Source organism: Rhizobium sp. R634, from assembly GCF_002211305.1.
Taxonomy (GTDB): domain Bacteria; phylum Pseudomonadota; class Alphaproteobacteria; order Rhizobiales; family Rhizobiaceae; genus Rhizobium.
The window spans coordinates 111,919-167,023 of sequence record NZ_LOKW01000007.1; the positions used below are offsets into that span (position 1 = coordinate 111,919).

Here is a 55,105-nt window from a genome sequence, read left to right on the forward strand (position 1 = left end):
CGGCATAGGTTTCCTTCAGCTCCTTCAGCACGGTGGAATTCAGCGCGTTCAGCGCCTGTGGGCGGTTCAGCGTGACGAGGCCGACATTGCCTCGGGTTTCGACGATCAGGGTCTCGTAAGCCATGCTGGTCTCCCGGTTCTGTTTTATTTCTGACAGGCGGCGCAATAGAAGGTCGAGCGACCCGCCTGCACGATACGGGCGACCGTACCGCCGCAGCCCGGCGTGCCGCAAGCCTGACCTTCGCGATCGTAAACTGAGAAGGAATGCTGGAAGTAGCCGAGCGATCCGTCGGTCTGAATATGGTCGCGCAGCGACGATCCCCCGGCGGCGATCGCATCGGCGATGACGTCGCGGATCGAGGCGACGAGGAGGGCGAGCTTTTCCTTCGGCTTGCCGCCTGCCGTCACCAGCGTGCCGGCGGCGCGGATCGGGGAGAGATGCGAACGCCACAGCGCTTCGCACACATATATATTGCCGAGCCCTGCGATGTTCTTCTGATCGAGGAGCGCGCTCTTCAGCGGCTGTGCCTTGTCGCGGAAACGTTCGGCGAGGTAGGCGGCGCCGAGTTCGTTGCCCGTCGGCTCCGGCCCGAGATCGCGGAAGAAGGGATGGGCGCCGAGATCGGCGCGTCCGACTATATCCATGAAGCCGAAACGGCGCGGATCGTTATAGACGACCCGGCGCGGTCCGCCTTGACCCTCCAGATGGAAGACGACGTGATCGTGCTTCTCGTCCTTGGAGCGGGCATGGTGGAATTCGCCCGGTGTCTCGGAAGCTGCCCCTTCTTCGACGCGGAATGAGCCGGACATGCCGAGATGGGAAATCAGCGTGTTGCCGTCGTCGAGATCGACCAGCAGATATTTGGCGCGGCGGCCGAGGCCGATAATGGTGCGGCCGGAAACCCGTTCCGCCAGAGCATCGGGAAAGGGAAAGCGCAGATCGCTGCGGCGCAGTTCCAGCCTTGCGACGCGAGCACCCTCCATCGCCGGCGTCAGGCCGCGTTTGACCGTTTCGACTTCTGGCAATTCCGGCATCTTAACCCATCTATATCTAACGTGTTTCAACCCAGCACGATGTGCGCTATAGCGCCTGGGTGCCGCCGAGAGCGCGGCCCAGTGATAACGTCGCTCGCGGTCTTTCGCCATGGCCGCCGCGTTCGAATCTTGAAGGAACGGAGCAGCCTGATGTCAGAAAGCCGCACTTCCGCCGATGGCGGCATGGAAACCTCCTACGGCTTCCGCGATGTGCCTGATGGCGAGAAGCAGGGCCTGGTCAACCAGGTGTTCCACAAGGTCGCCAAGCGCTACGACATCATGAACGACGTCATGTCCATGGGCATGCACCGGGCCTGGAAGGATGCGATGATCGCAGCCCTCAACCCGCGCAGGGAGCCGGGCTACAAGGTGCTCGACGTTGCCGGCGGCACGGGTGATATCGCCTTCCGCATCGTCGAGGCCTCGGGCCGGCAGGCGCATGCGACCGTGCTCGACATCAACGGCTCGATGCTCGGCGTCGGTGCCGAGCGGGCGGAAAAGAAGAAGCTTTCCAACAATCTCACCTTCGTCGAAGCCAATGCCGAGGAGCTGCCCTTCGAGGCGTCGAGCTTCGACGCCTATACGATCGCCTTCGGCATCCGCAACGTGCCGCGGATCGACGTGGCGCTGTCGGAGGCCTATCGCGTGCTGAAGCGCGGCGGACGGCTGCTGGTGCTGGAATTTTCCGAAGTCGAGATGCCGCTTCTCGATAAGATCTATGACGCCTGGTCGTTCAACGCCATTCCGCAATTCGGCAAGGCGATCACCGGCGATGCCGAACCCTACCAATATCTCGTGGAATCGATCCGCAAATTCCCCAACCAGGAGAATTTCGCGGCAATGATCCGCCAAGCCGGTTTTTCGCGTGTCACCTACACCAATTATACCGGCGGCATCGCCGCACTGCATTCCGGCTGGAAGCTCTGAGGGAATGAAGAAAAAAGAGACGAACCTCCGTCACCGGGGCATTCCAGCATGAGCACCTTCGGAGCCTATTTCCGCCTTTGGCGCGTCGGCTGGGTGCTTGTGCGCGAGGGCGTCGTTTCAGCGCTTCCTTCCGAAGGCTTGCCGCCGCCGGTCGCGCTCGCCAAATCCTGCGTCACGATTTTCGAGCGAAGCAAGGCAAGGCATCAGAAGCGCAGCGACCGGCTGGCGCAGGCCGTCGAGCGGCTCGGGCCCTCCTATGTGAAGATCGGCCAGTTCCTGGCGACGCGGCCTGACGTGGTCGGCGTCGAATTCGCCAACGACCTGTCGCAATTGCAGGACCGGATGGCCTTCTTCCCCCCGGCTGCCGCCAAGGCCAATATCGAGGCCTCGCTCGGGCGGCCGATCGACGAACTCTATGCGAGCTTCGGCGATCCGATCGCCGCCGCTTCGATCGCGCAGGTGCATCCGGCGGAAGTCGAAACGGCCGCGGGCCGCAAGAAGGTCGCCGTCAAGGTCGTGCGGCCCGGCGTGCGCCAGCGTTTTGCCCATGACATCGAGGCCATGTACCTCGTTGCCCATATGCAGGAGCGTTTCCTGCCTTTCAGCCGGCGACTGCGGCCGGTCGAGGTGACGAAGACACTGGAACAGACGACCAAAGTGGAGATGGATCTTCGCCTGGAGGCAGCCGCCCTTTCCGAGATCGCCGAGAATACCCAAGAGGATCCCGGCTTCCGCGTCCCGAAGGTCGACTGGGAGCGCACCGGGCGCGACGTTATCACCATGGAGTGGATCGACGGCACGAGAATGTCCGACGTCGAGGGCCTGCGCGCGGCCGGCCATGATCTCAACCTGCTCGCCGATACGCTGATCCAGTCGTTCCTGCGCCATACGCTGCGCGACGGCTTCTTCCATGCCGACATGCATCCGGGCAATCTCTTCGTCGATGCGGGCGGCATGATCGTCGCCGTCGACATGGGCATCGTCGGGCGGCTCGGCAAGAAGGAGCGGCGCTTCCTCGCCGAAATCCTTTATGGCTTCATCACCCGCGATTATGTCCGCGTGGCGGAGGTGCACTTCGAAGCGGGCTATGTGCCGGGTCACCACAATGTCGAGAGCTTCGCCCAGGCCATCCGGGCGATTGGCGAGCCGATCCATGGACAGCCGGCCGAGACCATCTCGATGGGCAAGCTGCTGACCCTGCTGTTCGAAGTAACCGAACTCTTCGACATGGCGACGCGGCCGGAACTCGTCATGCTGCAGAAGACCATGGTCGTGGTCGAGGGCGTTTCACGCATGCTCAACCCGCGCTTCAACATGTGGAAGGCCTCCGAGCCTGTGGTCGGCGATTGGATCCGCACCAATCTCGGGCCGAAGCGGATCGTCACCGATCTCAAGGACGGCCTGAAGGCGGCGGTGAAACTCGCCGAAGCCGTGCCCGAAATCGCAGCGAAAACCGAAAAATTCCACCACGAACTGCTGCATATGAGCGAGCACGGCCTGCGTTTCGACGCGCAGACGGCGGAGGCAATCGGCAAGGCCGAGGCGCGTCACAATCGCTCGGCCAAGATCGCTCTCTGGGTCATCGCATTGACGCTTCTCTATATTGCCTGGATGCTGAGCTGACAGCCTGCCGGAAGCATGCTGTGTTCGGCATTTGGGATATCCCATGTGACGGAAGGCTCGCTTAGTCTCTGAAGTTAGGAGATACGGCATATGAAGCACGAACGCCTTGGCATCGAACTTTCCGGACGGCCGCTCGGTTTTGCCGAGATGGTGACGATTGGGGCGGGCAAGGCGGCGATTTCGGCTTCGCCGACCGGCATGGCCCGCATCGCCATCGCCCGGGAGATCGTCGAGGATGCGATTGCTTCAGGCATGCCGGTCTACGGCTCGACGACAGGTGTCGGCGCCATGAAGGATGTGGAGTGGTCGGCCGACGAACTCGACACCTTCAATCTCGGCCTGGTGCGCGCCCATCATTTCGGCACCGGCACGCCCTTTTCCTGCAATGTCGTGCGCAATGCCATGGCGATCCGCGTCAATACGGCGCTGACCGGCCAGGTCGGCTGCACGCCGGAGCTGATTCAGGCCTATATCACGATGCTGAAAGCCGATCTCATTCCGGTCGTGCGCCGAACCGGCTCGATCGGATGCGCCGATATCGGCCTGATGGGACAGATTGGCGCGGTGCTGACCGGCGTCGGCGAAGCGGTCTATCGCGGCCAGCGGATGCAGGCGGCCGACGCCTTCCGGGCGGCGGGGCTGCAACCGGTGCGGATGGCCCCGCGCGATAGCCTCGCTTCGCTCAGCGTCAATGCGGTGAGCTTTGCCGCGGCGGCGGAAACGACGCGCAATGCAGCGGCCTCGATCCGGGTCCTGCTGGCAACGGCGATGATGGCGGCCGGCGCGCTCGGCGCCTCCCGCGATCCCTGGAAGGCGGTCCGCCATGTCGGCACGGCGCGTGAGGCGCTGATCGGCGCCTGGCTCTGCAATGCGTCGGAAGACTGGAACTGGCCGGTCGCGACACATGTGCAGGATCCGCTCAGCCTGCGCATGATCGCCCAGGTGTTCGGCGCGGTGATCGAGAACCTGCTGTCGACCGGCCACAAGATCCTTGCCGCCACCGGCCGCTCTGACGACAATCCCGTCGTGGTGGAAGGCCGGGTGATGACATCAGGCGGATCGCTGCCGCTCGATGTGACGATCCTCTTAGAATCGGCGGCGCTCTGCATGGCGCATGCGGCGCGCAACGCCTTCAACCGCTGCGTCATTCTCGGCAACGGCCAGCGGCGCGACCTGCCGGTCAATCTGGTGCCGCCGGGACGGATTGCTACCGGTTTCGGGCCGATCATCAAGCTTGCCGGCGAGATCTTCTCGCGCGTATTGTCGATGTCCAGCCCGGTTTCGGCGCAGTCGCTGGTGGTTGCGGCCGGCCTGGAGGATGAAGCCGCCTTCCTGCCGCTCGTCATCGAGCGCTTCGAGCGGCAGATGCAGGCGCTGAAGCGTCTGGCGGCTCTCGAAGCCTTGCTCTCCGCCCAGGCGATCGACATTCTGGGCGATGAGCCCAGGGGTGTTGCCGCGATGCTCTATGAGGTCGTGCGCAAACATGCAGATTTCTATGTCGTCGACCGGCCGCTTTCGGCGGAGGTGGAGGCGATCGAAGAGGAACTCGGCTCGGACGCCTTCCTCTCGAAACTGACGGAGCAGGTTCCGATCGCGTCCTTCGACGATTTCTTCGCGCTTAGCTCGCCCGAATATATCGAGGAGCGGCTCGCCCGGCATGGGCCGGCAGCAGTCTGACTTCAGTCTAGGAGGAAGCGGCATGGACTTCGATCTCGTTCTGCAGGGCACGGTGGTACTGCCGGACCGCATCCTCGAAGAGGGCTATGTCGCCGCCCGCGACGGCAAGATCGCCGAGGTCGGCCTCGGCACCCCGCCTGCGGCGCGCGAGCGGCACCTGCTCGGCAAAGCGCTGATCCTGCCCGGCGCCATCGACGCACAAGTGCATTCGCTTTCCCAGAAAGACCAGGAGGATTTCATCTGGTCGACGCGGTCGGCGGCGGCCGGCGGCGTAACAACGATCGTCGACATGCCCTATGACGAGGGCAATCTCGTCTGCTCGGCCGCGGCGCTAAAGCGGAAGATCGAGCATGCCGGCCCGCAGGCGCGCGTCGACTTCGCCCTTTACGGCACCATCGATCCCGAGGAAGGACCGGCGCGAATCCGCGAGATGGTGGAGGCAGGCGTCGCGGCCTTCAAATTCTCGACCTTCGGCACCGATCCCAAGCGTTTTCCGCGCATTCCGCCGGCCCTGCTCGACGCCTGCTTCGCGGCGATCGCGCCCACCGGGCTGACGGCGGGCGTGCACAATGAAGACGACGAGGCGGTGCGCAGCTATATGGAGCAGGTCAAGGCGAGCGGCATCACCGACTGGCGGGCGCACGGCCTCTCACGGCCTGCGATCACCGAGCTCCTGGCGATGCACACAATCTTTGAGACCGGCGCCAATACCGGCTGCCCCGCACATGTGGTGCACTGCTCGCTCGGGCGCGGCTACGATATCGCCCGCGCCTATCGCCGTGACGGTTTTGCGGCGACGGTCGAATGCTGCATCCATTACCTCACCCTCGACGAGGAAAACGACGTGAAGCGCCTCGGCGGCAAGGCGAAGATCAATCCGCCGATCCGCCCGCGCGCCGAGGTGGAGAGGCTCTGGCGCAAGGTGGCCGACGGCGATGTCTGGCTGGTCTCGACCGATCACGTCAGCTGGTCGGAAAACCGGAAGAACAATCCTGACATGCTCGCCAATGCGTCCGGCGTGCCGGGCCTCGAAGTGATGGTGCCGCTTTTCGTGAAAGGCGCCGTCGAACGCGGCATTCCGCTGACTTGGGCTGCCAGGCTGATGGCGGAAAATCCGGCCACGCATTTCCGGCTCGACCATATCAAGGGGGCGCTGACGCCGGGCAAAGATGCCGATATCGCCGTGCTGGAGCCGCGGGAAAGCGTCTATGATGCGTCGGCGAGTGGCAACAATGTCGTCGGCTGGAGCCCCTATCACGGCATCCGCCTGCCGTGGACCGTCTCGGCCACCTATCTGCGCGGCGAAAAGATCGCCGAGGGCGGCAAGGTGCTGGCCGAGCCCGGCAGCGGCCAGTTCCTGCGGCCGCCGGCGCGCCAAGTTATCACGGGGGCAGGTTTATGACCCGCAATCTGCCCGTCAACGCTGCCCGGATCGCTGAGGATATCGACGCGCTGGCCGCCATCACCGAGCCCGGGCATCCCTGGACGCGGCGGGCCTTTTCGTCGCTCTTTCTCGAAGGCCGGGCCTATATCGAAGCGCGGATGAAAGCGGCGGGGTTGGAAACCCGGATCGATGCCGCCGGCAATCTGATCGGCCGGCGCACGGGTCGCAAACCCTGGCTCGGCACGATCATGGTCGGCTCGCATTCCGACACAGTGCCGGATGGCGGCCGCTTCGACGGCATCGCTGGAGTGATCTCGGCGCTCGAGGTCGCCCGCGCGCTGCGCGACCAGACGATCGAGCTCGACCACGATCTGGAGATCGTCGATTTCCTTGCCGAAGAAGTCAGCATCTTCGGCGTCTCCTGCATCGGCAGCCGCGGCATGACCGGGCAATTGCCGGAGGGCTGGCTTTCGCGCGTCAGCGGCGGCCTCGACCTTGCCGAGGGCATCGCTCAGGTGGGCGGCAGCCCCGATGTGCTCATACAGCAGAAGAGGCCCGATATAGCGGGCTTTCTCGAGCTTCATATCGAGCAGGGGCCGGTATTGGAGGCCGAAAGGCAGGATATCGGGATCGTCACCGCGATCGCGGGCATCACCCGTATCGAGATCACCGTCGCGGGGCGGGCCGATCATGCCGGCACGACGCCGATGGACCGGCGAGCAGATGCGCTGGTAGCGGCATCGCAGCTGGTGCTCGATATCCGCAACGCCGCCGCCGAGCTGGCCAAGACGCCGGGGCATTTTGCGGCGACGGTCGGCGAGTTCAGGATCGAGCCGAACGCGGCGAACGTCGTGCCCTCGAAGGTCGTGCTGCTGATCGACGGGCGCGCCGAGATTCGCGCCGACATGGAGGCCTTCTGCCGCTGGCTCGACGGCCATGTCGAAAAGCTCGCCACCGCCTACGGCGTGACGATCGAGACGCCGAACCGGGTGTCCGACAACATGCCGACACCTGGAGATGCCGGCCTGCTTTCGACGCTGGAAACTGCCTGCGAACGCGTCGGCGCGAAACATCGGCGCATAGCTTCGGGCGCCGGACACGATACGGCCTGGATCGCCAAGGTGGCACCGGCCGCGATGATCTTCGTGCCATGCCGGGAGGGCCGCAGCCACTCCGCCGACGAATGGGCCGATAATGACGATATCGCGCTCGGCGCCGCCGTGCTCTTCGAAGCGGTGCGGGAGATGGATAGGGATTTGAAGCGGGAGAAGGCCAATGGGACGCATACTGGTTGAGAAGGACGTGGAAGCCGCCGTGAAGGGCGGCTCCGTCTATGCTGCCGGCGGCGGCGGCTGGACCGATCACGGACGCATGCTCGGGCTTGCAGCCGTCAATGTCGGGAAACCGGAACTGGTCTCGATCGAGGAACTGAATGACGAGGACTGGGTTGCCACGGCAGCTGCGATCGGGGCGCCCGCCTCCACGACGCCCTGGGAAATGCAAGGCATCGACTATGTGAAGGCCGTGCAGCTCTTGCAGGAAGCGCTCGGTGAAAAGCTTTCCGGGCTGATCATCGGCCAGAACGGCAAATCCTCGACGCTGAACGGCTGGCTGCCCTCGGCGATCCTCGGCACCAAGGTGGTCGATGCCGTCGGCGATATCCGCGCGCATCCCACCGGCGACATGGGTTCGATCGGCATGGCCGGTTCGCCCGAGCCGATGATCCAGACCGCGGTCGGCGGCAACAGGGCCGAGAATCGTTATATCGAGCTGGTGGTAAAGGGGGCGACGGCGAAGATCTCGCCGGTGCTGCGTGCCGCCGCCGATCAATCCGGCGGCTTCATCGCCAGCTGCCGCAATCCGCTCAGAGCCTCCTATGTGCGCAACCATGCGGCGCTCGGCGGCATTTCGATGGCGCTTGCGCTCGGAGAGGCGATCATCGCGGCGGAAAAGCGCGGCGGGGCCGCGGTCATGGACGCGATCTGCAAAACGACGGGCGGGCATATCCTCGCCGAGGGCGTCATCTCCCGAAAAGACGTCGTCTACACCAAGGAAGCCTTCGACATCGGCACGGTCATTGTCGGTTCGGGCGCAAAATCGGTGACGCTGCATGTCATGAACGAATATATGGCCGTCGACGATGCCGATGGCAGGCGTCTTGCCACCTTCCCCGCCGTGATCACCACACTGTCGCCGGAAGGCGAACCGCTCAGCGTCGGCCAGCTCAGGGAAGGCATGCAGGTTTTCATCCTGCATGTGCCGAAGGATATCATTCCGCTGTCTGCAAGCGTGCTCGATCCGACCGTCTATCCCGTCGTCGAAAAGGCGATGGGGATCGAGATCGCCCGCTATGCATTGGAAACGAAGGCCTGAGCCATGGCGCGCGATCCCGGTCTCGAAGAACTGCTGCGCGAGGAACTCGGCGACCGCCCGGGCCTTGGCGAGAAATCCATGTTCGGCGGCCGGGCCTTCATGCTGAACGGCAATCTTCTCTGCGGCGCGCGCAGCGACGGTATGCTGATCCGCCTCGGCAGGGGCAATGACGGCTGGGCGCTGGCGCTGCCGGGGGTGATCCAGATGCTGTCGGGCGAGCGGGCGATGCACGGCTGGGTGCGGGCCACAGCGGATGTATACGGTGACGATGTGCTGAGACGGCGTTTGCTGGACGGCGCGCTCGCCTATGCGGAATCGCTGCCGGGCAAATGATCCCTCTTCGCCCCAGCGGGGAGAAGGGAAAAGTAGAGACCAAGCGAGGAACAACCATGCCGAAGGCCAATCCGCGTCATCCGAAATTCCCCATCCCCGGCGGGCCGGAGCTGCGGGCCAAGGGCTGGCGGCAGGAAGCGCTGCTGCGGCTTCTGGAAAACGTGCTCTCGGTCGGCGAAGACCCCGACAATCTCGTGGTCTATGCCGCGCTCGGCAAGGCGGCGCGCAACTGGGCGGCACATAAGGGTATCGTCAAGGCGCTGACCGAGATGGAGGAGGACCAGACGCTGCTGATCCAGTCCGGCAAGCCGGTCGGGCTCGTTCGGACGCATGCGAAAGCGCCGCTGGTCATCATGGCGAACTGCAATATCGTCGGGCAATGGGCGAAGGCCGAGGTGTTCTACGAGCTGCAGCGCAAGGGACTGATCTGCTGGGGCGGACTGACGGCCGGCGCCTGGCAATATATCGGCAGCCAGGGCGTCATCCAGGGAACCTACGAGATCTTCATGCGCATCGCCGAACGGCGTTTCGGCGGCGATCTCGCCGGTCGCTTCGTGCTGACGGCCGGCCTCGGCGGCATGGGCGGCGCGCAGCCGCTCGCCGGCCGCATGGCAGGAGCTGCGATCCTCTGCGTCGACATCGATCCGGAGCGGGCCCGCAAGCGCCAGCAGATCGGCTATCTCCAGGAGATCGCCCCCGATCTCGACAGCGCCCTTCAGATGATCGACGCGGCGGTGAAGGAGAAGCGGGCGCTTTCCGTCGGGCTCGTCGGCAATGCGGCGGAAGTCTATCCCGAAATCGCCCGGCGCGGCGTCGTGCCCGATATCGTCACCGACCAGACCTCTGCGCACGACCTCGTCTACGGCTATGTGCCAAAGGGTATGAGCCTCGATCAGGTGAGGGGACTGCGTGACGACGGCCAGGGGCAGTTGATGGCGGCAAGCCGCGCCTCGATCGTCGATCATGTGACGGCGATGCTGGAATTCCAGAAACGCGGCTCCGAGGTCTTCGACAACGGCAACCTCATCCGCACCCAGGCGCGCGAGGGCGGCGTCGCCAACGCCTTCGACATCCCGATCTTCACCGAAGCCTATCTCCGGCCGCTCTTTGCCCGGGCGATCGGCCCCTTCCGCTGGATGGCTCTGTCGGGCGAGGAGAGCGATATCGCCCGCATCGACGACCTGCTGCTTGAAATGTTCCCCGACAACAAGATCATCACCAACTGGATCCGGCTGGCGCGCGAGCACATTCCCTTCGAAGGCCTGCCGGCCCGCATCGCCTGGCTCGGCCATGGCGAACGCACCGCGCTTGCCCTTCGCGTCAATGCGCTGGTGGCAAGCGGCGAGCTGAAAGGTCCCGTCGCCTTTTCCCGCGACCATCTCGACGCCGGCGCCATGGCGCATCCCAATATTATGACCGAGCGGATGAAAGACGGCTCTGACGCGATCGCCGATTGGCCGCTGATCGACGCGATGATGCTCTGCTCGTCGATGGCCGATCTCGTCGTCGTCCATTCCGGCGGCGGCGGCTATGCCGGTTACATGACGAGCTGCGGCGTCACCGTCGTCGCCGACGGCACCGATGCCGCCGACGAGCGGCTCGACCACGCGCTGACCAACGACACCGCCCTCGGCGTCATGCGATACGCCGATGCGGGTTACGAGGAGGCGCTGGACGAGGTGACGAAGAAGGACGTGCCCTATATCCGGCCTGGTTGAACAATCCTGGATTTGCCGATCGCCGTCCTTCCATCAGAAACAGCGAGAGCGCAGAAGCGCTTGAGAAATCTTTCAAAGGCATAGGTCGCGGAGAATTTTGTCGTGGGTGAAGAAGTTTCAGACCGAATTGTTGAACAGCGTTGGCGAAACCGAATCATCGAAGCCATCGAAATTCTCTCGCGCGGCAATGAGGGACTCATTGAAGTGAACTACAATGAGTTCTTCGAGGGTTTTTACGACTGCTGGCATCACGGGCGATTGGTCGTGCGGCCAAATAGCGCGATCACAGAAGAGGAGGAGCGAGCTGTCGATGCACTTGGGCGGGTGCTGGAAGGCATTAGTGATGAGACGCGTCACTTCCAAAGTGAAGCTGAATATATTCAGTCAGGGTGCGCTGAGCGGATCAGGCCCGTAGCACAGGACGCATTGAAGGTTTTTCTCTCACGTGGCCGATTTTCCGAGAATTACGAAGAACTCTCTCCTACCAGCGGCAAATGAGGCCTTAGACAGCGATAGCGCCAGCTTGCACCGTGGGCGGCTCGACGGTGAGCGTATCAGCTGGCCAGATTGGAAACCTCGATAAGATTATCATCGGGATCCCTGAAATAGACAGAGTACAGGCGGCCGGTCGCGCCGGTGCGTTCGACCGGACCTTCTTCGATCACAATGCCCGATGCCTGCAGATGTGCGATGACGTCGGCAAGCGGCGTCTCGGCGATGAAGCAGAGATCGCCGGAGCCGGGGACGGGATGTTTCGCCTTGGGCTCGAATTCATGGCCGGCCTGATGCAGGTTGATCTTCTGGCGGCCGAAATTCAGCGCCTTTCGGCCCTCCGCGAAGGTTTCGACCGACATGCCGAGGATGCGGAAATAGAAATCGCAGGTGGCTGCGACATCGGCGACGGTTAGCACGAGATGATCGAGACGGTCGATGCGGATCATATCTTTCTCCTCGTGAAATGCTGGGCGGCACAGGCGCAGATAAAGGCGAGCGCCAGCATGGCAAGCGTGAAGGCAACGACGGCTGCCCAGCCTTCGACGGCGAAGAACCAGCCGCCGGCCGAGCCCATGAGGCTGGAGCCGACATAATAGGCGAGCATATAGAGCGAGGAGGCGTGGCCCTTGGTGCCGCGCGCCAGCTTGCCGACCAGGCCGCTGGCGATGGAATGGCTCATGAAGAAGCCGGTCGTCAGCACTATTATGCCGAGGATGATGGACGGCAGCGGCGCGAAGAGCGTCAGCGCGCTGCCGGCAGCCGTCAGCGCGAGGCCGAAGAGGAGGACGCGGAAGTGGCCGATCCGGTCTCCGATGAGGCCTCCGATCGAGGAAGCGCCGATGCCGAAGAGATAGACGGTGAAGATCAGGCCGAGTTCGGTCTGGTTGAGGCCGTAAGGCGGCGCCACGAGGCGGAAACCGGCATAATTGTAGATGGTCACGAAGGAGCCCATCGCCAGGAAGGCGATGGCGAAGAGGAAGGGCAGCGCCGGATTGCCGACATGGCCGAGCCAGGCCTTCACATGGTAACGCGGATCGAAACCGGGCCGGCGGGCGAAATTCCTTGACGGCGGCAGAAGGGCGATGAAGCCGATGGCGGCGGCAAGGCCGATGGCGCCGATCAGGAAGAGCGCCGGCCGCCAGCCGAGATATTCGGCGAAGATGCCTGTGAGAACCCGGCCGGACATGCCGCCGAAGGCCGTGCCGCCGACATAAAGGCCCATGGTGGCGCCGAGGCCGCGCGGATCGATCTCCTCGGCAAGATAGGCCATGGCCACAGCAGGCACGCCGCCGAGGACGAGGCCCTGCAGGGCGCGAATGACGAGCAGCAGGTGCCAGTTCGGCGCAAAAGCAGTGGCAATCGTCAGCACGGCCGCGCCGACCAGCGATATCGACATCAGGCCGCGGCGGCCGAGCCCTTCCGAGACGGCGGCGGCGCAAATGATGGCGAGCGCAAGAAAGCCGGTGGAGAGCGAGAGCGACAGCGAGCTTTCGGCCGGGCTGACGGAAAATTCCTGCGCGAAGATCGGCAGCAGCGGCTGCACGCAATAGAGCAGCGAGAAGGTGGAAAAGCCGGAGAGGAAGAGCGCCAGGCTGGCGCGGCGATAGGCGCCGGTGCCGCGCGAGAGGTAGTGCTTTTGCCCCGATATCGCGGCTTGCTCGGAGGCTTTCACTGCATGCACTGACATCGGCATAACGTCATCCTTCCACTGCCGATCTAGTCAACACCGCTCCATTTGTCCAATATATGAAACCGACGATTTCAATAGGTTTTGGAGATGGCGATGGAGCTGCGGCACCTCAGATATTTCCTGGCGGTGGCGGAGGAAGGCAATTTCACCCGCGCAGCCGGCAAGCTTGGCATCGGACAGCCGCCGCTCAGCCAGCAGATCCGCGACCTCGAGACGGAGGTGGGTGCGGCGCTCTTTCACCGCGTGCCGCACGGGGCCGAACTGACGGCGGCGGGTGCTGCGTTCCTCGGCGAGGCAAGGGCCGCGGTGGCGGCAGCGGAGAAGGCGAAGCTTGCCGCGCAGAGAGCCAATCGCGGCGAAACCGGACGCCTGTCGCTCGGCTTCACCGCCTCTTCGGCCTTCAATCCAGTGGTCAGCACGACGATCCGCCGCTTTCGCGCCCATTGGCCGGAGGTGCGGCTGGCGCTGACCGAGATGAATACGCTGGCGCTCATGCAGAAGCTGGAAGCGGGCGAACTCGATGCCGCCTTCATGCGCCCGAGCCTTGATGATCCCGCCGGCATCCGGCTGCGGCGACTGCCGGATGAGCCCATGGTGATCGCGCTGCCCGCCAACCATCCCTTGGCACGGCGCAGCAAGCTACCGCTTGCGGCGCTGGCCGGCGAACCCTTCATCCTCTTTCCCCGGCTGGTGGGTTTGAGCCTCTACGACGATGTCGTGCTGGCCTGCCGCAAGGCAGGGTTCGAGCTGGCCGTAGCGCAGGAGGCGCCGCAAATTTCTTCCGTCGTCAATCTGGTAGCGGCCGATCTCGGCGTCTCGATCGTGCCGGCCTCGATTTCACAGATCAAGCTCGAAGGTGTGGTCTACAGGCCAATCGAAGGGCCGCCGGCCGTGGCGCGTCTGGCGCTGGCGATCCTGAAAACACATCACTCGCCCGTCACTGAGAACCTGATGAGCCTGCTGAGCTATCCTGCCGGATCCCAATAGGGCGGGTCGCCGAAGCTCTTCTTCAGATGATCGGCGATGGCGCGCAGCTTGGCCGAGGGATTTCGGCCCTCGGGATGGGCCATGTAGATAAACTCGGCTTCAGGCCTGCGGCCAACATCGATTTCGGCAAGCCGGCCTTCACGGATGGCCGGACCGGCGATGAAGGCGGGCAGCAGCGCGATGCCGAGGCCGGCAATGGCGGCGTCGCGAAGCATGTCGCCATTGTTGATTCCGAGCGCCAGTTTCGCGCGGACGAGGACCGCGCCCTCCGGGGTCTCGAAGCGCCAGTCGGCAACGCCGCGATTGGTGTAGAAGATGCCGCGATGGCTGTTGAGATCGGTCAGCGACGCCGGCACTCCCTCCCGCGCGAGATAGTCCGGTGAGGCGCAAAGAAGACGGCGGCTCGGCGCAAGCTTCCATGCGACCAGCCGACTGTCGGCGATCGGGCCATGGCGAATGATGGCGTCGTAACCATCGGAAGCGGCATCGACGCGGCGATCGTCGATATCGAGGGTCAATTCGATCTCGCGATGTTCGGCGAGAAAGGGATAGAGCGCCGGACCGAGATGCATGCGGCCGAAGGTGACGGGGGCGGCAATGCGGATCGAGCCGGACAATGTTCCGCGCCGCTCCGCCATAGCGGCTGCGGCGTCCTCGATCTCGCGCACGATACGCGTTGCGCGCTCCAGGAAAGCCGTCCCATCCTCCGTCAAAGTAAGCTTGCGGGTCGTGCGGTGCAGCAGCATGCCCCCGAGTGACTTCTCCAGCTCCGCCAGCCTTTCGCTGACGACGGATTTGGAGAGGCGCAGGCGCCGGGCGGCCTCGCTAACCGAGCCGGCCTCGACCACGGCGACGAAAGCGGCAATGCCCTCGATTCTGATCATTGTTCGGTCTTTCCGAATTCGAATTCCCCGATCTGGAGGCTAATCCGAACGAGAAGAAAATGCCATCTTCCATTCAACGGAATGGGACGGCAGGGGCCGCCCCGCTTCAACCCAGGAGATGGAACCATGAACCGCTTGAAGAACAAGGTCGCAATCGTCACCGGCGCAAGCTCCGGAATCGGGCGCGTCACGGCAAAGCTCTTTGCTGCCGAAGGCGCAAAGGTCGTCGTCGGCGCCCGCCGCCAGACCGAACTCGACAGTCTTGTCGCGGAGATTAAGGCGGAGGGCGGCGACGCCGTCGCCGTTGCCGGCGACGTTCGGTCGGAAGACTATCACAAGGCGCTGGTCGCGGCCGCCGTGACGAACTACGGCAAGCTCGACATCGCCTTCAACAATGCCGGGATCATCGGCGAAGCCGGTCCGAGCACCGGCGTCTCCGAAGCAGGCTTCAGCGAGGCGCTGACCGTCAATCTCACCGCCTCCTTCCTCGCCGCCAAACACCAGATCGGCGCGATGGCGGAAAATGGCGGCGGCTCGGTGATCTTCACCTCGACCTTCGTCGGCTACAGCTTCGCCTTTCCCGGCGTTGCCGCCTATGCCGCGAGCAAATCCGGCCTGATCGGCTTGACGCAGGCGCTCGCCGCTGAATTCGGGCCGCAGGGCGTACGCGTCAACGCCGTGCTGCCGGGCGCCGTCGATACGGACATGTATCGGGACATGAACGATACGGCCGACAAACAGGCTGCCGTCACCAATATGCATGCGCTGAAGCGTGTCGCGGCACCTGAGGAAGTCGCCCGCTCGGTTCTCTACCTCGCCTCCGACGATGCAAGCTTCGTCACCGGCACGGCCTCGCTTGTTGACGGCGGCATTTCGATCACGCGCAGCTGAGACGGTGGTAAGCCGGCCGGGTTGGTGATCCCTCCAACCCGGCCGCGACGCCTGGTATCCGCGCGATTGCATGTTCTGCGCCAAAGGCTTAGGGTCGGGGGCAGGTCAAAAAGGCGACGGGTAGAAAGCCATGGCTCTCAGCGGCAAACGCATCCTCCTCATCATCTCGGGCGGCATCGCGGCTTATAAGAGCCTGGATCTGATCCGCCGGCTGCGCGAGCGCGGCGCCAGCGTGCGGCCCGTCATGACCAAAGGAGCGCAGGAATTCGTCACGCCGCTTGCCGTCGGCGCACTCGCGGCGGATCATGTCTTTGTCGATCTGTTTTCGCGCCAGGACGAACAGGATGTGGGCCACATCAGGCTGGCGCGCGATTGCGATCTGGTTCTCGTTGCTCCCGTCACTGCCGACCTGATGGCGAAGATGGCGAACGGCTTTGCCGACGATCTCGCCTCGACCGTGCTGCTGGCGACAGAGAGGCCGGTGCTTGCCGCACCGGCGATGAACCCCAGCATGTGGGCGCATGCGGCGACCCGGCGCAACGCGGCCACGCTACAGCGAGACGGCGTCCGCTTCGTCGGGCCGATGGCCGGCGAGATGGCCGAAAGCCGGGAGGCGGGCATCGGCCGGATGGCGGAGCCGCTGGAAATCGTCGCCGCAGCCGAAGCGCTGCTGGACGATGGAGAAAAGCCGCTGAAGGGGCGCAAGGCGATCGTCACGTCAGGACCGACGCATGAGCCGATCGATCCGGTGCGCTACATCGCCAACCGTTCTTCCGGCCGGCAGGGGCATGCGATCGCCACGGCACTGGCAAAACGCGGGGCCGAGGTGACGCTGGTCTCGGGGCCGGTGACGATCCCCGATCCCGCCGGTGTCCGCGTCATCCATGTCGAGCGGGCCGAGGAAATGCGCGATGCCGTGCTTGCTGCATTGCCGGCGGATATCGCCGTGATGGTCGCGGCGGTGGCGGACTGGCGCGTGGCCTCGGCCGCCGATCAGAAACTCAAGAAACATCCCGGCGAATCCATTCCGACGCTGGCGCTCACCGAGAACCCCGACATCCTGAAGACCGTCGGGCATCACACGATGCGGCCGAATCTGGTGATCGGCTTTGCCGCCGAGACACAGGACGTCGAAAGCAATGCCAGGGCGAAACTCGAAAGAAAGGGCGCCGACATGATCGTCGCCAACGATGTCTCCCCCGCGACCGGAATCATGGGCGGCAACCGCAACAGCGTCAAACTGATCCGCCATGACGGCGTCGAGCAATGGCCTGATCTCGCCAAGGAAGATGTTGCCGAAAGGCTGGCGGCGCTGATTGCTGAGCGGCTCCGCTAGTCGCGAGCGGCTCAGCTGACAGCCGGGCGGCTCAAGCCGATACGGCCACACGCTGTGGCTTTGGCACGCCGCGCTTCGCCGGCCGGAAGTCGACAACCTCGATGCCGTGCTCGCCGACGATGACGGCGCTGCCGTCAGGAATTTCGGCCCAGGCATCGACATCGTCATTTAACGGTTCGGACACGAGGCAGTGGCCTGCGCCGACGGGAGAAGCGTAGAGCGTCGGCGCCTTGCGATCTGTGGCATAGCGGATCGCATACAGCATCTTCCCATCGGAAAAGGCGGCGGTGAAGCGCAGGAGGATGGAGCCGAGACTGCTTTCGGCTAGGTCCTCGACGAAGCCGACCATATCGGCCATCGCAGCGATCGGCGCCTCGCGCAGGCCGAACTGCAGCGCCAGCAGGAACATCAGCTCGGAATCGGTGGTGCCGCCGCGGGCATTGAACAGCTCGTCATCGAGCATCGCCTCCATCGGCCGGCGCAGACGCTCGAAGCCGGATATCTGGCCATTGTGCATGAAGGACCAGGTATCATGGGTGAAGGGATGGCAGTTGTCGCGCCGCGTGCCGCCGCCGGTGGCGGCGCGGACATGGGCGAGGAAGAGCGGCGAGCGGATCTGCCGCGCCAGGCTCTTCAGATTGCAATCCGACCATGCCGGCAGGATGTCGCGGTAGCGGCCCGGCTCGGGCCTGTCGCCATACCAGGCAATGCCGAAACCATCGCCGTTCGTCGCCGTCTTGGCGCGGGTGGCGCAATGGGACTGCTCGATCAGCGAATGGGCAGGCGAGGACACCAGCTCCTCGAGATAGAGGGGTTCTCCGCGATAGGCTGCCCAGCGACACATGGCTTTCTTGCTCCGGAACCCGCCGCCGCACCGGCGGGAATGCTGAAATTGTCGAACGCTGCGGCTAATAACAGCTTAACGCGGGGGCGATTTGCAAGCCGATCATGACTGTTTCGTGACCGGGCAACGGTTCAAATTCCGCAAAACACTGTCTTCTCTCGTGAACGTCTCGCAGGTATCGAGGCGGCGCATCTGTGGATTTCTACTTGCATCTGAAAAGAATCAGCCTACCTTTGGTCTATCAGCAACAGAACGAAAGGAAGGTGATCCAATGTCTAATGAGATTTCGGACCTCGTAACGGGCATGGAAGAGGTGATGAAAGCGAGGCAGCCCTCGCTCTAATACCCGCCTTCCTGGGGCTGCATCGACAGTCCAGGCCAGTATGAGGCCAAACTCATGGAAAGGGTCGCCGAGGCGGCCCTTTTTTATTGCCTGCTCTTCATCCTGTTGACGGAAGATCGAAATCTGTCTACTCATAAAGTCATCAGATGACTTTATGAGTAGAAGATGCAGGCGCTCAGCAAGACCAACCTCGCCGACGAGGCGATCGAGGCGATCCGCAGCGACATTCTCGGCAAGCGCTGGGCGGTCGGCGACAAGCTGCCGAACGAGGCCTCGCTGTCCGCCATGCTTTCCGTCAGCCGCGGTACGGTGCGCGAGGCGGTGCGGGTGCTCGTCTCCCAGGGTTATCTCGAAACCCGGCAGGGTTCGGGAACCTATGTGCGCTCGACCAGCGATGCCGGCCGGCCGCTGACGATGGCGCGCCGCGCCAGCCTGCGCGACCAGTTCGAAGCGCGCCTGGCGCTCGATGTCGAGGCAGCCCGGCTGGCAGCGGCGCGCAAGACGCCGGAGACGGTGGCCGGGCTCCGTGGGCTGCTTGACGAACGCGGCAGCTATGCCGGCGGCGGCGAGGCCGCCTTCATCCAGCGCGACCTCGCCTTCCACAAAGCGGTCATCGCCGCCTCCGGCAACCGCGCGATGATCGAGATCTATGATTTCTTCTCGGCTTCGATCGCCGACACCATCGCGGCGACGCTCGGCAAGGATATTCCCGAGCCCGACATGCAGGCGCATGCCCGTATTGTCGACGCGATCGAAACCGGCGATCCCGACAAGGCGGACTGGGCAGTGCGCCGCTTCATGGCGCCGGTTCTTGCCGCACTCGACCGGATGATCCTGTCATGAACACACCGTCCAACCAAGCCATAGACACACTCGACCCTGCCGACGACCTGCTGATCGATGCCGAGGCCGGCAGCCTTCCGCCGCCGCGGGCGACACCGGTGCGGGGCGCTGCGGATCGCTTTCTGCTCGGCGCCAGCCTCGTGCTGATCGCCTTCAACCTGCGTCCGGTCTTCTCCAGCGCCTCCGCACTCCTGCCTGAGATCCGCGCCGAACTCGGTCTCACCGGGCTTGGCGCCAGCCTGCTGACGACGCTGCCGGTCGTCTGTCTCGGCGCCTTTTCGCCGCTGGCGCCGCGCCTTGCCCAGCGCATCGGTTCCGAACGCACGCTGCTCGGCGTCATCCTGCTTCTCGCCCTCGGCACGGCTTTGCGCGGGCTTTCGTCCGTGCCGCTGCTCTTCATCGGCACCGCTCTGGCGGGCGCCTGCATCGCCATCGGCAACGTGCTCCTGCCGGGGCTGGTGAAGCGGGATTTCCCCGCACAAGCCGCGCTGATGACCGGCTTTTATACGATGGCACTCTGCGCGGGCGCCGCAAGCGCGGCCGGCCTGACGCTGCCGATCGAGCACGTGCTCGGCGGCTCGCTGGAGGGCGCGCTCGCCGCCTGGGCGCTGCCGGCGCTCGTCGTCGGCCTGATCTGGCTGCCGCAGGTCCTTCGCAGCGGCGGCCAGCCGAGGCGAAACGGCTTTCGCGTCGAAGGTCTCTGGCGGGACCGGCTCGCCTGGCAGGTCACTCTGTTCATGGGGCTGCAATCGGCGCTCGCCTATTGCGTCTTCGGCTGGCTGGTGCCGATCTTGCGCGAACGCGGGATCGACGGCGTCACCGCCGGGGCGATCGTTTCCATGTCGGTGATGGTTCAGGCGGCGTCCTGCCTTATCGTGCCGCATATCGCCGTGCGCGGCAAAGACCAGCGGCTGATTAATGCGGGCCTCTGCGGCGTCGCCGTCACCGCCCTGCTCGGCCTGCTCTTCGCGCCGCTTTCGACCGTCTGGCTATGGGCGGTGCTGCAGGGCATCGGCCAGGGCGGGCTGATCGCGGCAGCGATGACGACGATCGTACTGCGCTCGCGCGATCCCGATGTCGCCGCCCATCTCTCCGGCATGGCCCAATGCGTCGGCTACCTGCTTGCGGCCATCGGTCCGCTGGTCGTCGGCCTCGTCCGCGGCTGGACCGGAAGCTTTTCCTGGTGCGCTCTTCTTTTCGTCGCGCTCGGGCTCGGCGCGGCAATCAATGGCTGGAAGGCCGGCCGGGCGTTGGAAGTGAATGTGCATGCGGTTGAGAATGCACCCTGAGCCGCTCGCTCGCTTCCGCAGTCACTCGCCCATCACCTTCTCTTGATGCCGGTCGCCGGCCGCGGGTGCTACGCTATCTCCGCCTGGATTTCCCGGAGGACAAGTCGTGCGCATACGAACCCTGTTTCTGCTCACCGTGCTTTTGACGTCGCTGCCCCCTGCTTTTTCTTCGGCACAGGAAGGCGGCGAACGCCAAGCGAATGTCGAGCGCGGCGCGCGCGACGGCGTGCTGAAGCTGCTGCCGGCCAATTCCGTCACGGAGCATACGCTGACGATCGGTGCGCGGACGATCGCCTATACCGCGACCGCCGGTACGCTCGATCTCTTCGGCCAGGACGGCGCCCAGACCGGCGCGATCTTCTATACCGCCTATGTCGCGAAGGACGGTGGGCGGGATCGGCCGCTGACCTTTGCCTTCAATGGCGGGCCGGGGGCGGCCTCCGCCTTCCTGCATCTCGGACTGGTCGGACCGAAAGTGCTCGATTTCGGGCCGCAGGGCCGCGACGGCGCCAATGCCAAGCTCGTCGACAACGCGCAAAGCTGGCTCGATTTCACCGATCTCGTGCTCATCGATCCAATCGGCACCGGCTGGAGCCGGACGGTGAAGGCCGACGATGCCTCCAATTATTACAGCGTCAATGCCGACGCCCAGAGCATTGCCAAGGCGATCGCGCTCTATATCGCCCACAACAACCGCTCCAATTCGCCGAAATATCTTCTCGGTGAAAGTTATGGCGGCTTCCGTGCAGCCAAGGTCGCCTCGGCGCTGCAGGAAAGCCAGGGCATCATCATCGCCGGCGCGGTGATGCTTTCGCCCTTGCTCGAAGGCCAGCTGATGTTCAATGCCGATCAGTTCGCGCTCGGCGCCGCACTGGAGTTGCCATCGCTGGCTGCGGCCAAACTCGATCGAGAGAACGCCTTCGCCGAAGAGAAGCAGCGCGAGGCCGAGACCTTCGCGCTTGGCGACTACCTGACGACACTGGCCGGCCCGCCGCCGACAGGCGCTGACGCTGACACCTTCTACGGCAGGGTCTCGCGATTGACCGGCATTCCTCAGGACATCGTCACCCGCAACCGAGGCTTCCTCGGCAATTCCTTCGTCAAGCACTCGGATGCGGGAAGCGGCGAGGTGATGAGCTCATACGACGCCTCCTTCGCAGCCCCCGACCCCTATCCGGAATCGGACTACGACCGCGGGGACGACGCCATTCTCGACGGCTTTACCCGGGCCTATGGCGGCGCTTTCGCCGACTATGCCCGCAGCGAACTCGGCTTCAAGACCGAAATGACCTATTCGCTGCTCGACGGCGATATCAGCCGGCGCTGGGAATGGGGCGGCGGGCGCGGCGGATCGCGCTTCCAGGCAAGCGCTACCGACGACGTCAGGCAACTGCTCGCCTCGAATACGGCCTTCCATCTCCTGATCGCGCATGGCTACAGCGATGTGGTGACGCCTTACAGCGTCAGCCGCTATGTCGTCGATCATCTGCCGCCGTCGCTCGCCGGCGGCCGCGTCGGGCTGAAACTCTATCGCGGCGGCCACATGTTCTACACCAGAGCCGATCAACGGGCCGCCTTCACGGCGGATGCGAAAGCCTTCTACGCCGCGCGTCCGCTCGCTCAGCCGGCGGATTGAGGAACTGCCGATGCATATATCAGGAGGATGCCACTGCGGGGCAATCCGCTATCTGGCAGAGATCGATCCAGAGCGGGTCTCGATCTGCCACTGCACGGATTGCCAGCGGCTGACCGGCTCGGCCTATCGCGTCACGGCGCCGGCGCGGCCGGGAAGTTTCAGCCTGATATCGGGCGAGCCGAAAGGCTACGCCAAATATGGCGACAGCGGCGGCCTCAGCCGGCAATTCTTCTGCCCGAATTGCGGATCGCCCCTCTACCGCACGGATGACGACGGCGGCGCGGTCGGCATCCGCCTCGGCGGCATCGATCAGCGGCGGGAGCTGGCGCCCAGAAAACAGATCTGGTGCCGCTCAGCCTTGCCTTGGGTGGAGACTATCGAGCCGCTGCCACGGTTCGATGGCGAGGATTGATCCGAGACATCAGGCTGCAATCGAGGAGAGCGACTGATGAAGACCGCGGTAAGGAAGTTATTCCAGCGATACGAAAACTTTTTCAACAGATCCCTCGGCAGCGGCGTTGACATGGATGAGGTCGCATCGCTGTATGCCTCGGAATTCATCGCGGCCTCGCCGGCCGGCGTCATGACAGGGAAAAATGACGATCAGCTCAAGCAGGTCATGGAGCAAGGATACGCTCGCTACCGCGCAATGGGGACGAAGGAGATGCGGATCCGCGATATCCGTATCTCCCCGATAGATGAACATCATTGCCTGACCCTTGTCGCCTGGACGGCGATCTATGCCCGTAAGGATCGAGCAGACACGGCCATAGATTTCGATGTCCATTACCTCGTGCAGAAACTGAGCGCCGAGGCAAAAGTGTTCGGCTGGGTATCAGGCGATGAGCAGGCGCTTCTTGAGAAGCACGGCATCGGCTAGCTGCTCGGTTCCGGCAGAAGCACCTCCGGCCAGGTCTCGGTGACCCCGGCCTGAACCGGACGCTCCAGATAGGTGGATAGCGCGATATAGCTGCGGGTGCCGGTGACACCGGGAACGGCATGGATCTGTCCCAGGAAAGCTTCCAATGCTTGCGGGCTCGCGGTGCGCACCTTGAAGAGAACGCTGGCATCGCCCGCGACCGAATGCATCTCCTCGACCTCTGGAAATTGTAGGACCTGCATCAGCCGCTCGCTCTTGCCCCAGCCCGCCGCCTCGACATGCACGAAGGCAAGAAGCGGCCTGCCGAGGGCTGCTCCATCCAGCGCGGCATGCACGCCCTTGATGATGCCCGATTGCCGAAGGCGGCGCACGCGTTCATGCACGGCCGGCGCGGACAGTCCGACCGCTTGGCCGAGCCTGGCATAGCTCTGGCTGCTGTCGGCGGCGAGTTCGGCTAATATCTTTCGGTCGAAGGCATCGATGGCCGGCTGCTGCGAACGCTTCTGCCGAAGATTTTCTGTATTTTTTCCCATTCGGCAAAATCTCCTTTCAGACGAAGAATAATCGCCGATATTGGCGTTATTCGACAGAATATTCGGAAAAAGGAGAAAGGTCATGGAGATGATGGCCCGCAATCCGGCAAAAGGGATCTATGCGGCGAGCCCTGATTACATCCATGCGCTGGAGATCCGCCATCCGTCCCGGCTGCTCTTCGTCAGCGGCACGATGGGTCTCGACCAACATGGGATAGCGGCGGCCGATCTCGAAGGGCAGCTAGAGCTCGTCTGGTCCAATCTGCGCGCCATCCTCGCCTCCGCACAGATGACGGTGGACAATATCGTGCGGCTGACGAGTTACCTCAGGGACGGCGCCTCGATGGAGGCGAACCAGAATGCGCGTCTTCGGGCGCTGAACGGTCGCGCGGTGCCAACCACTACCATCATCGTCGAAACGCTGCGCGACGACTGGCTGGTCGAAATCGAGATCATCGCGGCTGGCTGAACGGCAAGTGACCGTCGCACCACAAGAGCGCGACGGCCATGTGTTCAGGCTGCCGATTTCAACAGGCCGAGCGCTTCAGCCAGATCGATTTCACCGAGGAAAGCGCCGCTGCTTCTCCTCTCCTGCCGATGCTCGATTGCATGCGCGAAACGCACGGCCGGTTCCCGCTGCATGCGCTCATAGAGACGGTTCAGACTTGGAAATTGGCGGCGATCCACGACCTTATGGAAATCGTTTCAGCGGGCGATCCCGACGAAATAGGCCTCCACCAGGCTCGGCCCGTCGCCGAGGAGCCATTCCCGCCCATTGAGCAGGCGCTCCAGCTTGTGATGCGCCTGCTCGACCGCGGCTATGCCATAGGCCGTCAAAGCCTGCTTTGCACCCGGTTCCAGCGGATGTTCCACCGCATGCCAGAGCGGGGCGAAGGCGCCGAAGAAACTGGTGTTGAGGCAGGCAAGCATCTGGTTCAGGCGATCGAAATCCTCCGAGCCCTGCGCAAAGCTTTGACCGCTGCCGATGCCGCGTGCGGCTATATGATGGAGGATCGCCATGCTTTCACTGATGGTCCTGCCATCCTCCAGCAACTGATGGCCGCAGACGAGCCGCAAGTCCTGATGGAAGCGGCCGCAGCCGGGCTCGGCATTACCTGCCTGCCGACATCCGTCTGCCGAAAGGCGCTGGCCGGCGGGCGGATGATGAGAGTGCTGCCGGATTGGACGGCCGGCAGTATCGACACGACGATCCTGATGCCGCACAGGCGGGGCCAACTGCCGGCGGTTCGCGCCGTCGTCGATTTCCTGGCGAAACGGCTGGCCGGATGATGATCACGCCGCCTTGGCGGCGTGATATTCCTTGATGGCGACCATCTTGATCGCCGGATAGCGCTCCGCCTCGTAACGCAGCGAGAAACTATCCTGGGCGAGGAAGACGGGATCGCCGTCGAGATCGCGGGCGATATCGCCGCGCTTGACGGTCAGGAATTTTTCGAGATCCGCCGGCTGGTCGGCGGAGATCCAGCGGCAGACGGAGAAACGCGACATTTCGAAGGAGACCGGCAGGCCGTATTCGGCCATCAGCCGCTCCTTCAAGACGTCGAGCTGCAGGGCGCCGACGACGCCGACGATCGCGGGCGAGCCGTCTTCCGGCGAAAACAGCTGAACGACGCCTTCCTCAGCCATCTGCTGCAGGGCTTCCTTGAGCTTTTTCGCCTTCATCGCATCTTCGAGGCGCACGCGGCGCAGGATCTCCGGCGAGAAATTCGGCACGCCCTGGAAGACCAGCGATTCACCTTCGGTCAGGGTGTCGCCGATGCGCAGCGTCCCATGGTTGGGAATGCCGACGACATCACCGGCATAGGCGGTGTCGGCGAGCTGGCGCTGCGAGGCGAAGAAGAATTGCGGCGCCGTCAAGCCGAGCTGCTTGCCGGTGCGGGCGAGCCGCGCCTTCATGCCGCGTTCGAGCTTGCCGGAGCAGATGCGGGCAAAGGCGATGCGGTCGCGGTGGTTGGGATCCATGTTGGCCTGGATCTTGAAGACGAAGGCCGTCATCTTGTCATCGGTCGCATGCACCGTCCTGGTATCGGCGACCTGGTCGCGCGGCGGCGGCGCGAATTCGCCAAGCGCGTTGATCAGATCGCGAACACCGAAATTGCGCAGCGCCGAGCCGAAGAAAACAGGCGTCATATGGCCTTCGAGGAAGGAGTCGCGGTCGAAGGGCCGGCAGGCCTCGATGGCGAGCTCGGTCTCGTCGATGAAAGCCTGGCGCTCGTTTTCCGGCAGCTTGCCGGCAACGGCCTGCGGGCCATTAACCGGCGTGGTCTCCACTTCCGTATCGGAACCACGGGCGGTGCTGTTGGCGAGATGATAGGAGCCGCAGAAGGTCTTCGAGCGGCCGATCGGCCAGGTGATCGGCGCCGTATCCAGCGCCAGCTTCTCTTCCACCTCGTCGAGGATCTCGAAGGGGTCGCGGCTTTCGCGGTCCATCTTGTTGATGAAGGTGATGATCGGGATATCGCGCATGCGGCAGACTTCGAAGAGCTTCAGCGTGCGCGGCTCGATGCCCTTGGCGGCATCGATGACCATGACGGCGGCGTCGACCGCCGTCAGGGTGCGATAGGTGTCGTCGGCGAAATCCTCGTGGCCCGGCGTGTCGAGGATGTTGAATACATTGTCGTTATATTCGAAGGTCATCACCGAGGTGACGACGGAGATGCCGCGTTCGCGCTCGATTTTCATCCAGTCGGAACGCGTCTGCATGCGGTCCTTCTTCGCCTTGACTTCGCCGGCGAGCTGAATGGCACCGCCGAACAGCAGCAGTTTTTCGGTGAGCGTCGTCTTACCCGCGTCCGGGTGTGCGATAATAGCGAATGTGCGGCGGCGGGAGACCGCCTCGGCGAGACTTTCGGCCATGGTGTGAATCCTGTGGAATTGCGGCGTATCTAACGATTAAAGGCCGAGATTGCAATTGACCCCGGCCTTCGCTGCGCAAAGTAATGGGCCATGACCATTCATCATGACACACGCCCGACGCTGAACCTCATCCGGCTGGCCAATGGCGAAGGCCTCGAGCTGCCCGCCTATGAAAGCAAGGGGGCGGCCGGCATGGACCTGCGCGCCGCCGTCGACACGGATGCGCCGCTGACGCTTCTGCCCGGCAAGCGGGCGCTGGTGCCGACCGGCTTCATCTTCGAAATCCCCGAAGGGTTCGAAGGTCAGGTGCGTCCGCGCTCCGGCCTTGCCTTCAAACACGGCATCACCTGCCTCAATTCACCCGGCACCGTCGACAGCGACTATCGCGGCGAAGTGAAGGTGCTGCTTGCCAATCTCGGCGAGGAAGCCTTCACCGTCGAGCGCGGCATGCGCATCGCCCAGATGGTGATCGCGCGGGTGACCCAGGCGCGGGTGGCGGAGATCACCGCGGCAAGCGAAACCGCGCGTGGCGCCGGCGGCTTCGGCTCCACTGGCGTGTGATGACGGCTTAGAACAGTGAAGCAACCGAACGATCGATGAGCACCGTTTGTGGGGGCCATATGCTATTCAAGAGGGCGCCATGGGGCGTGGTTATCGGTCTAGCGGCAGCGCTGATTGCGGCGCCAGCGCTTGCGATTGATTCAACCAAGCTCCAGTCGATTCGCTCATCTTTATCTGTGGAACAGATCGTCGCATTTGCCATGGCGAAATCGACAGTGCCGATTCTCGACATCGACAAAACCATCGAGATGAACATCGTCCTCAATGCGAAAGGCATGGAGAGGAGCGATATTCAAGCTCTGCAGCTCGAGTTTTTGCGCGCGTTTTCTGCGGTCATGGCGTATGCGGACATTCGTATCAATTTTGATGCCGGCCAATCGATAGATTATTCAGTCGGAACGCCATATGTCCCTTTCGGCGATCAGAATCGACCTTCAAATACCCAGACCGTCGATGTATTTGTTGATCGTGATGCGCTCAAGCTCGCAAAACTGGGCCAAATAGCAGTTCATGATGTAGATGCGCTTCGAAGCAAACCGGACACGTTGGAATGCTATCACGAGCGCCGAAAAGGATTTCCGGCTATTAACGCCGTCGTCGACCGCGATATCAATCCAGTCGGCTGCCTTTACGCAGTGGTAATGCGATCGGTCGGGCTCAGAGATCTTTTTGGGGGTGCTGCCGCGACTTTCACTCCGGGCAGAATCCCCGGCTTCCGGATGAACGCTGAAATGGCGGCGGCATATGCCATTCATGAATGCCGATCGCTCATCGATAAAAAAGATCAACTTGGGAAATGTCTGAAAGGCGTTCTCGGCGAAAGAAAGTAGGCCCTGGGGGATTGGCCGAGGTCGCCGCGCATTTTCTTGCGGTATACCGTCAATGGCGGATTTAAAGCGCGTCGCATCAATCTTGGTTCAAGCAGATGCGCTTCCGTCCTTTGTTTTTTACATGTCGTTATCCTGGACCGCGGCAAGCTTTTGCGAGACATATTGTAATGGCAAATCGCCTCGACAGCACCGGCCTGACCTTCCGGCAGGACTATTTCGGCGATGCTGCCGGATGGGCGGCTCTTGTCCGCCTGCTCCAGGATATTTTCGGCATCGACATCGGTCCGCTGCAACAGCTTGGCGGCCCCGATGCCTCAAGCATGCCGTTCGGCTGGTTTGACGCCAAGGGCGAGCTTGCAGCCAATCTCACGGCCTTTGCGCTGCCCTTTGCCCTCAACGGCCGGATCGTCCATGCCGCCGGGCTGCAATCGGGTGCGGTGCGGCCGCCGTGGCGCGGCCGCGGACTTTATCGCGATCTGACGGCGAAGGCGCTCGACTGGTGCGAGCGGCAGGGCTTCGAAGCCGTCGTCCTCTACACCGATAAACCGTCGCTCTATGAGCCTTACGGTTTTCGCGCGATGCCGCTGCACCGATATGTGGGAACGGCCCCCGCCCCCGCGATTGACGCCACAGCCGCCCGGCCGCTTTTGCCGGCGGATGCGGAGGATTTTGCCCTGCTGCAATTGCTGCTGAAAGCACGCAGCCCGGTTTCGACGACGCTCTCGGTGGCAAGGAATGCTGCGATGTTTCTCATCAACACCCAGCTTGATCCCGATGTCCGCGTCAGCTTTCTGGAAGACTGCCAGGCAGTCGTCGCCTGGAAGATGGATGGGACAGGCCGCTTCAGCCTTCTCGATGTCGTGGCAGCGGAAATCCCGTCGCTCGCCGCGATCCTCGGCGGGCTCGACATTGCCTCGGCCACCGTCGAGGTCCTCTTCCGTCCCGATAAGCTCGACTGGACGGGCGCTCCGCAGCCCTTTGAAAGCGGAACGACGCTGATGCTGCGCGGGCTCGGTGACGACGCTCCGCATTTTCCGGCGATGCTCTCGCCGATGGCGGATTTCTAGCCGTTTCGCCGATCTATTTCCCGCGCGACAACGGCGGCAGGCGGCGCTTGACGGGCGAGGCTTTAATCATCGCGGTGTTGGTCTCGGCGCGTTCGGCGACCCTGTCCAGGAGGCCGTCGAGTTCCGCCATCGAGCGGATGACCAGGCGGGCGATAAAACAATCCTCGCCGGTCACCTTGTCGCATTCGACGATTTCAGGAATTTCCTGAATGAGCCGTTCGACGAAATGCAGCTGCCCCGGCAGCGGCCGCACGCGGACGATCGCCTGCAGGGGATAACCGACGGCGGCGGGATCGAGATCGATGGTGAAGGCCTTGATGACGCCGCGCTCCTCCAGCCGGCGCAGGCGCTCGGCAGCGCTTGGCGAGGAAAGCCCCACCTGCTGTGCCAGCTCCTTCAGCGATATCCGGGAGTTGCCGGCCAGCGCCTCCAGAATGGCCTGGTCGATTTCATCTAGCGGCTGGATATCGTTAGGCATGACAATGAATTCTCTTTTTATTATTAGGTCGTATCGGCGAACTTCGTTTTTATAATTATATAATTTTGCCCAACGCCGCAATATTATCACCTCAGCAAAAACGGAGGCGATCATGAGCGGCGACATCAAAAGAGGCACGGCTGAGATGACGGCAGCGATGCTGATCTCGGGCACGATCGGCTGGTTCGTCGTCATGTCGGGCCAGCCGGTGAGCGGCGTGGTTTTCTGGCGCTGCCTGTTCGGCGCGCTCACCCTGCTCGTTATCTGCGGCGCCCTCGGGCTGCTGCGGCCGGGCATCCTCACGCCGCGCACCTTCGCCATCGCCGTCCTCGGCGGCATCGCCATCGTCGTCAATTGGCTGCTGCTCTTCGCTTCCTATTCGCATGCGACGATCTCGATCGCCACGACCGTCTACAACACCCAGCCCTTCATGCTGCTGGTGCTTGGCGCGCTGTTTCTCGGCGAGAAGATCACCGCCGCCAAACTGTTCTGGCTGGCGCTCGCCTTTGCCGGCATGATGGCGATCGTTCAGGCAAAACCGGGCGGAAGCGGCGATACGTTCGAGAGCTACGGCCTCGGCATCCTGATGGCGCTCGGCGCCGCCTTCTTCTACGCGCTGGCAGCGCTTGCCGCGAAATGGCTGAAAGGCACGCCGCCGCATCTGATCGCGCTGATCCAGGTCGCGACCGGCATGCTGATGCTGGCGCCGATGACGGATTTTTCGCAATCGCCCGCGGATGCCGGAAGCTGGGCGATCCTGGTTTCCATCGGCGTCGTCCATACCGGCCTGATGTATGTGCTGCTCTACGGCGCCATCCAGCGGCTGCCGACGCATCTGACCGGGGCTCTCTCCTTCCTCTATCCGATCGCCGCGATCCTCGTCGACCGGCTGGCCTTCGGCCACGCGCTGCAGCCGATGCAGATCGTAGGCGCCGCCGTCATTCTTTTGGCTGCCGCCGGCATGAATCTCGGCTGGGCGCCGCGATGGCTGCGGCCAAGAGCGCTTCAGAGCTGACCACAAGCGGGCAGGCACGCGGCGGCAGGCATTTCTTCTGGTGATGGACCCATCAACGCCGGTCGATTGATGGCAAGGCTTGGCGGATATAAAACGGCTGGGAAGAGGGAGCCCACACATGAGCCTTGCCGCCTTGCTTGCCTATGCCGGAACGCTGTTCATCGCAGCCGCCATCCCGGGACCCGGAATTACCGCGATCGTCGCCCGCGCCCTCGGCTCGAATTTCCGCGAGACTTTCTTCATGGGCCTCGGCCTCGTGCTCGGCGACATGATCTATCTCACGGCCGTTATTCTCGGCCTTGCCTTTGTGGCGCAGACCTTCACCGAGGTGTTCATCGCAATCAAGATCGCCGGCGCGCTCTATCTCGGCTATATCGCCTGGAAGCTGTGGACGGCAGGGCTGCTGCCGCATGATATCGCCGCAGGCAAGTCCAGCAATATCGGCATGTCCTTCCTTTCCGGCTTGCTGGTAACGCTCGGCAATCCGAAGACGATGCTCTTCTATGTCGCGCTCGCGCCCACGCTGATCGACATCGGCAATATCGGGCTCGCCGACTATGCCATGCTGCTCGCCGCGACCTTCGTGGTGCTGATCGCCGTGCTGGTGCCCTATATGCTGCTCGCCTCACGCGCCCGCACGATGCTGAGACAGCCGCGCGCATTGCAGGCGCTGAACCGGGTGGCGGCAGGCATCCTCGCCGGCACGGCTGCCTTCATCGCCACGCGGGCGGCCTGAAATAAACATCCGCCAAGAAACGGTTTTCAAAGGTTTTTTTCTCCGCGGCCGGCTGCCCCGGCGTGAACGCGGTCTGGCCTCACGCGCGCTTTGACCCTATTCTCTTCCTCAATTTCAGAACCGCATTTCAAAAGGGAGAGCACCATGTCGCACAAGCCCGGCCGCGGCCGCATCTATTCCTCGATCACCGAGACCATCGGCAATACGCCACTCGTGCGCTTCGACAAGCTGGCGCGGGAAAAGGGCGTGGTGGCAAACCTGATCGGCAAGCTCGAATTCTTCAACCCGATCGCCTCCGTCAAGGACCGCATCGGCGTGGCGATGATCGAGAGCCTGGAAGCCCAAGGCAAGATCACCCCCGGCAAGACGGTGCTGATCGAGCCGACCTCGGGCAATACGGGCATCGCGCTGGCTTTTGCCGCCGCCGCCAAGGGCTACCGTCTGATCCTCACCATGCCGGAGACCATGTCGGTCGAGCGCCGCAAGATGCTGGTGCTGCTCGGCGCCGAACTGGTGCTGACCGAAGGACCGAAGGGCATGAAGGGCGCCATCGCCAAGGCGGAAGAACTGGCGGAGTCGCTTCCCGACGCCATCATTCCGCAGCAATTCGAAAATCCCGCCAATCCCGAAATCCATCGCCAGACGACGGCCGAAGAAATCTGGAACGACACAGACGGCACGGTCGATATCGTCGTCTCCGGCATCGGCACCGGCGGCACCATCACCGGCGTCGGCCAGGTGCTGAAAAGCCGCAAGCCCGAAGTCCAGATCATCGCCGTCGAGCCCGCCGATTCTCCGATCCTCTCCGGCGGCAATCCCGGCCCGCACAAGATCCAAGGCATCGGCGCCGGCTTCGCCCCAAAAATCCTCGATACCGGCATCTATGACGAGGTCGTCACCGTGAGCAACGATGAGGCATTCGAACAGGCACGGCTGGTCGCCCGGCTCGAAGGCGTGCCCGTCGGCATCTCCTCGGGTGCGGCGCTGACGGCCGCGATCAAGGTCGGCAGCCGTCCGGAGAATGCGGGGAAGAACATCGTGGTGATCATTCCATCCTTTGCGGAGCGTTATCTCTCTACGGCGCTGTTTGAAGGGCTCGGGAGCTGAGTATCAGCTGTCCCGCCATCATCATCGAGAGCAGCGGGGCGCTTCGGCGCCCCTTTTCTTAAAGTCTGCGCGTCTAGCTCAACAGTTGCCGCACTACGCGCTGCGAAAGAGAAGCATTTTCCAGAAGTGGCGTGAGATCGCTGACCTGATCGAGCGATCCGAGAATTGGCAGCTTTTGAATGCGTGTATCTGCAATTGCCGCGGCGGTGCTTGCAACTGCATCCTCAGCGTTGATCGTCATAAATGGCCGGTCGTGATATGGACCAACGACAGGCTCGAAGTTGGCGATCCCCAGCTCATTTTGCCGGTGCGCCAGCTCAACATATGCCGAGGCGAGTGCGTTTCCTCGCTTGCTCCACTCGCCCGCAAGAACCGCTTGCTCCAGATGCGGCATGAGGCGATCTGAAATCGGGAGTTTTGCAAAGCTGGTTCCAAGCCATTTCGCATAGGGCGCGTACCGGCGCTCTAGCAGAAATCCCATTCTCATCACGTCGCGTATAAGCCGGCCGGCGACAATCCGCGAACCAAGATCATCTCCAACCTGACCCGCTCGACCGACAAATGCTTGTTCTTCGGCGATCCGTCGCCACTGACATGCAATCTTGTACAGCCACACGTCGTCGGGGAAATAGTCCATGCGTTCACGGGCATTCTGCAATTCCCCATCATCATCGTGAAATACCGCCCCCGTCGTGAACGCGAGAAGCTTCTGCTCGGCAAATCCAAGCCACTGAAGAGACGTTAGATTTTCAACGGAGCGAACGGCGAAATGCTCTTCGAGCTTGGCTTCCAGCGTGTGGAACTCAAGCCCGTGCTCGATGGCACCAACGGCCTCTGGGCCATCGGCAGGAGCATGCGGACGGCTACGCCATCCTATCGGCTCGCCAAGGTAGCTGCTGGGTGCCACCTTGGTGAACTCACCAACCAATCGTCGGGCATAGTCGTTGAAGCTGTCGATGCTCAGGAAGATATGAACCCTGGGCCCCCAGTTATGGTCCCTGGAGACCTCATCATCCAGACCAAGCAGTTCCGATCCATATCCAATTAACGCCGCTGAATGGGGAAGTTCCGGCGCGACCTGAGCCAACCAGGGCCTGACGATGTCTGCGTAAAATCGACGGGACAACTCAATCCCCTGCATAGCCTGCCTTCTTTCGGTCTATTCATAATTCCCCGGAGAAACCGAAGAACCGCCTACACGTGCAATTTCGGCGACTGGCAGCCCAGTGATTTACCTCCGTCCTATGCCGCCGCCGTCAGCCTCTCCCCGGCGATACGATAGGAAATGGCTTCGGCCAAATGCATTCGGCCGACCGTCGGCTTATCGTCGAGGTCGGCCAGCGTGCGGGCGACCTTGAGGACGCGGTGGTAGCCGCGGGCGGAGAATTTCATTTTTTCGGCGGCGTCCCGCAGGAGCTGCAGGCCGCCAGCGTCGGGTTCGGCGAGTTTTTCGATCATCGCGGTCGAGCAGCGGGCGTTGGTGCCGATGCCCTTGGCGCCGGCGGCTTCGAAACGTTCCTGCTGGATTTCGCGGGCGCGGGCGACGCGGCGGGCGACGTCGGCGCTGGCCTCGGCGGCCATCGGCCGGATCAGATCGGCGGCGGAGACGGCGGGCACGTCGATGCGGATATCGATGCGGTCCATCAGCGGACCGGAAATGCGGGCCTGGTAATCGCTCATGCAGCGCGGGCCGCGGGCGCAAGTGTGACCGGGTTCGCCGGCCATGCCGCAGCGGCAGGGGTTCATCGCCGCGATCAGCTGGAATTTCGCCGGATAGGAGACGCGGTGATTGGCGCGGGCGATGACGCATTCGCCGCCTTCGAGCGGCTGGCGGAGCGCATCGAGCGCCTGCGGCGTGAACTCGGGAAACTCGTCGAGGAAAAGCACGCCGTGATGGGCAAGCGAGGCTTCGCCAGGCCGGGCGCGCAAGCCGCCGCCGACGAGGGCCGCCATGGTGGCGGAATGGTGCGGGGTGCGGAAAGGCCGGCGATCGGAAAGCTTGCCGCCGGTGAGCTGGCCGGCGATCGAATGGACCATCGACACCTCGAGCAGCTCGGCCGCCGAAAGCGGTGGCAGGATGGAGGGTAGCCTTGCCGCCAGCATCGATTTGCCGGAGCCGGGAGGCCCGACCATCAGCAGATTATGGCCGCCGGCGGCCGCGACCTCAAGCGCGCGCTTGGCGCTCTCCTGGCCCTTGATCTCGGCGAGGTCGGGCAGGTTGGCGGCGTTGGCGCGGATGGACGGCTCCGGCCGGGAGAGCACCTGGGTGCCGCGGAAATGATTGGCAAGGGCAATCAGGCTGCGGGGTGCAAGAATATCGACGTCGGCACCGGCCCAGGCGGCTTCCGCTCCGCTTTCGGCCGGGCAGATCAGCCCCTTGCCGAGGGCATTGGCGCCGATCGCGGCCGGCAGCGCGCCGGCGATGGCAGCGATCGTTCCGTCGAGATTGAGCTCGCCGACGACGACAAAATCCGACAGAGCATCGGCGGGAATGGCGCCGAGTGCGGCCATTAAGGCGAGCGCGATCGGAAGGTCGAAGTGCGAGCCTTCCTTCGGCAGATCGGCAGGCGCCAGATTGACGGTCACCCGTTTTGCCGGCAGCGCCAGGCCGGAGGCATGCAGGGCCGCCTGCACGCGCTCGCGGCTTTCGGCAACGGCCTTGTCAGGCAGGCCGACGATCTGCATTCCGACCTTACCGGGCGCAATCATGACCTGGACCTCGACCGGCACGCCTTCGATACCCTGAAATGCAACCGTACTGACGCGCGCGACCATCCGCCTACCCCTTGCCCAGCAAACTCTACTTACCGCCCTGCGGCCTTTCAGGCCAGCGGTTGCAATCTTGCATGGAAACAAGAATAAAACAAGAACAGTCGCGGAACATATTCGGATGCGTCAAGTGACTTCGGTTGCATCCGGTCATGCCCGCGTTTCCGGCTGCCGCCGGAAGCCTCAGCCGCGCTTGCGCTCGATCGCATCCCAAAGCAGGCTTGCGATATCGGCGCCGCCGAACTTCTTGACCTCGCGAATGCCTGTCGGCGAGGTGACGTTGATCTCGGTCATGTAATCGCCGATCACGTCGATGCCGACGAGCAGGAAGCCGCGTTCCCTCAGCGCCGGGCCGATGCGTTCGCAGATTTGCTTCTCGCGCGGCGTCAGCTCGGTCGCCTCGGCGCGGCCGCCGACATGCATGTTGGAACGGCTGTCATGCTCGGCCGGAACGCGGTTGATCGCGCCGGCGAATTCGCCGTCGACTAGGATGATGCGTTTGTCGCCTTTGCGCACGTCGGGCAGGTATTGCTGGGCGATGAAGGGCTCGCGGAACAGCTGGCCGAACATTTCCAGCAGCGAGGAGAGGTTACGGTCGTCGCGAGTGGAGTGGAAGACGCCGGCGCCGCCATTGCCGTAGAGCGGCTTCAGGATGATATCGCCCATCTCGTCGCGGAAGCGGCGGATTTCGGCTGCATCCTTGGTGATCAGCGTGTTCGGCATCAGGTCGGAAAATTCGGTGACGAAGATTTTTTCCGGCGAATTGCGCACCCAGGCCGGGTCGTTGACGACGAGCGTCTTTGGATGGATGCGCTCGAGCAGATGCGTCGAGGTGATATAGGCCATGTCGAAGGGCGGGTCCTGGCGCAGCAGCACGACATCCATGGTGGAGAGATCGACGCGCTCGGGCGCGCCGAGTTCGAAATGATCGCCCTTGACGTCGCGCAGCAGCATCGGCTCGACGCTGGCAAAGAGCTTGCCGTCGCGGAAGCTCAGGCGCTCAGGCGTGTAATGGAACAGCCTGTAGCTGCGCGCCTGGGCTTCCAGGCTCATGGCGAAGGTGGAATCGCCCGCAATATTGATGCCGGCGACATGATCCATCTGGACCGCTACATTGGTAATCTTGGCCATTTCCGTCCCTCGCTGAATGCCGGACAGATGTAGGTCGGCCCGGTATCAAACGCAACGGCCAATCAAGGGCTTCGCGTTTCCAAGATCCGCATCAGCCGGCCGCGATAGCTGTCGAGAATGACGGCAAGGACGATGACGGCGCCGATGACGATCGGCTTGATGTTGTCGTCGGCGCCGAGCAGCTGCAACCCCGTCGACAGGACCTGCAGAATGCAGGCGCCGACCAGCGTGCCGATGATCGAGCCCTTGCCGCCGGAAAGGCTTGTGCCGCCGATGATGACCGCGGCGATGGCGTTCAGCTCGTAGCCAATGCCGGCGACCGGGCTGCCGACATTGAGGCGCAGCAGATAGACCATGGCGGCAATGCCTGCCGTCAGGCCTGAGATCGTGAAGACGGCGATTTTGTATTTTTTCGGCGCGTGCCCCGACAGCCGCACGGCCTCTTCATTGGTGCCGATCGCGAAGACGAAGCGGCCGAAGACGGTGTAACGCAGCACGAACCAGCCGATGAGGACGACGACGATCGCAATCAGGAAGATCGAAGGAAAGACGCCCCAGAAGATCAGGTTGCCGAAATCGACGAAAGGCTGCGGCAGGCCCGTGATCGTGGAATTGTCGCTGACGACGCGGGCCAGGCCGCTTGCGACGTTCAGCATGCCGAGGGTGACGATGAAGGACGGAAGCTTCCACTTCTCGCAGATCCAGCCATTGACAGCGCCGAGGATGGCACCGGTGCCCATCGACGCCAGCGAGGCCAGCACGATCGCCTGCCACGGAGAAAGCCGCGGATCGATCATGATCGTGGCGCCGATCACCGTGCAGAGAGCAAGCAGCGAGCCGACGGAAAGATCGATGCCGCCGACGAGGATGACGTAGGTCATGCCCGAAGCGAGCACCGTGTTGATGGCGATCTGCACGAAGATCTTCAGGAAGTTCTCCGGCGTGGCAAAATACGGCGCCGTCGCCGAGAAAAACGCCAGGATCAGGACGAGGGCGATGGCGACGCCCGCCTCCTTCATCGAGATCCGGATGAGCTTGTCCCAGAAGCGTGCCTCTTTCGCCTCGGTCTGTTTTTCAATGCTGGCGGACACGGCTGTACTCCTTGTAGGCGAGCGAAAGGATCCTGCTCTCGTCAAATTGTTCCCGCGGTATTTCGCCGGAGATCTTTCCGTCGGAAAAGACGATGATGCGATGGCAAATTCCGATCAGCTCCGGCAGATCGGAGGATACGACCAGAACACCTTTTCCTTCGGCGGCAAACTTCCACAGAAGCTCATAGATCTCGGCCTTGGCGCCGACATCGATACCGCGGGTCGGCTCATCGAAGATCAGCACCTTCGGGCCGCGGAACAGCCATTTGGCGATGACGACCTTCTGCTGATTGCCGCCGGAAAAGGTTCTGACGGCCTGATGGATGGAAGGGGTCTTGATCCGGAGCTCGCGCACCAGGCGCTGCGCGTGATCGTCCTCCACCTTGCCCATGATCAGGCCGTTGCGGGAGATCTTGGCGAGATCGGTGATGGTGGAATTTTCGGCGCAGCTCATGTCGAGCATCAGGCCCTGCATCTTGCGGTCTTCGGTGGCAAGGCAGAGCCCGGCGGCAACGGCATCTTTGGGCGAATTGATCTCGACCGGCTCGCCATTCAGGCGGATTTCGCCAGCAGCCTTGACGTCGGCGCCGAAGAGGGCCCGAACCGCCTCGGTGCGGCCGCTGCCGACGAGGCCGGCAATGCCGACGATTTCGCCTTTTGCGACGGAAAAGGACAGTTCCGGACTGTTGCGCGTCACCTTCAGGCCGGAGACACCGAGCGCCTCGCCGGATAGGGTGCTGTCGCCTTTGAATATGCCGTGATCCGCAAGCTTGCGTCCGACCATCAGCTCGACGATGTCGGGGATCTCAAGTCCGGGGAGCGGCCGGGTGATCACATGCTGGCCGTCGCGCAGCACCGTCACATCGTCGCCGACCTCGAAGATTTCCTCCAGCCGGTGCGAGATATAGAGCGTGGTGACGCCGCGCCGCTTCAGCCGCTTCAGAATTTCGAAGAGACGATCAACCTCCTTGGAAGTCAGGGTCGCCGTCGGTTCGTCGAGAACGAGAAGCTTACTTTCGTAACAAAGCGCCTTGGCGATCTCGACCAGCTGCAGCTGCGCGACGCTGAGGCGGCTTGCCAGCGTCGTCGGAGCGACGTCGAGGCCGACCTCTTCCAGGAGTTCCGCCGCCCTGGCGTTCATCGCCTTGTAGTTCACCAGGCCGTATCGGCGCGGCAGATGCTCGAACAGCAGGTTTTCGGCAACCGTCAGATTGGAAAGCGGGTGCAGTTCCTGGTGAATGACACGGATGCCGGCCTTGAAGGCCTCGAGGGGCGAGGCCGGATGATACGGCTTGCCGTCGAATAGGATATGACCGTCGTCCGGCCGGAAGACGCCGCCAAGCAGATTGATCAGGGTCGACTTTCCGGCGCCGTTCTCGCCAAGGAGAACATGGCCCTTGCCGCGGCCGATCCGCATCGAGACATCCTTGAGCGCCACGACGCCCGGGAAGCGCTTGCCGATCTCTTCCAGCCTCAGGATGTCGTTATCTGCTGCGTCTGACACGTCGACCTCATGCATGCTCTGAACGATCTTTGCGCAGCCCGCGTCGAAGACTCGCAAGCAAGCCTCGTCTACAGCGATCAGCGCATCAATCGATTGGTAGCAGTCGGCGCCGGCCCACGGCCGGCGCTTTCTATGGTTTGCAGCCGGGCGTCCCGACTATTTCAGATCCGCCGAGGTGACCAGCTTGACGTCGGTCTTGACCCAGCCGGTGAATTTTTCGCCGGCAAGTTCGCGCATGCCATAGTCGATGCCCATGACCGCCATCTGCGCGCCGTATTGCTCGACGGTGGCGAGCATCTTGCCGTCCTTGATCAGCGGCTGAACGGGCGGAATGTTGTCGAAGCCGACAACCTTGATCTTGCCGGCCTGGCCGGCGGCATCGAGAGCCTTGACGACACCGAGAGCCATGGAGTCGTTGGCGGCCATGACGCCCTGGATATCCTTATACTTCGTCAGGAAATTGGTCATGACGGTATTGGCTTCCTCGGTCTCCCAATGAGCGGTCTTGCTGTCGAGAAGCTCTAGTTTGCCCGATTTGACCGAGTCCATGAAGCCTTCCTTACGCTCCTTGGCGTTGTCGGCCTCGGGGTTGCCTTCGAGGATGACCACCTTGGCGCCGGCTCCGAGATCCTTGGCAAGCGCATCGCCTGCAAGCTTTGCGCCTTCCTTGTTGTCAGGCCCGAAGAAAGCCAGATCGATACCAGCCTTCTTCTTGGCATCGGCATCGAGCGGCACGTCGATGTTGATGACCTTGACGCCTGCCTTGACCGCCTTCGCCAGCGGCGTCGCCATCGCCTTTGAATCGGCGGGTGCTACGACGATGATATCGTATTTCTGGGTGACGAAGTTCTCGACGGCGTCGACCTGCGAGGCAAAGTCACGCTCGTCCTTCATGCCGACGGCCTTGAAATCGAACTTGTCCTTGTTCTCGGCCGCATATTTGTCGGCGCCGGCCTTCATCTGCTTGAAGAACTCATTGGACAAGGATTTCATGATCAGGCCGACCTTCGGCTTCTCAGCCGCGAAGGCAGGGGACACGGTGCAGGACAGCGCCAGCACCAGGGTGCCGGCGAGGCCGAGCTTCAAGGCCGCACGGCGCGGTGCATTGATCAAGACGGATTCACGCTTAAAATTGGACATTTTTTCCTCCGAACGGCCCAGGGCTCAGCTCCATCTGAGTTGCCCGCGGCAAATGAACCGTTTCCAACGCAAAATGGGTAACACGCCTCCAAAAATTGTCAAGCGACCAAAACGAGCCGCCGAAGCGAACCGCATCGCCATGTTCGACGCATATTGACATGTCGGGGATGAACCGTTTCCATATCCTCGGGCAGGTGCTGCTCTCACGTTCAGACGTCGGAAATCGAGACACCGCCCTTTGACTAGGGGCCTGAAGACCATTAGCTGAAAGCCAGGATCAGGCGCCCTCGGACGCCTTGCGCAGGCGAAGATGAAGGGCATCTATTTCTGTCATGTCAAAGGTCGGGATCAGGGATGTTGCCAAGCTTGCGGGTGTTTCCACCGGCACCGTTTCCAGGGTTTTGAACGATCATCCCTCGGTGACCAAGGACGTGCGGGCGCGCGTCGAAGGGATCATCAAGGACCTGGGTTATCTGCCCGACCCTTCAGCGAGAAGCATGCGCAGCAAGGTCAGCCGCCTCATCGGCATCGTAATTCCCGATCTGACCAATCCGTTCTTCTCGGAACTGGTGCAATCGGCGGAACAGGCGGCGGCCAATCACGGCTATAATATCATCGTCATGACCTCGCTCGATCATGCGGCCAAGGAGGCTGATCGCATCAGGCAGCTGACAAGCCGGAAGGTGGACGGCATCATTCTGGTTCCCAGCAATGATTTCCACACGATCAAGCTGCCGAAAGGCTTGCCGATCGTGGTCGTCGACCGTCTCATGCCGGGATATTCCGGCATCGCCTCCGACCACCGCAACGGCGTTCGTCTCGGCGTCGAGCATCTTCTGAAGCTCGGCCATCGCCGCATCGGCTTCATTTCGGGACCTGGAGATTCCGTCCCGGCCAACGACCGCCTCAGAGGCTATCTTGACGCCATGGAGCAGGCGGACGGCACGAAAATGGCCGGACCGCCGCTGATCGCCGAGGCGGCGTTCGACTATGAGAGCGGCCGCTCCGCTGGAAATTATCTTCTGGCGCGCGCCCGCAACGAGCGGCCGACGGCGATATTCGCAAGTTCCGACCAGCAGGCGATCGGCTGCATGAGGGCGGCCCACGATCTCGGAATCCCGATTCCGGCAGCCCTTTCCATCGTCGGCTTCGACGGCATCCCGCTCGCAAGCATGACGACGCCGCGGCTGACGACGGTGAAACAGCCGATCCAGGACGTCGCCGCAGCCGCAGTGGCCGTCCTTTTGAACAAGCGCACAGCGCCTGCCCTCGACAATCCGATCCTGTTTCCCTGCGAGGTTCTGGAGGGGGAGACGACCGCGCCGCCTCAACCCGATTAACGCATGACCGGCCGCCGCCGGCGGCCTATATCAGGCGGCAATGCCCTGGTTGCCGCCGTTGCGCAGCATGTTGCGCAGACGATAGGCGATCGCCAGAGGCTTCGGGAAAGGCTTGCGCAGGAAAGCGACCTTGCGAACGTAATTATCGACCCGCCAGCTTGCCCAGGTTCCGCCCGCGAAAAAGGCGACGTCGCCGACGCTAAGGGTTCGCTCCGTACCGTCCTCGGCAGTGATATGAACCTCGCCTTCGAGGATCATCACGGTCTCGTCCCAGCCGAAATACCAGCGGAATTCGCCCGCCGTGCAGTCCCAGATCGCCGTCAGCGAGGCCTCGTCATGGCCGCGCGAATGTTCGGCGGTGCGGGCCTCGGGATTGCCGCTGATGATCCAGTCCGGATTGATCGGCGTCGATTTCAGCGGCAGCATGCCGCTCGCATGGGCGACGAAGGATTTCCCGGCCGGCTTCAGCGCAACATAAGGCACCGACCGCGCCGCCATGGCGACCGCGCTTGCAAGCATCATCTTCAAGGCCATGAATCAACCCCCAATTGCCACCCTACCAAGGCGGGAGATAGCAGAGAATTGTAAGGAGCCCGTTCAAGCCGCGGCTAAAATTTTAATGATCCGCAACTGTCGAACCGAAAAGACACCAGTTTAGAACGCATCTGGAAAGTGCCGCGGCAGCCGGCCGGGCATGATCGCCACAATATCATAGCGCTGGGAAAGACGGGCGTGATCGGCCTGGCGGGCGAGCCAGAGGTCGCTTGCCGCCCGTATGCGCTTCTGCGAGGCGATGGAGACGGCATCGACAGCCGCCGCCTCGCCATGGCGGGCCTTGACTTCGACGAAGACGGCAAGATCGCCCTTGCGGGCAATGATATCGATCTCGCCCAGTCTCGTGCGGTGGCGTAGCGCCAGGATGCGATAACCCTTCAGCATCAGGAAAACGGCCGCGGCATATTCCGACACGCGGCCGCGGCGCAGCGCCTTCCTTCTGATGGCTGCGAGATTGTTATCGCCCATCGGCGCCCTTCATCTCCAAGAGGCGCTGATAGAGCGCCTTGCGCGGCAGGCCGGTGAGGCGGGCCGCTTCGGTCGCGGCCTTTGCGGTGGGCATCGTCTTCGAGAGATCGGCAAGCACAGCCTCGACGTCGGCCTCCGGCGTTTCTACCGGCTGCGGCGGACCGACGACGAGGACGATCTCGCCCTTGACGTTATCCACCTCCTGATAATGCGCGGCAAGCTCGGCCAGCGTGCCGCGGCGGAACTCTTCATAGGTCTTGGTCAGCTCGCGGCAGACGGAGGCGGGCCGGGTGCCGCCCAGCACATCGGCGGCGGCGAGAAGCGTGGCGCCGATGCGATGCGGCGATTCAAAGAAGATCAGCGTTGCGGGCGCTGCGGCAAGCTCTCCAAGGCGGTCACGGCGGGCCTTGTCCTTCACCGGCAGGAAACCGGCGAAGAGAAAGGCGTCGCTCGGCAGGCCGGAGCCGACAAGGGCTGCGAGCGGCGCCGAGGCGCCCGGAATGGGAATGACACGGTAACCAGCCTCAATCGCCTGCTGCGCCAGCCGATAGCCGGGATCGGAGACGAGCGGCGTGCCGGCATCGGAAACCAACGCCACCGAGCGGCCCGCCTCCAGCGCCTGCAGCAGCCGCGGCCCGGCCTCGTCGGCATTATGCTCGTGATAGGCGAAGGGGCGGTTCTGGATGCCGTAGCGATCGAGCAGGACGCGGGTGACGCGCGTATCCTCGCAGGCGAGCACGTCGGCGCCGGCCAGCGTTTCCAATGCGCGCAGCGTGATGTCGCCGAGATTACCAATCGGGGTCGCCACCAGATAGAGCGCCGGCTCCAGCGGCCGCGCCGGCACCGCCATATTGTGCAGGCGGAAGCTTTTCCGGCCGGCGGTTTCCGCTGTCGTTTCCTCATTCATGCCGATTGCTTTCCGTCCCGCCGGCGCCTTGCCGGTTCATCGGCCTTTATGGGCGAGCGGCACTGCTTCGGCAAGGGTCCGGATTTCTGTGAGGATTGCTCCGGAAAACCTGAAATGCGGGCGCGGAGCCGTCCATGCCTCTTGCAAACCGGTGCTGAAGTCTGCCATTTTGCCCGTCCACTCCCCCGGCCTCAAGTCGGGACAGGCATTCTTCGGGTGCTCGAAGCGCCCGGACAGTCACGGTCGAAAGCGGTAGCATCCCATGCGTATTACTATTGAGCGGTCAAACCTGTTGAAATCGCTGAACCACGTCCACCGCGTGGTCGAACGTCGCAACACGATCCCGATCCTGTCCAACGTACTGCTCAAGGCCGACGGCCAGAACCTCGACATGAAGGCGACCGACCTCGACCTCGAAATCACCGAGGCGACGCCGGCGAGTGTCGAGCAGGCCGGCGCCACCACCGTTCCTGCCCATCTTCTCTACGATATCGTGCGCAAGCTGCCCGACGGTTCGGAAGTGCTGCTTGCCACCAGCACCGATGGCGGCTCGATGACCGTGCAGTCCGGCCGCTCAAAATTCTCGCTGCAGTGCCTGCCGGAATCGGACTTTCCCGATCTGACCGCCGGTACCTTCACGCATTCCTTCAAGCTGAAGGCGACCGATCTGAAGATGCTGATCGACCGCACGCAGTTTGCGATCTCGACCGAAGAGACGCGTTATTATCTCAACGGCATTTTCTTCCACACGATCGAGAGCAAGGGCGACCTGAAGCTCAGGGCCGTCGCCACCGACGGCCACCGCCTGGCGCGCGCCGATGTCGATGCGCCCTCGGGCTCGGAGGGCATGCCCGGCATCATCATTCCGCGCAAGACGGTCGGAGAGCTGCAGAAGCTGGTCGACAATCCGGAAGCGATCGTGACCGTCGAGGTTTCCGACGCCAAGATCCGCATGACGATCGGCTCGATCGTCCTGACCTCGAAGCTGATCGACGGCACTTTCCCTGACTATCAGCGCGTCATTCCGACCGGCAACGACAAGGAAATGCGCGTCGATTGCACGACCTTCGCCCAGGCCGTCGACCGTGTCTCGACCATTTCCTCCGAGCGCGGCCGCGCGGTGAAGCTGGCGCTTTCAGACGGGCAACTGATGCTGACCGTCAACAATCCGGATTCCGGCAGCGCCACGGAAGAAGTCGCCGTTGGCTACGACACGGATGCCATGGAAATCGGCTTCAATGCCAAATACCTGCTCGACATCACCGCGCAGCTTTCCGGCGAGGAAGCGATCTTCCTGCTGGCCGATGCCGGCTCGCCGACGCTGATCCGCGATACGGCCGGCGACGACGCGCTCTACGTGCTGATGCCGATGCGCGTCTGACGGGAACGAAGGCGCCCATTTTCGGTTTTCCTCCTGTCGAACAGGAGGATGCCAGAATGAAGAAGACGGGAGCGGTGCGCATCGGCATATCCGGCTGGACCTATGCGCCCTGGCGCGGCCAATTCTATCCCAAGGGTCTGCCGCAGAAGCAGGAGCTTTCCTACGCCGCTCGCCACTTCCGTTCGATCGAGATCAACGGTACCTTCTACGGATTGCAGCGGCCCGAAAGCTTCGGCCGCTGGCGGGACGAAACGCCCGAGGATTTCGTCTTCGCGGTCAAGGGCTCGCGCTTCATCACTCATATGAAGCGATTGCAGGAGATTGAGACGCCGCTTGCCAATTTCTTCGCCTCCGGCCTGTTGCGGCTTGGCCCCAAACTTGGGCCTATCCTCTGGCAGTTTCCGCCGAACATGGCCTTCGACCCCGCGCTTTTCGAAACCTTCTTGTCGCGGCTGCCGCATGACTGCGATGCCGCGACCGCGCTTGCGAAACGCCATGACGGCCGTCTCAAAGGGCGAGCCTGGCTCAAAAGCGACGCCGATCAGCCGATCCGCCATGCTTTCGAGATCCGCCATGACAGCTTCCGCTCGCCCGCCTTCATCGAGATGCTGAGGCGTCACAACGTCGCGCTCGTCTGCGCCGACACGGTGGAATGGCCGCTGTTGATGGACATCACCGCCGATTTCATCTATTGCCGCCTGCATGGTTCCGAGCAACTCTATGTCAGTGGCTATGAGGATGAAGCGCTCGATCTGTGGGCCGAGCGCATCCGCGCCTGGGCGAAGGGCAGAGAACCCGAGAACGCGACGCGGGTGCTGGAGCCGCTGCCGGCGCGAGCCAAGGGCCGGGATGTCTATCTTTATTTCGATAATACCGACAAAAAGCTGCGCGCGCCCATCGACGCCGATCATCTCAGCGACAGGCTTGCGGATCTCATGCCTCGATCCGACCGGAAGGCGGCATGAGCTGTTGATGCCGGTGTCTTCGTTGCGAAAATTCTTGTCCTGACAGCGACAAAGAGCATATTAACACAGTCGATCAACATGCGGATGGGTGGAGAATGCGCTTAAGGGTCAAGGTGAGGGAACACCTCGGAAAGAAATTCGATGAAGAAATCCGTTTCTTCCGGGGCATGATGCAGGGACCGAAGACCGTCGGCTCCATCGTGCCGACCTCCTCCATCACCGCCAAACGCATGGCAAGCGTCATCAACCTCAATTCCGGCCTGCCGGTGCTCGAACTCGGGCCGGGCACGGGCGCCATCACCAAGGCGATTCTCGGCCGCGGCGTGAAGCCGGACAATCTGGTGGCGATCGAATATTCGACGGATTTCCACCAGCATCTGCTGCGGACCTATCCGGGCGTGCACTTCATCAACGGCGATGCCTTCGAGCTCAAGACCACGCTTGGCGCCTTCGGCGACCAGACGTTCGATTGCGTCATCTCGTGCATTCCGCTTCTGAACTTTCCGATGGAGATGCGCATCTCGCTGCTCGAAAGCCTGCTCGACCGGCTGCCGGCAGGCCGGCCGGTGGTGCAGATTTCCTACGGCGCGATTTCGCCGATCGCCGCCAATCCCGACCGCTACCACATTCAGCATTTCGATTTCGTCGTCCGCAACATCCCGCCGGCGCAGCTCTGGATCTATCGGCGCGGCTGATGTTCGGGCTCTATATCACCCATCCGCAAGTCAAGATCGACGCTGATGTCCCCGTGCCGAAATGGGGGCTTTCCGATATCGGCGCGGCGCGCGCCCGCAAAGCAGCCGAGAGCGGCTGGGTCAAACAGTTGCGGCGCATCATCTCCAGCGACGAGACGAAGGCGATCGAGACGGCCGAGATTCTGGCGGAAGCCTCCGGCGTGACGATCGAGATCGTCCACGCCATGCACGAGAACGACCGCTCGGCCACCGGCTTCCTGCCGCCGCCGCAATTCGAAGAGGCGGCCGACTGGTTCTTTGCCCATCCCGAGGAAAGCTTCAAAGGCTGGGAGCGCGCCATCGATGCGCAGGCCCGCATCGTCGGGGCGGTGAATGCCGTGCTCGCCACGCATGATGCGACAGCGCCCATCGCCTTCGTCGGCCATGGCGGCGTCGGCACGCTGCTCAAATGCCATCTGGCGGGCAAGCCGATCGGCCGCGACCGCGACCAGCCGGGCGGCGGCGGCAATCTCTATGCTTTCGGCCTTGCGGATCGCCGCTTATCATGCGACTGGACACCCATCGAAGACTGGCGGGGGTGAGTTGCAATGGACGCACGCGAGCGGCTGATCGTCGGCCTGGATGTTCCAACGATCGGCGAGGCGGAAAGGCTGGTTTCCACGCTCGGCGACGACATTCTCTTCTATAAGATCGGCTATCAGCTCGTCTTTGCCGGCGGCCTGGAGTTCGCCCGCGATCTTGCCGCAAGCGGCAAGAAGATCTTTCTCGACATGAAGCTGCTCGACATCGACAATACGGTTGCATCAGGCGTCGAGAACATCGCCAAGATGGGCATGTCGATGCTGACGCTGCACGCCTATCCCAAAGCGATGAAAGCGGCGGTCGAGGCCGCGGCCGGTTCCGGCCTCTGTCTGCTCGGCGTGTCCGTGCTCACCTCGATGGATTCCGATGATCTTATCGACGCCGGCTACAGCCAGGATCCCCACAGCCTGGTGCTGCGCCGTGCCGCTCAGGCGCGCGCGGCCGGCATGGGCGGCATCGTCTGCTCGGCTGCGGAGGCGGCCGAGGTGCGCGAGATCCTCGGGCCCGACATGGCGATCGTCACACCCGGCATTCGCCCGACCGGCAGCGACAAGGGCGACCAGAAGCGGGTGATGACGCCCTTCGACGCGCTGAAGGCCGGCGCCACGCATCTCGTCGTCGCCCGGCCGATCGTCAAGGCGCCCGATCCGAAAGAGGCGGCCCGCGCGGTCCTCAACGAGATGGTGAGCGCGCTCTGGCCGGCAAACCGCTGAATTAAAAGCAGAGAAGGAGGAAACCATGGCTAAGGGATATTGGATCGCCCGCGTCGACGTTCGCGACGCCGAGCGCTATAAGGATTACGTGGCGGCGGCAAAGCCCGCCTTCGAAAAATACGGCGCGAATTTCCTGGCGCGCGGCGGCGCCTTCACCGAACTGGAAGGCAAGGCGCGCGCTCGCAATGTCGTGATCGAGTTCCCCTCGATGCAGCATGCGGTCGACTGCTATAATTCACCGGAATACCAGATTGCCGCGAAAATCCGCCAGGAAGTGGCGGATGCGGAAATGGTCGTCGTCGAAGGCGTCTAGAGCGCCGTGCGTCCTTTCGGACGCACAAAGGACCCTTTAGCACTTTGAATCCAAGCATCGTGCTTTCCGAAAATCGATTCCGATTTTCGGAAAGCACGATGCGTTAGGCGGCTTCACATCCCGCAAACTCGCAGCGCGATGGGCCTTCCCGTCGCGCCGGGATTCGGCTAAGACGGGGCCGATCAGCATCCTGCAAAGCCTTTCGAGGAGCCTGCCATGACCCTTGCCAACCTGCCGCCGCTCGTTACCGTGTTCGGAGGGTCCGGCTTCGTGGGCAGGCACGTGGTTCGGGCGCTCGCCAAGCGCGGTTATCGCATCCGCGTCGCCGTGCGCCGCCCGGATCTCGCCGGCTTCCTGCAGCCGCTCGGCAATGTCGGCCAGATTTCCTTCGTTCAGGCGAACCTGCGCTACCGCAGCTCGATCGACCGTGCTGTCGACGGTGCGAGCCACGTCGTCAACTGCGTCGGCATTCTGCATGAGACCGGCCGCAACACCTTCGACGCGGTGCAGGAATTCGGCGCTCGGGCGGTTGCCGAGGCGGCCCGCGGCGCCGGCGCCACGCTCGCCCATATTTCGGCGATCGGCGCCAATGCGCATTCCGATTCGGACTATGGCCGCACCAAGGGCCGCGCGGAAGCAGCCATTCTCTCCATCAAACCCGATGCGGTGATCTTCCGCCCGTCGATCGTCTTCGGACCGGAGGACAGCTTCTTCAACAAGTTTGCCGACATGGCGCGCATGTCGCCGGTCCTGCCGCTGGTCGGCGGCGGCAAGACGAAGTTCCAGCCGGTCTATGTCGAGGATATCGCCGAGGCCGTCGCCCGCGCCGTTGACGGCAAGGTCGCCGGCGGCAAGATCTATGAACTCGGTGGGCCCGAAGTGCTGAGCTTCCGCGAATGTCTCGAGATGATGCTGAAAGTGACCTGCCGCAAGAACCCGCTCGTCTCCCTGCCCTTCGGCATCGCTTCGCTGATCGGCAGCATCGCTTCGCTTGTTCCTTTCATCACGCCGCCGATCACGCCGGACCAGGTGCGCCTTCTCAAGCACGACAACATCGTCTCGAGGGAAGCCGAGGCGGAAGGCCGCACGCTGAGCGGCCTCGGCATCACGCCAACCATGCCGGCATCGGTGCTTGAGTCCTACCTCGTGCAGTATCGGCCGCATGGCCAGTATACGGGCTCCGGCAAGGCCGCCTGATCATCATCCCTTGGGTTATTGATAGCGCCGTCCGCGCATGCCGCGGGCGGCGTTTTGCCGTCGGTCGCGGCACGCAAAGCCGGCGCAAGTTTGCGATGTTTTCCTGCCGCCATATTGAGCGGCGTTGCATAAAAGACGCATCGGAAATTTTGTGGAATTAACGCCAAATTTAGCAGGAACGTTTATTGCTATTTGTCATTCCACTGACTACCAAACCCGCGCGTCCTCGAAAGGACTCAACGCCTGCGAAAAGCGTGCGGCAATCACTGTGAAAGGCATTTCTCGATGGGCAAGTCAATCGCGCTCCTGTTTGCGTGTGCGGCGCTGGTTATCCTTGCAGGCTCCTTCGTTGCGCCCGGTTCGGTCGCGGCTGTGAAGGGCGACTGCTCGCCGGCTTACGGCGTCGATCCTTGCTCTACGGCCTCGATCGCCCATTGACGAAAATGCCGGGCTTATCGGCATCCTCATAGAGACGAGCAACGGTCGAAGCGCCTGAAAAAGCGCGCTTCCAAATGAATGCTCGATCTTGCCCGCCGCGAGACGGCGGCAGGCATCTGCCTCTCAATTTTATCCATCTGAAAATCGGCCCCCTACCCCCTCATCGCGTGTCCGTTCGCGAGGCCGCCCCGATATTGCATTCGCGCCTGGGAGCTGCGCGAATGCGATGAGAAACCGGTTTTAGGGGATCAGGCCGCCGGCGGCCATGCCGAGCAGCAGGACGCCGAGAATGATCCGGTATACGGCAAACAACGTGAACCGGTTGCTCCTGATATAGGCGAGCAGCCATTTGACGGCGATGAAAGCGACGATCGTGGAGGCGACGAAGGCAATCCCGAGGGACGTCCAGTCTTCGCCGGCCGCGCCGCCGTCCCTGAAGGTCTTCAGCAGCTCATAGCCGCTCGCGGCATACATTGTGGGGATGCCGACGAGGAAGGCGAATTCCGTGGCCGCGGCGCGATTGCCCGTGCCTGCCAGCATGGCGACGAAAATCGTGGCGCCGGAGCGCGACGTTCCCGGGAAGATGCCGGCAACGATCTGGGCGATACCGACCAGAATGGCGACCAGCCAGGTAATCTCTTTATGGGGTGGCCTGCGTGCGGCAGCCCATTCCGCGAAGATCATCCAGATGCCGCCGATGATCAGAGCCCAGGCGATCGGTGTCGCCGTCTCCGGCAGCTCGAAGCCAAGCTTCTTGACGACAAGGCCCAGGATTGCGGTGATGAGAAAAGCGACGATCAGCTTGGCGGCATAATCGCGATTCTGCGGCTCCCGCCAGCCGAGCACGAGATCCACCAGGCGACGCCAATAAATGATGGTGACGGCGAGAATGGCGCCGGCCTGAATGACGATATTGAACATATCCGACCGGTGCCCGAGCCATTGCTCCACAATGATGAGGTGGCCGGTGCTCGAGATCGGCAGAAACTCGGTGATCCCCTCTACGATACCGAGGATAATCGCATTGATATAGTCCATAAATTGTCTCCGGTTTAAAGGTCGTTCGGACCGGGCATTTCCCGCTGGAAATGCTCCAGGCTGCGCTTGAGCCGATCAGGCGCTGCCTCTATCCGCGTGCGTAAGAAGCGTGTTTTATCCCCTCTCAGGTGGTGTGAGATCCGATTCGCTTGTATTGCCCCGGCCAAGCTCCTATAGCTTCAACCAATGAGTCATGACTAGGGCGCTATAAATGAGCTGCCGCACAGTCCTGTAACAGCAATCATAAAGCACGAGTATCGATGCCCACGCTTTATCACCATCCCATGTCATCCGCATCTCGCTTCGTCCGGCTGATCCTGGCGGAATATGGCTATCAGGCGGATCTGATCGAAGAGCAGACATGGGAGAAGCGCCGGGATTTCCTGGCCCTCAATCCTGCCGGCACACTGCCTGTTTATGTCGACGACAGCATGCGCGCGCTCTGCGGCGCGACCGTCATCTCCGAATATCTGGACGAGACGCACGGCGTGTTGAAGCGCGACCGGCGGCTGCTTGCCGAGGACCCTTTCCAGCGGGCGGAGATCCGCCGGCTGACCGAGTGGTTCATGCAGAAGATGGAAAATGACGTGACGAAGCCGCTCGCCCGAGAGCGCGTCTATAAGTTGCAGATGACATCCGATCAGGGTGGCGGAGCGCCTGATTCCAAGATTTTGCGCACGGCCCGCGCGAATATCCGCCAGCATATGCGCTATCTCACCTGGCTCGCCGGCTCGCGCCAGTGGCTGGCGGGAGAGCGAATGAGCTATGCGGATCTTGCCGCCGCCGCCTCGATCTCGATCCTCGATTACCTCGGCGAGATCGAATGGGCCGACGCGCCTGTCGTCAAGGAATGGTACCAGCGGCTGAAGTCGCGCCCCTCCTTCCGGCCGATGCTGACGGAGCGCGTGCGCGGCCTGACCCCGGTTTCGCATTATGCCGATCTGGATTTCTGACGAGGGCGCTTCATGCCCGACAATGATGATAAAGAGCGCCGCCGCCGCGACAATTTGACCGAGTTCGTCAGAGCGGAATCTGCCGCCAAGGGCTTCGATCTCTGCCGCATCACGCGTCCGGACGCAATTCCGCAAGCCAAGGAACGTCTCGGCGAGTTCATCGACGCCGGGCGCCACGGGACGATGGACTGGATGGCGGAGACGCGCGACCGGCGCGGCGACCCCCGCACACTCTGGAGCGAGGTTCGCTCCGTCGTCGTCTTCGGCCTCAATTACGCGCCGGACGAAGATCCGCGCGGCATCCTCGGCAAGCCTGATAAAGCGGCGATATCGGTTTATGCTCGCAATCGCGATTATCATGACGTCATCAAGGGCCGCCTGAAGGAGATCGCCACGCGTTTTGCGGCGCGGGCGGGCGCCGATGTGAAAGTCTTCGTCGATACCGCGCCCGTCATGGAAAAGCCGCTGGCGGCGGCCGCCGGCCTCGGCTGGCAGGGCAAACACACCAATCTCGTCAGCCGCACGTACGGCTCCTGGCTGTTTCTCGGCAGCATGTTCACCACCGCCGATCTCGCCGTCGACGCACCCGAGATCGATCATTGCGGTTCCTGCCGCGCCTGTCTCGACATCTGCCCGACTGCCGCCTTCCCGGCGCCCTACCAGATCGATGCGCGCCGCTGCATCTCCTATCTCACCATCGAGCACAAGGGACCGATCGATCCCGATCTCCGGCCGCTGATCGGCAACCGCATCTATGGCTGCGACGATTGTCTTGCCGCCTGTCCCTGGAACAAGTTCGCCAGCGCCGCTTCGGAGATGAAGCTGAAGGCGAGAGAGGATCTGCAGGAACCGTCGGTCGCCGTTCTGCTGACCCTCGATGATCCCGCGTTCCGCAGCTTCTTCAGTGGCTCGCCGGTGAAACGGATCGGCCGCGACCGCTTCATCCGCAACGTGCTGATCGCCGCCGGTAATTCCGGCGAGAGAACGCTGATCCCGCAATGTCGCATGCTCGCCGGTGATGCCTCGCCGGTGGTGCGGGGGATGGCGGTGTGGGCGCTTTCGCGGCTGATGGAGGCTGGCGAATTTTCGTCCTTTGCCGCACAAAGGGCTGAGGAGAGCGATGACGACGTGTTGAACGAATGGCGGCTGGCGGGAGTGGGCTGATGCATGTGATGATTTTTGGCTGCGGTTATTCCGGCATGGCGATCGCCAAGGCCTTCGCTGGTGAGAATGTGCGCGTGTCCGGCACGACGCGCTCGGCGGAAAAGATCGAAGCGCTCCGCCGCGCCGGCATCGAAGCATTCCTGTTCGACGGCGAAACCATGGAAGACCGGCTCGTCGAAGCCTTGGCTGATGTCACCCATCTCGTGCAGTCGATCGCCCCGGGGAAGGCCGATCCGCTGCTGCGGCTGTTTGGCGAAAACGGCGCAAGCCTGCCACCCGGGCTTGAATGGATCGGTTATCTCTCGACCGTCGGCGTCTATGGCGATCACAAGGGCGCATGGATCGACGAGGAAACGCCATGCGTTCCCGTCTCCGGGCGATCGAAGGAGCGGCTCGAAGCGGAAGAGGGCTGGCTGGCAATGGGCCGGGAGCGCGGCGTACCGGCGGCGGTGCTGCGTCTTTCCGGCATTTACGGACCGGGCCGCAATGCCTTCTGCAATCTGGAAAAGGGCACGGCGCGGCGGCTGATCAAGAAGGACCAGGTCTTCAACCGCATCCGTGTCGAGGATATCGGCGCGGCGACGCGCTTCCTGTCGGACCAGCGCCTCGGCGGCATCTACAATATCACCGACGATCGCCCTGGTCCGCCGCAGGATGTGATCGTTGAGGCGGCGCGACTGATGGGCGTCGAACCGCCGCCGGAGCAGGCGTTTGAGACCGCCGAGCTGACGCCGATGGCGCGCTCCTTCTACGGCGAAAACAAGCGGGTTTCAAATGCGAAACTCAAGGCCGCCGGCTTCGAATTCTCCTTCCCGAACTATCCGATGTCGCTTGCGCAATTGTGGCAGGACGGCTGCTGGCGGGGTTAGAGCCCAAGCGTTTCATATAACCAACATCAGCAACCAAAATGAGTAGGAAATACCTACTTTCCCCATTTGGCGGGACGATTTTGGCCGTATATTATGGTTAACGGCCTTTAAATTTGCGCAAATGTGGCAGAAAATATGGCGAAGCCGGAAAAAAATTTTCGCGATTTTTGTGAACGCGGGGACGTTAACCGCTCCACTGAAAAATTCGTTCGGATTTTAACTGATTTCACAGCGTTTTTTCTGGCGCAACGATCACTGCCCGCTTCCGAAATTCCGTCACCATGCTCACGAATGTTACATCTTGTAACATTCCGTGATCCCACGCGGCACTTTTTCGCCACTTTTTCACAGATTTAAGCCCCGCCGCCTGCAAGGGCGTGAGTTCAATAGTTGAGGGATACTCTGTTTTGAAGAAAATACGTCGTTCTATTATCGCTGCCGTAACTATTGTAGCCGTCTCTTGCCTGCTTCCGGCCGAGAGTTTTGCTGGAAATGGCTGCGGCGGTGCTTCATGGTACGCACTTCGCTCCAAAACTGCTTCCGGAGAACGTATGAACCCTGCGATCTTGACTGCCGCACATCGTTCGCTCGCATTCGGCACCAAGGTCAAGGTCACCAACCGCAACAATGGTCGCACCGTCGTCGTTCGCATCAACGATCGCGGTCCGTTCATCCGGGGACGCGTGCTCGACCTGTCGCGGGCTGCCGCGCAGAATATCGGCATGGTGAGCTCGGGCACTGCGAAGGTCTGCTACCAGGTCGTCAGCTGAGGCTGAAGGCTGCGCCGCCAACGGCGCTTGCTCTTGCCGCCAATCGCGGTTACCACGCGGTTGAGACTTGTGCACAATCCGCCCCGCGCCCATCACGTCTGCGCGCGGATCGTTCACACGCCACGGCAATAGGAGACATGTGAATGCGTCTGGGCGGCCGCCTCGAAGGGGCGATTTCTGTGCTCGCGGACATCGATGCCCGCAAGCGACCCGTCGCCGACGCGCTCAAGGACTGGGGCCTCGCGCATCGCTTCGCCGGCTCCGGCGACCGCGCCGCGATCGGCAACATCGTCTATGACGCGCTGCGCATGCGGCTTTCCCATGCCTGGCTCATGAATGACGACAGCGCCTCTGCCATCGCCCATGCTGTCATGTTCCGACAATGGGGCTTCACACCAGCCAGCCTTGCCGCCGAACTCGCTGACGACAAATTTGCGCCGGCGCCGCTTTCGCCTGACGCCATCGCGGCTTTTCAAAGCCGCTTGCTCGACGATGCACTCCCGCATGTGCAGGGCGATATTCCGGAATGGGTCCAATCCTCCTTCCAAAAGGCCTTCGGTGAAGGCTGGCTTGCCGAGGCACAGGCGCTCGCCGCCCGCCCGACGCTCGATCTGCGCGCCAACATCCTGAAAGCCTCCCGCGACAAGGCCGTCAACGCGCTCGAAAGAGCCGGCGCGCATGCTGCGAAGATCGCCCGCTACGGCATCCGGATTGCCGCAGGCGAAGGCGC

The 55,105-nt window shown here is 62.8% G+C and carries 57 protein-coding genes and 2 pseudogenes (2 of these 59 running past the window's edge); 39 read left to right on the top strand and 20 right to left on the bottom strand.

Annotated elements, in window-relative coordinates:
* Positions 1-124, bottom strand: the beginning of a protein-coding gene (locus ATY77_RS11340; protein ID WP_088687380.1) for an enoyl-CoA hydratase. Its footprint begins 650 nt before the window's first position; the window shows 124 of its 774 coding nt (coding positions 1-124); its start codon is at positions 122-124; the stop codon falls past the left edge of the window.
* Positions 125-144: 20 nt separating this feature from the next.
* Entirely contained in the window at positions 145-1,035 is an 891-nt protein-coding gene (mutM, locus tag ATY77_RS11345; RefSeq protein WP_088687381.1) for a bifunctional DNA-formamidopyrimidine glycosylase/DNA-(apurinic or apyrimidinic site) lyase, read from the bottom strand.
* Between the two features lie 150 nt (positions 1,036-1,185).
* On the opposite strand from mutM, the gene ubiE reads away from it, so the two are divergent.
* The 9 genes from ubiE (at position 1,186) to ATY77_RS11390 (ending at position 11,568) form a co-directional block, all read left to right on the top strand.
* Positions 1,186-1,962 carry a bifunctional demethylmenaquinone methyltransferase/2-methoxy-6-polyprenyl-1,4-benzoquinol methylase UbiE gene (gene ubiE / locus ATY77_RS11350; RefSeq protein ID WP_088676960.1) on the top strand — a complete coding sequence of 259 codons (777 nt, stop codon included), beginning with the start codon at positions 1,186-1,188 and terminating at the stop codon, positions 1,960-1,962.
* 48 nt (positions 1,963-2,010) lie between these two features.
* A complete protein-coding gene (ubiB, locus tag ATY77_RS11355) occupies positions 2,011-3,585 on the top strand; it encodes a 2-polyprenylphenol 6-hydroxylase (RefSeq protein ID WP_088676602.1) in 1,575 nt (524 codons plus the stop codon).
* A gap of 90 nt (positions 3,586-3,675) precedes the next feature.
* Positions 3,676-5,262, top strand: a complete 1,587-nt coding sequence (locus ATY77_RS11360; RefSeq protein WP_088687382.1) for an aromatic amino acid lyase — start codon at positions 3,676-3,678, stop codon at positions 5,260-5,262.
* Positions 5,263-5,284: 22 nt separating this feature from the next.
* Entirely contained in the window at positions 5,285-6,664 is a 1,380-nt protein-coding gene (locus tag ATY77_RS11365) for an amidohydrolase family protein (protein WP_088687383.1), read from the top strand.
* Positions 6,661-7,941, top strand: coding sequence for a Zn-dependent hydrolase (locus ATY77_RS11370; RefSeq protein ID WP_088687384.1), 1,281 nt, complete (start codon positions 6,661-6,663; stop codon positions 7,939-7,941). The genes ATY77_RS11365 and ATY77_RS11370 overlap by 4 nt, the downstream gene beginning before the upstream one ends.
* The gene (locus tag ATY77_RS11375; protein WP_088687385.1) at positions 7,922-9,019 is read left to right on the top strand and encodes a DUF917 domain-containing protein; all 1,098 of its coding nucleotides are present in this window, start codon (positions 7,922-7,924) and stop codon (positions 9,017-9,019) included. Before ATY77_RS11370 ends, ATY77_RS11375 begins: the two co-directional genes overlap by 20 nt.
* A gap of 3 nt (positions 9,020-9,022) precedes the next feature.
* Positions 9,023-9,352 (top strand): TfoX/Sxy family protein, encoded by a 330-nt coding sequence (locus ATY77_RS11380; RefSeq protein WP_088687386.1) that lies wholly within the window; start codon positions 9,023-9,025, stop codon positions 9,350-9,352.
* 56 nt (positions 9,353-9,408) lie between these two features.
* Positions 9,409-11,070, top strand: a complete 1,662-nt coding sequence (locus tag ATY77_RS11385) for a urocanate hydratase (protein ID WP_088687387.1) — start codon at positions 9,409-9,411, stop codon at positions 11,068-11,070.
* Positions 11,071-11,172: 102 nt separating this feature from the next.
* Positions 11,173-11,568 (top strand): hypothetical protein, encoded by a 396-nt coding sequence (locus ATY77_RS11390; protein WP_088687388.1) that lies wholly within the window; start codon positions 11,173-11,175, stop codon positions 11,566-11,568.
* A 56-nt stretch (positions 11,569-11,624) separates the two neighbouring features.
* Here ATY77_RS11390 and ATY77_RS11395 read toward each other — a convergent pair whose 3' ends face one another.
* Both ATY77_RS11395 and ATY77_RS11400 read right to left on the bottom strand, forming a co-directional pair.
* Positions 11,625-12,011, bottom strand: a complete 387-nt coding sequence (locus tag ATY77_RS11395) for a VOC family protein (RefSeq protein ID WP_088687389.1) — start codon at positions 12,009-12,011, stop codon at positions 11,625-11,627.
* Complete coding sequence (locus tag ATY77_RS11400) at positions 12,008-13,258, bottom strand: MFS transporter (RefSeq protein ID WP_088687390.1); 1,251 nt, start codon at positions 13,256-13,258, stop codon at positions 12,008-12,010. Before ATY77_RS11400 ends, ATY77_RS11395 begins: the two co-directional genes overlap by 4 nt.
* Positions 13,259-13,348: 90 nt before the next feature.
* On the opposite strand from ATY77_RS11400, the gene ATY77_RS11405 reads away from it, so the two are divergent.
* Entirely contained in the window at positions 13,349-14,242 is an 894-nt protein-coding gene (locus tag ATY77_RS11405) for a LysR family transcriptional regulator (RefSeq protein WP_088676592.1), read from the top strand.
* On the opposite strand, the gene ATY77_RS11410 is transcribed toward ATY77_RS11405, so the two are convergent.
* Positions 14,221-15,126 carry a LysR family transcriptional regulator gene (locus ATY77_RS11410; RefSeq protein ID WP_088687391.1) on the bottom strand — a complete coding sequence of 302 codons (906 nt, stop codon included), beginning with the start codon at positions 15,124-15,126 and terminating at the stop codon, positions 14,221-14,223. The genes ATY77_RS11405 and ATY77_RS11410 overlap by 22 nt on opposite strands.
* Before the next feature lie 126 nt (positions 15,127-15,252).
* Here ATY77_RS11410 and ATY77_RS11415 point away from each other — a divergent pair, with 126 nt between their 5' ends.
* Together ATY77_RS11415 and coaBC are read left to right on the top strand one after the other, a co-directional pair.
* The gene (locus tag ATY77_RS11415) at positions 15,253-16,017 is read left to right on the top strand and encodes an SDR family oxidoreductase (protein ID WP_088687392.1); all 765 of its coding nucleotides are present in this window, start codon (positions 15,253-15,255) and stop codon (positions 16,015-16,017) included.
* 130 nt (positions 16,018-16,147) lie between these two features.
* Complete coding sequence (gene coaBC, locus ATY77_RS11420) at positions 16,148-17,353, top strand: bifunctional phosphopantothenoylcysteine decarboxylase/phosphopantothenate--cysteine ligase CoaBC (RefSeq protein WP_088687393.1); 1,206 nt, start codon at positions 16,148-16,150, stop codon at positions 17,351-17,353.
* Between the two features lie 31 nt (positions 17,354-17,384).
* On the opposite strand, the gene ATY77_RS11425 is transcribed toward coaBC, so the two are convergent.
* Positions 17,385-18,197: a class II glutamine amidotransferase gene (locus ATY77_RS11425; RefSeq protein WP_088687394.1), complete on the bottom strand. Its 813-nt coding sequence runs from the start codon at positions 18,195-18,197 to the stop codon at positions 17,385-17,387.
* 508 nt (positions 18,198-18,705) lie between these two features.
* Between ATY77_RS11425 and ATY77_RS11430 the strand changes: the two genes are divergently transcribed.
* The 5 genes from ATY77_RS11430 to ATY77_RS11450 all read left to right on the top strand — a co-directional run bounded on the left by ATY77_RS11430 (position 18,706) and on the right by ATY77_RS11450 (position 23,188).
* Complete coding sequence (locus ATY77_RS11430; RefSeq protein WP_088687395.1) at positions 18,706-19,383, top strand: FadR/GntR family transcriptional regulator; 678 nt, start codon at positions 18,706-18,708, stop codon at positions 19,381-19,383.
* The gene (locus tag ATY77_RS11435) at positions 19,380-20,672 is read left to right on the top strand and encodes an MFS transporter (protein WP_088687396.1); all 1,293 of its coding nucleotides are present in this window, start codon (positions 19,380-19,382) and stop codon (positions 20,670-20,672) included. Before ATY77_RS11430 ends, ATY77_RS11435 begins: the two co-directional genes overlap by 4 nt.
* Positions 20,673-20,778: 106 nt before the next feature.
* A complete protein-coding gene (locus tag ATY77_RS11440) occupies positions 20,779-22,308 on the top strand; it encodes a carboxypeptidase (RefSeq protein WP_088687397.1) in 1,530 nt (509 codons plus the stop codon).
* Positions 22,309-22,318: 10 nt separating this feature from the next.
* Positions 22,319-22,720 (top strand): GFA family protein, encoded by a 402-nt coding sequence (locus ATY77_RS11445; RefSeq protein WP_088687398.1) that lies wholly within the window; start codon positions 22,319-22,321, stop codon positions 22,718-22,720.
* A 36-nt stretch (positions 22,721-22,756) separates the two neighbouring features.
* Entirely contained in the window at positions 22,757-23,188 is a 432-nt protein-coding gene (locus tag ATY77_RS11450) for a hypothetical protein (protein ID WP_088687399.1), read from the top strand.
* Here ATY77_RS11450 and ATY77_RS11455 read toward each other — a convergent pair.
* Complete coding sequence (locus tag ATY77_RS11455; RefSeq protein ID WP_088687400.1) at positions 23,185-23,721, bottom strand: Lrp/AsnC family transcriptional regulator; 537 nt, start codon at positions 23,719-23,721, stop codon at positions 23,185-23,187. The genes ATY77_RS11450 and ATY77_RS11455 overlap by 4 nt on opposite strands.
* An 82-nt stretch (positions 23,722-23,803) precedes the next feature.
* Here ATY77_RS11455 and ATY77_RS11460 point away from each other — a divergent pair, with 82 nt between their 5' ends.
* On the top strand, positions 23,804-24,190 hold the full coding sequence (locus ATY77_RS11460; RefSeq protein WP_088687401.1) for a RidA family protein: 387 nt from the start codon (positions 23,804-23,806) through the stop codon (positions 24,188-24,190).
* 44 nt (positions 24,191-24,234) lie between these two features.
* Here ATY77_RS11460 and ATY77_RS11465 read toward each other — a convergent pair.
* Positions 24,235-24,774: pseudogene (locus ATY77_RS11465) on the bottom strand (glutathione S-transferase family protein); the annotation flags it as partial.
* On the opposite strand from ATY77_RS11465, the pseudogene ATY77_RS11470 reads away from it, so the two are divergent.
* Positions 24,775-25,011, top strand: a pseudogene (locus tag ATY77_RS11470) (LysR substrate-binding domain-containing protein); the annotation flags it as partial.
* Between the two features lie 3 nt (positions 25,012-25,014).
* Here ATY77_RS11470 and ATY77_RS11475 read toward each other — a convergent pair.
* Positions 25,015-26,598 (bottom strand): peptide chain release factor 3, encoded by a 1,584-nt coding sequence (locus ATY77_RS11475; RefSeq protein ID WP_088687402.1) that lies wholly within the window; start codon positions 26,596-26,598, stop codon positions 25,015-25,017.
* Positions 26,599-26,688: 90 nt separating this feature from the next.
* Here ATY77_RS11475 and dut point away from each other — a divergent pair, with 90 nt between their 5' ends.
* The 3 genes from dut to ATY77_RS11490 all read left to right on the top strand — a co-directional run bounded on the left by dut (position 26,689) and on the right by ATY77_RS11490 (position 29,056).
* Positions 26,689-27,159, top strand: coding sequence for a dUTP diphosphatase (gene dut / locus ATY77_RS11480; RefSeq protein ID WP_088687403.1), 471 nt, complete (start codon positions 26,689-26,691; stop codon positions 27,157-27,159).
* Positions 27,160-27,218: 59 nt separating this feature from the next.
* The gene (locus ATY77_RS11485) at positions 27,219-27,989 is read left to right on the top strand and encodes a hypothetical protein (RefSeq protein WP_190237621.1); all 771 of its coding nucleotides are present in this window, start codon (positions 27,219-27,221) and stop codon (positions 27,987-27,989) included.
* A 167-nt stretch (positions 27,990-28,156) separates the two neighbouring features.
* Complete coding sequence (locus ATY77_RS11490; protein ID WP_088687405.1) at positions 28,157-29,056, top strand: GNAT family N-acetyltransferase; 900 nt, start codon at positions 28,157-28,159, stop codon at positions 29,054-29,056.
* A gap of 13 nt (positions 29,057-29,069) precedes the next feature.
* Here the strand turns inward: ATY77_RS11490 and ATY77_RS11495 are convergent, their stop codons facing one another.
* Complete coding sequence (locus ATY77_RS11495; protein ID WP_088687406.1) at positions 29,070-29,534, bottom strand: Lrp/AsnC family transcriptional regulator; 465 nt, start codon at positions 29,532-29,534, stop codon at positions 29,070-29,072.
* 112 nt (positions 29,535-29,646) lie between these two features.
* Between ATY77_RS11495 and ATY77_RS11500 the strand changes: the two genes are divergently transcribed.
* The 3 genes from ATY77_RS11500 to cysK all read left to right on the top strand — a co-directional run bounded on the left by ATY77_RS11500 (position 29,647) and on the right by cysK (position 32,392).
* Positions 29,647-30,549: a DMT family transporter gene (locus tag ATY77_RS11500; RefSeq protein WP_088687407.1), complete on the top strand. Its 903-nt coding sequence runs from the start codon at positions 29,647-29,649 to the stop codon at positions 30,547-30,549.
* A gap of 118 nt (positions 30,550-30,667) precedes the next feature.
* Positions 30,668-31,285: a LysE family translocator gene (locus ATY77_RS11505; RefSeq protein WP_088687408.1), complete on the top strand. Its 618-nt coding sequence runs from the start codon at positions 30,668-30,670 to the stop codon at positions 31,283-31,285.
* Between the two features lie 144 nt (positions 31,286-31,429).
* Positions 31,430-32,392, top strand: a complete 963-nt coding sequence (gene cysK, locus ATY77_RS11510; protein ID WP_088687409.1) for a cysteine synthase A — start codon at positions 31,430-31,432, stop codon at positions 32,390-32,392.
* Between the two features lie 73 nt (positions 32,393-32,465).
* On the opposite strand, the gene ATY77_RS11515 is transcribed toward cysK, so the two are convergent.
* The 6 genes from ATY77_RS11515 to ATY77_RS11540 all read right to left on the bottom strand — a co-directional run bounded on the left by ATY77_RS11515 (position 32,466) and on the right by ATY77_RS11540 (position 40,027).
* On the bottom strand, positions 32,466-33,533 hold the full coding sequence (locus tag ATY77_RS11515) for a DUF4037 domain-containing protein (RefSeq protein WP_088687410.1): 1,068 nt from the start codon (positions 33,531-33,533) through the stop codon (positions 32,466-32,468).
* A gap of 101 nt (positions 33,534-33,634) precedes the next feature.
* Complete coding sequence (locus ATY77_RS11520; RefSeq protein ID WP_088687411.1) at positions 33,635-35,167, bottom strand: YifB family Mg chelatase-like AAA ATPase; 1,533 nt, start codon at positions 35,165-35,167, stop codon at positions 33,635-33,637.
* A 177-nt stretch (positions 35,168-35,344) separates the two neighbouring features.
* Positions 35,345-36,292: a glutathione synthase gene (gshB, locus tag ATY77_RS11525; protein WP_088687412.1), complete on the bottom strand. Its 948-nt coding sequence runs from the start codon at positions 36,290-36,292 to the stop codon at positions 35,345-35,347.
* A gap of 62 nt (positions 36,293-36,354) precedes the next feature.
* Positions 36,355-37,383: an ABC transporter permease gene (locus ATY77_RS11530; protein ID WP_088687413.1), complete on the bottom strand. Its 1,029-nt coding sequence runs from the start codon at positions 37,381-37,383 to the stop codon at positions 36,355-36,357.
* Positions 37,367-38,902, bottom strand: a complete 1,536-nt coding sequence (locus ATY77_RS11535) for a sugar ABC transporter ATP-binding protein (RefSeq protein ID WP_088687435.1) — start codon at positions 38,900-38,902, stop codon at positions 37,367-37,369. The genes ATY77_RS11530 and ATY77_RS11535 overlap by 17 nt, the downstream gene beginning before the upstream one ends.
* Positions 38,903-39,043: 141 nt before the next feature.
* Positions 39,044-40,027, bottom strand: a complete 984-nt coding sequence (locus tag ATY77_RS11540; RefSeq protein WP_088687414.1) for a sugar ABC transporter substrate-binding protein — start codon at positions 40,025-40,027, stop codon at positions 39,044-39,046.
* A gap of 332 nt (positions 40,028-40,359) precedes the next feature.
* Between ATY77_RS11540 and ATY77_RS11545 the strand changes: the two genes are divergently transcribed.
* Positions 40,360-41,367: a LacI family DNA-binding transcriptional regulator gene (locus tag ATY77_RS11545; RefSeq protein WP_088687415.1), complete on the top strand. Its 1,008-nt coding sequence runs from the start codon at positions 40,360-40,362 to the stop codon at positions 41,365-41,367.
* A 30-nt stretch (positions 41,368-41,397) separates the two neighbouring features.
* Here the strand turns inward: ATY77_RS11545 and ATY77_RS11550 are convergent, their stop codons facing one another.
* The 3 genes from ATY77_RS11550 to rsmI form a co-directional block, all read right to left on the bottom strand.
* Positions 41,398-41,901, bottom strand: a complete 504-nt coding sequence (locus ATY77_RS11550) for a cupin domain-containing protein (protein WP_088687416.1) — start codon at positions 41,899-41,901, stop codon at positions 41,398-41,400.
* A gap of 120 nt (positions 41,902-42,021) precedes the next feature.
* Complete coding sequence (locus tag ATY77_RS11555; protein ID WP_088687417.1) at positions 42,022-42,390, bottom strand: YraN family protein; 369 nt, start codon at positions 42,388-42,390, stop codon at positions 42,022-42,024.
* Positions 42,380-43,297, bottom strand: coding sequence for a 16S rRNA (cytidine(1402)-2'-O)-methyltransferase (gene rsmI, locus ATY77_RS11560; protein WP_088687418.1), 918 nt, complete (start codon positions 43,295-43,297; stop codon positions 42,380-42,382). Before rsmI ends, ATY77_RS11555 begins: the two co-directional genes overlap by 11 nt.
* A gap of 262 nt (positions 43,298-43,559) precedes the next feature.
* Between rsmI and dnaN the strand changes: the two genes are divergently transcribed.
* The 8 genes from dnaN (at position 43,560) to ATY77_RS32830 (ending at position 49,581) form a co-directional block, all read left to right on the top strand.
* On the top strand, positions 43,560-44,678 hold the full coding sequence (dnaN, locus tag ATY77_RS11565; RefSeq protein WP_088687419.1) for a DNA polymerase III subunit beta: 1,119 nt from the start codon (positions 43,560-43,562) through the stop codon (positions 44,676-44,678).
* A 56-nt stretch (positions 44,679-44,734) separates the two neighbouring features.
* On the top strand, positions 44,735-45,643 hold the full coding sequence (locus ATY77_RS11570) for a DUF72 domain-containing protein (RefSeq protein WP_088687420.1): 909 nt from the start codon (positions 44,735-44,737) through the stop codon (positions 45,641-45,643).
* A 95-nt stretch (positions 45,644-45,738) separates the two neighbouring features.
* Positions 45,739-46,338 carry a phospholipid N-methyltransferase PmtA gene (pmtA, locus tag ATY77_RS11575; protein WP_088687421.1) on the top strand — a complete coding sequence of 200 codons (600 nt, stop codon included), beginning with the start codon at positions 45,739-45,741 and terminating at the stop codon, positions 46,336-46,338.
* Positions 46,338-46,919, top strand: coding sequence for a histidine phosphatase family protein (locus ATY77_RS11580; RefSeq protein ID WP_088687422.1), 582 nt, complete (start codon positions 46,338-46,340; stop codon positions 46,917-46,919). The genes pmtA and ATY77_RS11580 overlap by 1 nt, the downstream gene beginning before the upstream one ends.
* Before the next feature lie 6 nt (positions 46,920-46,925).
* Positions 46,926-47,633 carry an orotidine-5'-phosphate decarboxylase gene (gene pyrF / locus ATY77_RS11585; RefSeq protein ID WP_088676561.1) on the top strand — a complete coding sequence of 236 codons (708 nt, stop codon included), beginning with the start codon at positions 46,926-46,928 and terminating at the stop codon, positions 47,631-47,633.
* Between the two features lie 25 nt (positions 47,634-47,658).
* Positions 47,659-47,946, top strand: coding sequence for a DUF1330 domain-containing protein (locus tag ATY77_RS11590; protein WP_017966663.1), 288 nt, complete (start codon positions 47,659-47,661; stop codon positions 47,944-47,946).
* 216 nt (positions 47,947-48,162) lie between these two features.
* Positions 48,163-49,143, top strand: coding sequence for a complex I NDUFA9 subunit family protein (locus tag ATY77_RS11595; protein ID WP_088676559.1), 981 nt, complete (start codon positions 48,163-48,165; stop codon positions 49,141-49,143).
* 285 nt (positions 49,144-49,428) lie between these two features.
* Positions 49,429-49,581, top strand: a complete 153-nt coding sequence (locus ATY77_RS32830; protein ID WP_088676558.1) for a hypothetical protein — start codon at positions 49,429-49,431, stop codon at positions 49,579-49,581.
* A 240-nt stretch (positions 49,582-49,821) separates the two neighbouring features.
* On the opposite strand, the gene ATY77_RS11605 is transcribed toward ATY77_RS32830, so the two are convergent.
* Positions 49,822-50,619, bottom strand: a complete 798-nt coding sequence (locus tag ATY77_RS11605) for an undecaprenyl-diphosphate phosphatase (RefSeq protein WP_088676557.1) — start codon at positions 50,617-50,619, stop codon at positions 49,822-49,824.
* Positions 50,620-50,879: 260 nt separating this feature from the next.
* On the opposite strand from ATY77_RS11605, the gene ATY77_RS11610 reads away from it, so the two are divergent.
* The 5 genes from ATY77_RS11610 to ATY77_RS11630 all read left to right on the top strand — a co-directional run.
* Complete coding sequence (locus ATY77_RS11610; RefSeq protein WP_088676556.1) at positions 50,880-51,572, top strand: glutathione S-transferase family protein; 693 nt, start codon at positions 50,880-50,882, stop codon at positions 51,570-51,572.
* Positions 51,573-51,584: 12 nt separating this feature from the next.
* Positions 51,585-52,736, top strand: a complete 1,152-nt coding sequence (gene queG, locus ATY77_RS11615; protein ID WP_088676555.1) for a tRNA epoxyqueuosine(34) reductase QueG — start codon at positions 51,585-51,587, stop codon at positions 52,734-52,736.
* Positions 52,736-53,605, top strand: coding sequence for an SDR family oxidoreductase (locus ATY77_RS11620; protein WP_088687423.1), 870 nt, complete (start codon positions 52,736-52,738; stop codon positions 53,603-53,605). Before queG ends, ATY77_RS11620 begins: the two co-directional genes overlap by 1 nt.
* 407 nt (positions 53,606-54,012) lie before the next feature.
* Positions 54,013-54,375 (top strand): septal ring lytic transglycosylase RlpA family protein, encoded by a 363-nt coding sequence (locus tag ATY77_RS11625; RefSeq protein ID WP_088687424.1) that lies wholly within the window; start codon positions 54,013-54,015, stop codon positions 54,373-54,375.
* 143 nt (positions 54,376-54,518) lie between these two features.
* Positions 54,519-55,105 carry the beginning of an RsmB/NOP family class I SAM-dependent RNA methyltransferase gene (locus ATY77_RS11630; protein WP_088687425.1) on the top strand. It continues 703 nt past the right edge of the window, so only the first 587 of its 1,290 coding nucleotides appear in the window; its start codon is at positions 54,519-54,521; the stop codon falls past the right edge of the window.

Bases quoted from the DNA above. Each gene is read 5' to 3' on its own strand.
- ATY77_RS11570 (WP_088687420.1), top strand. From the start codon at position 44,735: ATGAAGAAGACGGGAGCGGTGCGCATCGGCATATCCGGCTGGACCTAT.
- ATY77_RS11400 (WP_088687390.1), bottom strand. From the start codon at position 13,258: ATGCCGATGTCAGTGCATGCAGTGAAAGCCTCCGAGCAAGCCGCGATA.
- ATY77_RS11515 (WP_088687410.1), bottom strand. From the start codon at position 33,533: ATGCAGGGGATTGAGTTGTCCCGTCGATTTTACGCAGACATCGTCAGG.
- ATY77_RS11580 (WP_088687422.1), top strand. From the start codon at position 46,338: ATGTTCGGGCTCTATATCACCCATCCGCAAGTCAAGATCGACGCTGAT.
- ATY77_RS11455 (WP_088687400.1), bottom strand. From the start codon at position 23,721: ATGGGAAAAAATACAGAAAATCTTCGGCAGAAGCGTTCGCAGCAGCCG.
- dnaN (WP_088687419.1), top strand. From the start codon at position 43,560: ATGCGTATTACTATTGAGCGGTCAAACCTGTTGAAATCGCTGAACCAC.
- ATY77_RS11380 (WP_088687386.1), top strand. From the start codon at position 9,023: ATGGCGCGCGATCCCGGTCTCGAAGAACTGCTGCGCGAGGAACTCGGC.
- queG (WP_088676555.1), top strand. From the start codon at position 51,585: ATGCCCGACAATGATGATAAAGAGCGCCGCCGCCGCGACAATTTGACC.
- ATY77_RS11595 (WP_088676559.1), top strand. From the start codon at position 48,163: ATGACCCTTGCCAACCTGCCGCCGCTCGTTACCGTGTTCGGAGGGTCC.
- ATY77_RS11545 (WP_088687415.1), top strand. From the start codon at position 40,360: ATGTCAAAGGTCGGGATCAGGGATGTTGCCAAGCTTGCGGGTGTTTCC.
- ubiE (WP_088676960.1), top strand. From the start codon at position 1,186: ATGTCAGAAAGCCGCACTTCCGCCGATGGCGGCATGGAAACCTCCTAC.
- ATY77_RS11505 (WP_088687408.1), top strand. From the start codon at position 30,668: ATGAGCCTTGCCGCCTTGCTTGCCTATGCCGGAACGCTGTTCATCGCA.
- ATY77_RS11500 (WP_088687407.1), top strand. From the start codon at position 29,647: ATGAGCGGCGACATCAAAAGAGGCACGGCTGAGATGACGGCAGCGATG.
- rsmI (WP_088687418.1), bottom strand. From the start codon at position 43,297: ATGAATGAGGAAACGACAGCGGAAACCGCCGGCCGGAAAAGCTTCCGC.
- ATY77_RS11360 (WP_088687382.1), top strand. From the start codon at position 3,676: ATGAAGCACGAACGCCTTGGCATCGAACTTTCCGGACGGCCGCTCGGT.
- ATY77_RS11370 (WP_088687384.1), top strand. From the start codon at position 6,661: ATGACCCGCAATCTGCCCGTCAACGCTGCCCGGATCGCTGAGGATATC.
- pmtA (WP_088687421.1), top strand. From the start codon at position 45,739: ATGCGCTTAAGGGTCAAGGTGAGGGAACACCTCGGAAAGAAATTCGAT.
- ATY77_RS11555 (WP_088687417.1), bottom strand. From the start codon at position 42,390: ATGGGCGATAACAATCTCGCAGCCATCAGAAGGAAGGCGCTGCGCCGC.
- ATY77_RS11415 (WP_088687392.1), top strand. From the start codon at position 15,253: ATGAACCGCTTGAAGAACAAGGTCGCAATCGTCACCGGCGCAAGCTCC.
- mutM (WP_088687381.1), bottom strand. From the start codon at position 1,035: ATGCCGGAATTGCCAGAAGTCGAAACGGTCAAACGCGGCCTGACGCCG.
- coaBC (WP_088687393.1), top strand. From the start codon at position 16,148: ATGGCTCTCAGCGGCAAACGCATCCTCCTCATCATCTCGGGCGGCATC.
- dut (WP_088687403.1), top strand. From the start codon at position 26,689: ATGACCATTCATCATGACACACGCCCGACGCTGAACCTCATCCGGCTG.
- ATY77_RS11495 (WP_088687406.1), bottom strand. From the start codon at position 29,534: ATGCCTAACGATATCCAGCCGCTAGATGAAATCGACCAGGCCATTCTG.
- ATY77_RS11520 (WP_088687411.1), bottom strand. From the start codon at position 35,167: ATGGTCGCGCGCGTCAGTACGGTTGCATTTCAGGGTATCGAAGGCGTG.
- ATY77_RS11490 (WP_088687405.1), top strand. From the start codon at position 28,157: ATGGCAAATCGCCTCGACAGCACCGGCCTGACCTTCCGGCAGGACTAT.
- gshB (WP_088687412.1), bottom strand. From the start codon at position 36,292: ATGGCCAAGATTACCAATGTAGCGGTCCAGATGGATCATGTCGCCGGC.
- pyrF (WP_088676561.1), top strand. From the start codon at position 46,926: ATGGACGCACGCGAGCGGCTGATCGTCGGCCTGGATGTTCCAACGATC.
- ATY77_RS11395 (WP_088687389.1), bottom strand. From the start codon at position 12,011: ATGATCCGCATCGACCGTCTCGATCATCTCGTGCTAACCGTCGCCGAT.
- ATY77_RS11410 (WP_088687391.1), bottom strand. From the start codon at position 15,126: ATGATCAGAATCGAGGGCATTGCCGCTTTCGTCGCCGTGGTCGAGGCC.
- ATY77_RS11365 (WP_088687383.1), top strand. From the start codon at position 5,285: ATGGACTTCGATCTCGTTCTGCAGGGCACGGTGGTACTGCCGGACCGC.
- ATY77_RS11475 (WP_088687402.1), bottom strand. From the start codon at position 26,598: ATGGCCGAAAGTCTCGCCGAGGCGGTCTCCCGCCGCCGCACATTCGCT.
- ATY77_RS11535 (WP_088687435.1), bottom strand. From the start codon at position 38,902: ATGCATGAGGTCGACGTGTCAGACGCAGCAGATAACGACATCCTGAGG.
- ATY77_RS11405 (WP_088676592.1), top strand. From the start codon at position 13,349: ATGGAGCTGCGGCACCTCAGATATTTCCTGGCGGTGGCGGAGGAAGGC.
- cysK (WP_088687409.1), top strand. From the start codon at position 31,430: ATGTCGCACAAGCCCGGCCGCGGCCGCATCTATTCCTCGATCACCGAG.
- ATY77_RS11450 (WP_088687399.1), top strand. From the start codon at position 22,757: ATGAAGACCGCGGTAAGGAAGTTATTCCAGCGATACGAAAACTTTTTC.
- ATY77_RS11485 (WP_190237621.1), top strand. From the start codon at position 27,219: ATGCTATTCAAGAGGGCGCCATGGGGCGTGGTTATCGGTCTAGCGGCA.
- ATY77_RS32830 (WP_088676558.1), top strand. From the start codon at position 49,429: ATGGGCAAGTCAATCGCGCTCCTGTTTGCGTGTGCGGCGCTGGTTATC.
- ATY77_RS11430 (WP_088687395.1), top strand. From the start codon at position 18,706: ATGCAGGCGCTCAGCAAGACCAACCTCGCCGACGAGGCGATCGAGGCG.
- ATY77_RS11445 (WP_088687398.1), top strand. From the start codon at position 22,319: ATGCATATATCAGGAGGATGCCACTGCGGGGCAATCCGCTATCTGGCA.
- ATY77_RS11605 (WP_088676557.1), bottom strand. From the start codon at position 50,619: ATGGACTATATCAATGCGATTATCCTCGGTATCGTAGAGGGGATCACC.
- ubiB (WP_088676602.1), top strand. From the start codon at position 2,011: ATGAGCACCTTCGGAGCCTATTTCCGCCTTTGGCGCGTCGGCTGGGTG.
- ATY77_RS11460 (WP_088687401.1), top strand. From the start codon at position 23,804: ATGGAGATGATGGCCCGCAATCCGGCAAAAGGGATCTATGCGGCGAGC.
- ATY77_RS11550 (WP_088687416.1), bottom strand. From the start codon at position 41,901: ATGGCCTTGAAGATGATGCTTGCAAGCGCGGTCGCCATGGCGGCGCGG.
- ATY77_RS11590 (WP_017966663.1), top strand. From the start codon at position 47,659: ATGGCTAAGGGATATTGGATCGCCCGCGTCGACGTTCGCGACGCCGAG.
- ATY77_RS11610 (WP_088676556.1), top strand. From the start codon at position 50,880: ATGCCCACGCTTTATCACCATCCCATGTCATCCGCATCTCGCTTCGTC.
- ATY77_RS11425 (WP_088687394.1), bottom strand. From the start codon at position 18,197: ATGTGTCGCTGGGCAGCCTATCGCGGAGAACCCCTCTATCTCGAGGAG.
- ATY77_RS11375 (WP_088687385.1), top strand. From the start codon at position 7,922: ATGGGACGCATACTGGTTGAGAAGGACGTGGAAGCCGCCGTGAAGGGC.
- ATY77_RS11540 (WP_088687414.1), bottom strand. From the start codon at position 40,027: ATGTCCAATTTTAAGCGTGAATCCGTCTTGATCAATGCACCGCGCCGT.
- ATY77_RS11620 (WP_088687423.1), top strand. From the start codon at position 52,736: ATGCATGTGATGATTTTTGGCTGCGGTTATTCCGGCATGGCGATCGCC.
- ATY77_RS11435 (WP_088687396.1), top strand. From the start codon at position 19,380: ATGAACACACCGTCCAACCAAGCCATAGACACACTCGACCCTGCCGAC.
- ATY77_RS11385 (WP_088687387.1), top strand. From the start codon at position 9,409: ATGCCGAAGGCCAATCCGCGTCATCCGAAATTCCCCATCCCCGGCGGG.